The organism is Novosphingobium sp. TK46, from assembly GCF_055361525.1.
On sequence record NZ_JBSZKB010000002.1, the window covers coordinates 225,547 to 279,614 of the forward strand.

Below are 54,068 nucleotides of genomic sequence, written 5' to 3' on the forward strand. Positions count from 1 at the left end.
CACTGGAGCGTTGCCGCAGTTCGGCATGAGGCATCGGCTGGCTGGCTGGCTGGCTGGCTGGCTGGCTGGCTGGCGATGGCATCTGTGGATGCCCCTTCGGATGCAAGCAGTAAATCGGGGCATATTGGCACGTAGTCAGATGCTGTCATCTGCCCGGCCTCGATGAGCAGCGCCATATGCTCCGGGCCAGTATCTTCGCGATCACCGGGCCGACGGGCGCGGGTAAGTCCACCCTGCTCGACGCGGTGTGCCTAGCCCTGTTCGCCGAGATCCCGCGCCTACGCGCCGCGCCCGCATCGGGCAGTGTGGGCCCTGCCCGATGCCGCCGCATGGCTGCGCACCCGCGCCGCCGAATGGCGCACGGCCGATCGGACGCTCACCGAGGCGCTGGCGGCGCTCCCCGCTCTCGACACCGCGCGGCAGGACGCCGCCCGCACCCGCGACGTCGTCCTTACCCGCCTGTCGGGCGCCGAGGACGCCCGAAGCGCTCGAGGCCGCGCTGGCCGGCGCCGAGGACACGCTGAACGCCGCTGCCGCCCGGCGCGACGATGCCGCAGCCCTGCTGCGCCAGGACGATCTGTTCCGCGAACGCACCGCCGCCCTGCGCGCCGACCTGGAAGCGGCAAATGCCCGCGCTGAAGTGTGGCTGCGCCTGTCCGATCTCGTCGGCGACCGCGAAGGCAGGGTCTTCCGCCGCTTCGCGCAAGGACTGACCCTCGACCGCCTGCTCGAACACGCCAACGCCCGCCTTGCCGAACTCAAGCCCCGCTACGCGCTGGAGCGCGGCACCGGCGGCGAGATGATGGTCCAGGTGATCGACAACGACATGGGCGGCCAGGTGCGCGGCATGCACAACCTTTCGGGCGGCGAGCGCTTCCTCGTCAGCCTGGCGCCCGCGCTGGCCTCGCCGAAATGTCCACCGCGCGCGGCGTGAAGATCGAGAGCCCGTTCATCCACGAGGGCTTCGGCGCGCTCGACCCCGCGAGCCTCGGCCAGGCCCTGGCACTGCTAGAACACCTCAACGCCAGCGGCCGCCGCGTCGGCGTCATCAGCAACGTTGAGGAACTCAAGGAGCGCGTGCCGGTGAAGCTCGAAGTCACCCCCACCGGCCGCGGCAAAAGCCGAGTGGAGGTGGTGGTTGATTGAAGTCTGAGCTCCAACCCGTCAGGGATCGACCCTTATCGGTGTTTAGGCGCCGATTTTCCCTTAGTGCGGACGGTGCGTATTTTCAATCTGCGCACTCGAGTGGCCGTTCCGGAACGGCTTACCGTCTCAGATCGGCGGATAGATGCCCGTCGTTTTCAGTGTGGCGCTTCGGCAACAAGGAGACTTCTTGCCGGTCGGCAGACGCCCATGCTCGCCGTTCCGGGCCCGGCACCCGACAGGTGACCTCGCCGGCGTGTTGAACCCGCGTGCGGTGCGATCACGAACATGAACAAGCGGCAGCTTTCGGGCGCGTCATCGTTTTCTCGGAAGGACCGGAACGAGGGCGACAGGCGCCCTGCCCCCGCCTATTCGGCCAAGCATGTCCGCTACAGGCACTTGCTTTCCTGATTCCGGACATGCCGTTCGCGCCCCAGCAACTGGACAATTGAGCCTAACTAGGGTTCCTTATCTTCGTCCGACGACATGCGATGCGATACATTGCAGCTCCGTCTGCCGCTTCTGAAACGGGCACCCATGCGGAAGTTGATGGCTCTGGCGGATTAAGCCCACCATCGACATTCACGACGAGTGGTCGCGTCAGTAAGACTTTGATAGTTCGGGAAGTGCAGTCCAAGTGTTCCCTCGACTGCACAGGTGTTTCGCCACGAACTTGTGTGACGATGGTCGCGAAGCGTCCTTTGCGCTTCACACTGGCTCTATCGACATATCGCGAGCCTCCAGATGTTGCCGGTAGTTTATACCAGTCTGTGGCCTCTACTGCGGACGATGCTCCAACGAGCGCCAATACGATGTAGCTTATCCGATTCATGCGGGCATACTGCTGCTAAGGCAGCCAGTCCGCAATCCACCCCTTCTCGGTCACCCCCGAACCAGCGTAGCGGACAAAAGCTCCCAGTTGGCACACGCCCCACTAGCGGACGGTTGGCCGATGCTCGTCCCGCAGCTTCTGCGCGATCTCATAGCGGTCAGCACCGTCCATATCCGCGCGCTCCTGCGCCGTGAATAGTCCGGGTGGAACCGTCGAGCGGCATATGCGGACGATACTTGTTGCGGCGCGCTGCGCGTCTTGCGCCGTGAGCCTTCCCCGGTGAAGCGCACGCGCTCGATCAGTCTGATCCGTCTGACAGTTTGCCTGCTCTTGGATCCACAACGCTGGTGTTGTTGCTGCCACGCTCGCCGGAAGAAGCAAGAGCATCATTTTGATTGGGCTTCGCATGCCAAAGCTCCCGAGCGCCGCGACCATAAACCCTACCGCAGACAATGTCCGCTTGCCACCCCGCATCCTCGTCATAGAGCCGCTCTAAACGAAGCCCAAAAACTGCCGCCCGTTCATCGAGCGGGCACCCACTCTGAGCGTCCGTCGGTCCTTCCCAATGGGATGGTGAAATGGGAAATACGGCGCCAGGTCCGCTATGCTGGTATCAGCGCCCCGATTCCAGACAGGCCGTTCGTGCCACAATGACGTTGAAAAACCCCGCTTCACGTGAAGCTTTGCACGCTCATCATCAGAAGGCTTAGCCGGCGCTGCCTACCAATCGCGCCTGCAGGCTAGCAGGTAGTCCAGCATCGAACGGGATCATGGCTAACGTCGCGCCGCCCTCATCGGCAATTTCCAATCGCATGCCACCAAGATCCTGGCCTCGTAGCATCGCTTGCGACCAAAATTCCCGGATTGCATCCAGCGCTTCTGCTTTTGCGGCATCGAGGCTCGGAAACTCGCCTCCCTCCAAATCCTCGAGCCGCCGCGCAGTATTGTGGGGATGGAAGTAGTATCGAGCCATGCGCCTTGCTGTCCGTGCTTGTGCTGAACCTCGCTTCGGACAGCTACCGAAGCACACCTATCAAACGTTCATACTCGGCTTCCGGCGTCCCGTAAGCCCCTGAAGCAAACTCCTCGAGACCAGAACGGCTGCGGATGACGACCATGCCACGAGTCGACCGGATAAAGCCTAAACCTTCAAGAGAGTGAAGTGCGATCGTGACGCTTGGTCGTCGCACGCCAAGCATCAGCGACATGAAATCATGCGTCAATGCGATGTCATCGCCATCCTGACGATCGTGGCTCATCAGGAGCCAACGCGCGAGACGTTCCTCAATCGTATGAAGCGTATTCGACAAGGCCGTGTAGGCCTGCTGCACCGAGAATGCCTGCACGTAGCGCAAGAGCAGCTTTTGCAACGTACGGCTCTGGTCCATCAGGTCGCGCAGTACCTGTGCTTCAATCCGAAAACCGCCACCGGCCACCTGCATGAAGACACGATGAGGTGAGCGGTCACTGTCAAGGACGAGCGATGTCCCGATGAGACCATCACGTCCTGCTAAACCGACTTCGATACCTTGGACTTCGGTCGACATCGCGATGACAGAGCTAAGGCCGCTGGTCAGAAACCAGGCACATTGAATCGATTTGTCGGGCAGGATCAGGACTTCGCCTCGGTCGTATGTGACAGCTTCCAGATGTGGGGCGATGAGCGCCAGGTCAGCGGGGGCCATCGCACGTAGTAGCCGGTTGCGTACCATCTCGGAGTTGCAGTACGTCATCTTACATACCTGATTTGGCGTGGCAGTCGCTCGACATTCGTTGCCGATCGACGGCGTGCTTGCTACAAGGCATGAGCCTTAGCCGGGGTCGTGATGAAGAGCAGCCTTTGTACGGTATCGAACAATGATTACCGCCGCTATCCCTGGTTGGGTATCACCGGAACCCTGATCTCGAACACCTTCATCCCAGTGGAGGGGGCAATCAGCAGGCCATCCACCGAGGCGATGAGGCGGGAAATGATATCGATGCCGAAATGTCCGGCTTTGACGTTGCGCTGATCGCGCACCGGCAAGGGCAGTCCGTCATCTTCCACTATGATTGCGAGTTGGCTATCATCGTGATCTTGGATGCGTACGGTCACTTTGCCTGAGCGCCCATCAAGAAACGCATGCTTGAGCGCGTTTACGGCAAGCTCGTTCACGGCCAACGCCACGGTGGTCACGACATCAGGGTCAAGACGATGCCGACAGGCGCCAACTTCAAGCGCCACTATGACCGAACGGACTTCTGCCTGGGCCTGCAAACCTTCACAGACGTGGCGCAGTGCGCCCTCCAAAGACACAGGTTCCTGTCGATGCAGGAAGGTCCTCGACTGAACCAGCACCTCGACACGAGCGATCGAATCTTGCAATGCCTCACGCGCTTCTGTGGAATGCACCCTGCGAAGTTGAAGCATGAGCATGCTTACAACCAGCTGCAGATCGTTTTTGCAGCGGTGATTGGTTTCGCGTAGCAAAAGATCAGCTCGGCTGACTGCGCGATCGCCTAAAACCGACCCGGCTTTTGCGCCTTCCGTTCCGTACCTCATGAGGTCATCACCGAAGGAGAGCGTCGGTGCCCTTGGGAATCAAGGTGAAGATATGCTGGGTTGAACGCCACCGCGCGCCTCAGCGCGCCAATGTCTCCCACCACCAGCGGGTTTTGCTGAGTAAGCAGGTTTTCCTTGCGGACGTCTCTTATCGTACGATTGAGATGAACGGGGGTAAGCCCCAGCAAATCCGCTATGCACGCTTGTGAGATGGGGATGCTGAAAGATCGACCTTCTACACCGTAGTGGCCGTGCCCAGCACAATAAGTGAGCTCGCAAAGCAAGTCGATCAAGCGGTCACGGGCTTGCAGGTGCGCGAGCCGATTGGCGCAACGGGCGGCTAGTGATCCATTGACAAAGCCCATGCAGGCGACTGCACATGCGAACTCGACGCTCGATAGGACAAGGGCTCGAACCTCGGCGAGAGGCACTGAAATCACCACACCTGCGGTAAGCATCCGTAGTCCTGGCACCAGGTTCGTGCTGACGAGCGCGTCAAGATTGCAAACATCACCAGCTACGAGGATCGCGCAGACCTTAGCTTTGCCTCGAGGTGTATCCGCCACCCGGCAGGCCCATCCCTCCCGCAGGAAGAATAAGCGTTCCTGAGACCGCCCTTCACAAACGAGCAGGTCACCTGCCTTGCACCACCTTTGATGAAACCGCAGTTTCTGGAGCCACTCGCCACCATCCCCGAAGTAGCTCAAAAACAACTCGAGGGATATACGATCAAAGGAAGAGTTCCATTGATTCTCGTCAAAATCCTGGCCGTCTGGCATACAATTGTTGGCGTGCCCGCTAATGTCTAAAGCAGGCTGAGTAATATATGACACCGCACATCCCCTCGAACGTTGCGCGCACTGTGGTTTTATATAAAATCAACATAGCCTAAAAGGCAACTTTGAGCATTGTCTGCTATCGAACAGAGCAGTTTGAATCTCGCGCACCACTGCGAAAATCGCGAGAATCGCTCTCCTTTAAACCGATCATTCCTGACACAGCATCGAGTTACGAAAGTGGCTGAGTTGGCGCGGTCGCCACCGGATAGTATCAAAGGTGACGGTACCTTTATCAATCGCAGCGAAGAACAACCAACGCTAAGTGCACACAGCATTTGGCTGCCGAGGTTCTGTCCTTATTGGGCGCTTCCTGCCATTCCCGAAAACGAACGGCGAACGAGACGGCCGGAGCCGTCTCAAATAAGATCAGTTTTGGTATTAAAAGCCGAAAGGCTCCAAGCTGCGCGATGCAGGTGGCATACTGGACCCAAAGACAGCGCCATGCGTTTCAGCGCGATCTTGAGGACTCATGCAGAGGCCTTCAGATTGGGGAGTTGAAATGGCAGATCCACACAAGACGGATGGCGCACCTCCGCGCCAAGTTCACATCGAAAAAAAGAAAACCAACTGGGTGGCGTGGATCGCGCTGCTGGCGGGTATTCTCGCGCTGTTACTAGCCTTAAGCCGCTGCAATAGCGATCGCAGCGCCGTCGCGGTGGCGCCTGAAACCACGAACGAAGCAGCAGAAGTTGTCGCGACAACGCCGAATGCCGCGTCGGCGACTGCCCTCACCGGCGTCTCGGGTCTCAGCGGCTATCTTGCAGGCAAGGAAGTGGCACCCCGAACCTTCCAATTCGAGACGCTCAACTTTGACACCGCGAAGAGCGACATTCGTCCGGGCGACGTTCAGGAAGTGACGACCATCGCCGATGTCCTCAAGCAGTATGCAAATACGCATGTTCGCATCGCTGGCTACGCCGACGCACGTGGATCGGACAAGGCCAACATAGCCCTTGGCAAGGCACGCGCCGAGGCCGTCAAAGCCGGTCTGGTGGCACAAGGCGTCGACGCTGCTCACATCGAGACCGTCGCGGGCGGGGAGAGCGATCCGGTCAACAGCAACGCCACGGCTTCCGGCCAAGCCAAGAACCGTCGCACCGAGCTGATCGTCACTTCGCGCTAAACTCAACAAGCTAATCAGGAGACATAAGATGACCCATACCATTACAGCCCTGTTCGACGATCGCAGCGATGCCGAAGCGGCACAGGAGCGCCTGAAGCAGTCACGAGTGGATGCAGACCACATCCGCATTCATGACAAGCAGAGCGATGGCTACCATGAGACGAACAATTCCACGAACGAACATCGCGGAGTCTGGGCTTCGATCAAGAATGCCTTTCTGCCCGACCATGATCGCCATACCTACGAAGAAGGCATGCGCCGTGGCGGCTATCTGCTGACGGCGGATGTCGACGATGATGCCGTTGGTGATGCCGTGCAGGTTTTGGAAGAAGCCAACACCGTCGATATCGACGAGCGGTCTCAGATCTGGCGTTCTTCGGGCTGGGATTACCCGGCAGCCGAAGCTGGCTTGAGCTCCGCAACTTTGGGAGCCGGGTCCGAGGGGACACTCGGTCGTTCCGATCCCGCCAGCAAGTATGACATCGATTCCTCCAGCTTGCCGTCGCCTTATGCCAGTCGTGATCTCGACCGCAGCTCATCACGCGTACGCACTTACTGCAGCGAGCATTATGCCGGCAGTAAGCTGTCCGGCCTTGCTGACGAAGGCATCGGCAACGCCAAGCAGGTAGCCGGCAGTGTGTTCGGCAACGCGAACCTTAAGCGCGATGGCCTGGAGCAGGAACGTCGCGGCGAGGCCGAGCAAGGCAAGCAGCCCGATTGATCCGAAACGTGAGGGAGAACGACATCCTGTCGTTCCCCTCCTACTACCGAAATCGCGCGAGCTTGGAGTTGGCGGGCACACCCGCAGTGACGGTAGCGTCGATTGGGTGCCGATATCGGAGTGATCGATGACGAACGTTGCGGCAAAGCAGAACCCGAGCGCGGATGATCGCGGCAGGCACGCGAACAGACCGACTGAGATACCGGCGAAGGGCTGGAAGGACGTGTTGATCCGCGCCTGGAAGGAGGGTTCCGCCGACAACATCAGCCTGATCGCATCGGGCGTCGCCTTCTGCGGGGTTTTGGCGCTGGTGCCGATGCTCGGCGCGATAGTGCTGTCCTACGGTCTGGTAGCTAGCCCCCAGTCCGTCATTCATGACGTCCAGGAGATGACGTCGGTTATGCCAGGCGAGGCCGCCAAGCTCATCGGCGAACAGCTCATGAATGTGGTCACCACGTCTGGGGGTAAAAAGGGTTTCGGCCTCCTTATGGCGCTGCTGATCGCCCTTTACGGTGCGACTAAGGGTGCCGGCGCAATCATCACTGCGATCAATATCGCCTATGACGAGGAGGAGACGCGCGGGTTTGTCCGCCTCCAATTGGTCAAGCTGGCGATCACCGCAGGCGCAGTGCTACTGGCGATCGTGGCGACGATCGCGATTGCCGCACTTGGGCATCTCGACACGTTGCTGCCGTGGGCGCCCAATACAATACTGGTCCTTGCAAAGATGGCGACCTACGTCGTCATGGCGGGCGTCGGCACGGTCGCCGCGGCGACGCTCTATCGATACGCTCCTGACCGTGATGAAGCCGAATGGAAGTGGCTGAGCCTAGGCTCCATTGGCGCGACGCTCGCGTGGCTCGCCGCGACGGCAGGGTTCGGTATCTACGTCGCGAACTTCGGCAGCTACGACGCGACGTACGGGTCATTGGGCGCGGCGGTCGTACTGCTGACTTGGCTGTACCTGTCCGCCTATATCCTGCTCCTCGGTGCAGAAGTGAACTGCGAACTCGAGCGACAGACGGCGACTGACACGACGATCGGCTCCGACCAGCCACTTGGCGTGCGTGGCGCGTACGCGGCTGACACCGTGGCGGGCGAGTGCGAGACGGCTCCCCGCAACTCGGGGCTAGGGGATGGTGGCAACACCGGGGATCAGGTTGCGACGGCCGGGTCCGTGGTCAGGAACGACTTGGCGGCACGACCGAGCAGTCGAATAGGCAGAGTGGCGGGACCGCAGATGGTAGGCTTGCTCTCGCCAGTATTTGTGGCGGGTAGGCTAGCAATGCTCCAAGGGAAGAAATACGCTCCAATCGGTGGATTGCTGCTCGCAGTCGCCGCCGCACTTATCTCGACAAGGCGGCAAGACTGATCTTCATCGTTGTCGGCATCCGCGACGCTAAGCGAGCGTGACACGGCGTGCATGTGAGGTGCTGCGCCGAAGCGGTCGAGCAAACGTCCGCACTCGGACGCTAACAATCGCTTCCGGCTGTCCAATTAGGAACGGCGATCGAGACGACCGACGCTTTCCAATTGGGATGTTATTTTGGGAATGGTCGAGCGGCGGCAAATTCGATCAAAGCTGAACGCCTTTGGCCGTCCAAGCAGCCATCTCGCCATCGGCTATAGTTAGCGATACGCGCCAGGTGTCGGTGCGCCGCAGAACATAGACATGCTCCCACTCGGCCACCGCAGCGCCGTCGGTGCCGATCATGTGATAGGCCATGCGCGCCTGAGCAACGCCCGGGAACAGCTCGTCGGCCGACAGCAGGGTGCCTTCCGGTCGCACGACGCCCTGGGCTCGATAGAAACCGAACAGCGTGGCGCAATGGTCACGGAACGCGGATCGCGGCATGGCGAAGTTGCCGGTGGGGGTAGGGAACAGCCCAACCTCGTCCCATAGCTCGCTTAAGGTGTCGGCGTCCTCGCGCGCGAAGGCATCGATGTAGCGGCCGAAAAAATCTGTAACTTCGTCGTTAAAGGGCATGTCAGTCCTAGCAGGTGGTCGGGATGGTCGGCAGCGCTCGATCAAGCCGCAAGGGGCTGGGCCAGGCGGACGCTCGCCTCCGCGAGTTGCGCCTTCACGATGTCGTTGAAAGCCATGGTGGGATTGGCTTCGGCGAGCATCCCGATCTTCATCCAGAACTCGGCCTGGGCGTTTATCGACCGGCACATGACGGCGCTGGCGCGGCGGGCTTCCTCGTGCAGCTCGTCGTCGATCTTCACTAAACCCATCACCCGATCCCCATACCGAGAATATACGTTCCGCTTATGGATCATATATTCAGGGGTCAATAGCTGGTGTGGCCTACAGTGCCCCGCCCGATGCCCCGCTTTCTCGCAAAGGAACGGCGATCGAGACGGCCGAGGCTTTCCCATTGGGATCGAGAAACGGGAAATCTCACCCGGCCCAGGCCACCCCAACGCCGTTGACTCCATGTAACCCCTGGGTTACGCATTGTAACCTAGAGGTTACTGAAGGAGCGCGCAAATGCAAGCGATCGTTGCCGAACGGGCGGAGCGTCTGTCAAAGCAAAGAGCGATAGCCGCGATCGTGATGGGCGCTGTTCTAGCGGCAACCCAGACGCAACGGATGGACGCGAGCGGTGCCGGTCCGATCACATGGATCATCACCGGCGTGGTCGTTGCCATCTTTCTGTTTTGGGCGAGCGGTTTATTTCGCAACACAGCGTTGCGCGGCATTCTCAACGACGAAGGCAGCGACGTCAGCAGACGACGCTCTTTAATGATCGGCTTCTGGAATATGCTTGCCACAGCCGTGGCTTGCTACATTCTTACATACGTCAAAGACTATGGGCCACGAGACGCGATCCAGATAATCATGTCTGTGGGCATCTGTTCCGCTCTGATAAGCTTCGGGATCGCAGAACTTGTTTCGGCACGTCAATGAGCGAACGGTTACTGAACAGCCTTCGCGCGGAGCGAGAGCGCCTAAGCTTGACACAAGCCGATCTGGCACAGCGCGTCGGGGTATCTCGTAAGACGATCAATACCATCGAGAACTTGGTTTTCTCGCCCTCCGCATTGCTGGCGCTGAGGATCGCTCGCGACCTCGACAAGAGGGTGGAAGACCTATTCTGGATCAGCGACGAGGATTGAGGGGCGCTTTCCCAATTGGGAAGGTCAAACAGGACAAGGCCGTTCAAACACGCACCGTGCGTCCCTTCCGGGTTACGTTTTCCCAAAATCTGTTCCCGATTGGGTTTTCCCGAAATTGCCGGTCGGACATGGGAAAACGGGAATTGGTTAAGCGGTCTGAACGGCCGAATGGGGCGCGAGCGGCTATGATGCGCTGAGTGTCAAAACCGAACGGTTGTGACACCAAGAAACGGCGGCTTGCGACCGTTTCGATCTTGGAAGCTGTCTGGCGGGAAAGTCCCCACTTCATGTTGTTCGCAGAAGCCGGCAGCTGAGATGAACCGACAGCCGCTTTCGGGCATCAGGCGTGGGGTGCTCAGCGACCGGAATGAGGGCGGCAGGCGCCCTGCCCCGCCTCTTCAGCCACGCATGTCAGCTAACAGCACTTACTATCCTGAACTCGGACAGGCAGTTTGCGCCCCAGTTGTCGCCATTGCGGAACGGCGGCTTTGCTGGCAGCAAAAACGGATGTCCAACGCGCTTCAAATCGTTGCCACTGACGTGTTGTATCACCACGACGCGGATGAGCGAGCCTTTTTCGAGTGGCTTGATCGCATGGCCTTCGTCCGGGAATACTATGGCGTAGTCCGGGATTTGTTCATCGAGTTCAATCGGTTCCCGACCGATGATGACCTGTGGGAAATCATTGGTTTCTGTCGGCGATACGGGATCGAAATGACGCAAATCGCCAAGTTCGAGACCGTGGAAAACAGCACATGGCTGCGAGACACGAAGATGATCTGGCACGCTGAAATCTTTGGCAACCTTGGCAACGAGAACGGCAGCTAACACCGCCATCTCGGACGAATGCTGCCGGTCGGCACACGCCCCAGTTGCGGACATCAAACGCGGATGCCATCTTCACACACATGATAGGCGATTTCCGATATGACCTGTTACCCGAGGTCGCGCGGACGGAGGCAACCATCCTCCACGCTATCTCGCAACTGGTGCCAACCGCCAAATTGAAGCGCATAGGCCCTATCGATTTCGACCCACCGGAGTGGGCTTGCTGGATTATCACTCCGCTAGATGAGGAACGCGATAGGCTCGCCTGCGATGCCGCCCTTAATGAACGGCTAGTTTCAGCGGCAAATGCAGGCTTCCCCCCAACCAGCTTTATCTTCCAATCCGAGGAGACAGTGGCGCGAGATTATAAAGGAAGCTGGTTCTACGCCATGCGCTAGACGTCAGCTTTCACCGCCATCTCGGACGAATGCTGCCGGTCGGCACACGCCCCATAGTCGGACATCAAGCGACCGCGCAATCGAAGAGCCGACCCGACTACGGAATCGCTGCCACGTCAATTGACAGGCTATCAACCCACTTGTTCGGTCGATCAGCGTGGTGGTCGCGAAGCCGATCCAGAACGTGCTCGGGATCCCAAACCGCAGCGTTTTCCAGCCCCTCGCATTCGGACAAGGTCGCTGGCTGCTCCCAATTCGTGCTCGCGAATGACGAGTGATAAAGCGCGAGATTGCCTGTCACCACATCTTGCTTGAAGAAGAACGGTTCTTGCTCATTCTCGGGGGCCAGCGCCTGACGACCGATCACAGGCCAAAAGCCGCGCGTCACGGCTTGGTTCATCACGCAAAGCCGAAATAGCACCGGCAACCGCACTGCCTGTTCTGGCGCTAAGTCTTCTGTGTAGGCTCCGTCAAAAAAGACAATCAACGGCTCCGCTGCGACTTGCGCATAGGAGTGCCGCTCGTCGCCAAGGTCTATCCTTAGAACGTCACCCTCGCGCCTACGCACCCGTTTGTTCGTACCGGCCATGCAACCATGCTAGTGGCAACCACCGGCGTTCTGCAATGTCTGTTTCCCACCCCAACCCCTACGAAAGCCGCCGTTGCCTCCAAGCCCCATTTGCTGACGTTGCGCCGACTGGTAGGACGCCCAGAATGTGGAAGACGGTCGCCCTGGTCACGTTGGCATTAGCACTGGGCGCTGTTGGCGGGTGGTGGTTCAGAAGTGCGATAGCGGTCGACACTTGCTTGGACATGGGCGGGCAGTGGCTGGCCCCCGGTTACTGCAAAGGGGCGGCCGGAATTTACTTCGAGTAGCCCGTACGCTCTCCACCCCATCTTCGCCATAGGGCCCGCTCAAGACGTATCCCGAAAGCTGTCGCCCATTCATCAAGCGCCCTCCTTGATCGCTGGTCAGTCCTTCCCATTGGGATGGTGAATTGGGAAAGCACGGGCATTCTAATGCTCAATCGATTATAAGCAGCCCTGACACTCGCCAAGGAGGCGTTCATGCAGATTGCGGTTCTGACGTTCGAAGGGTTCAATGAGCTGGACTCGTTCGTCGCGGCAGCAATCTTGAACCGCTTGAAGGCAAAGGGTTGGGCGGCGCACATCACCTCGCCGACCGAACAGGTCACGTCCATGAACGGCGTCACAGTTCATCGCCAGAAGCCGCTAGAGTTCGCCACCGAGGCCGACGCCGTTTTGATCGGCAGTGGCATAAGGACGCGTGAGATCGCCCTAGACGCAGACCTGTTGTCCCGGATCAAGCTAGACCCGTCCCGCCAACTCATCGGCGCCCAATGCTCCGGAACGCTGCTGCTCGCCAAGTTGGGCCTCGTCGGCGATCTTCCTGCCTGCACCGACCTGACGACCAAGCCGTGGGTAGTAGAGGCAGGGGTGGAGGTGATCGATGCGCCGTTCATCGCGCACGGCAACGTCGCAACCGCTGGCGGTTGCCTAGCTTCGCAGTATCTTGCCGCTTGGATGATCGCTCGTGGCGCCTCCATCAGTGATGCAGAGGAAGCGATGCACTATGTCGCGCCCGTGGGCGAGAAGTCGCTGTACGTCGACCAGGCCGTGCGCGTTATCCGCCCCTTCATCGTTGAAGATGCGTCCATGGCTGCCTGATGCGACATCGTCTCGCCGTCGATATCTTCATGCAAAAACCGGCTGCCCTGTGATTGAGGGTGGATGCCTCTGCGGCTCCTGTAGCTATGCCACGGACGCTACGCCGCTCAACGTGCGCGTTTGCCATTGTCATCGGTGTCAGAAGGCGACTGGCGCAGCCTTCTATGCGCGGGTCATGGTGCCGCTGGCCGAGCTCTCGATCGATGGCCCCGTGGGATGGGTAAGTGCTGACAGCGGTATACGGCGAGGGTACTGCACCGCGTGCGGGACGACGCTGTTTTCAGAACGCCAGAGCGCCGGCACAATCGGGTTATCTATGGGGAGCCTAGACCGACCCGATCTGTTCGAGCCCACCGAGCATATCTGGACCTCCAGCAAACAAGCCTGGCTGACGCTCAACGACGGCAGGCCGCAATACCCTGAAGGGCCGCCAGCGTAGCTCACGCCGGATGCCAGTCATATTGCATTTGCTTTGCCGTCAGACGCGCCAAGTCAGGGTTGACCAAGCGAGCGACGAGATGGAGGCTCATGCTGATGCCGGCTGATATACCGGCAGACGTGACGACCTCCCCTTGGTCGACATAAGGCAGGCCTTCCACAACTGTAACGCTAGGAAACTGCGCTCGCATGTCATCCAAATCCTCCCAGTGAGTGGTGGCGGTAAGGCCATCGAGGATACCGATACGCGCGAGGAGAAAGGCCCCAGTGCAGACAGAAGCGGTTATTTGTGCGCCCTTGGCCGCACGCTGGAGCCAATCCAGCGTTGCCTCGTCCGCAAGCGCCGGCACAACGATCCCACCGGGCACGATCAGAATATCGAGCTGCGGAGCATCTTCAAAATCATAATCAGGCGTGACCCGCAGACCATGCCTGGCGATGATCGGGGCGTACTGCTTACCAACTGTCACTACCTTAAACGGCGGCCTCGCAGTGCCCAGCTTTACCGGCGCAATGCGGGCAGCGACGGAGAACACCTCGAAAGGTCCAGCGAAGTCCAATACTTCGACGTCTGGGAACAGAAGGATACCAACCTTCGCCGGCGATCCTTCTTGCAGCCTTGATGTCAAAACGGTGGTTGCCATGCAGCAACCAGATAGCAGCGATAGAGGTAACCTTGAAGCCGGCGCTCCCTCCCGCACACGAACTGGGATCGAGACGGCTCAGGCCGTCTCACAAGCGATGGTCAATCGCGAAAGGTCATCACGTCTTGGACAGGCCGGGGGCGGACGTTTTGCGCAATGATCTTGCTCATAGGGTTTTTGCCCATGGGCGCTGAACGAGCGGCCAGACAGGAAGCCTGCTCTGCCGAAGAACATACGCCACGTGCCGGTCCTCGCGTGCGCTGCTTGCAGCATGGCGAAGTACCGTCCCGCAACCCGCCGCGCGCCCGAGCCGTTGAACCGGTTTACGAGACCATAGAACGAGTGCGATGCCATGAAACTGCTTCCCATCGACAAGCAGGTGATCGTCGTGACCGGAGCCAGCTCCGGCATCGGCCTTGCCACGGCGACGCTGCTCGCGTCCAAGGGGGCGCGTGTGATGCTCGTGGCCCGCGACGGCGAGGCATTAGCGAAGGTTGTGGATGAGATCGTAAAGGCGGGCGGCAAGGCAGACTACATCGTCGCGGACGTGGGCGACCGCGCCCAGCTCGAACAGGCCGCGACCAAGGCCGTGACCCGCTTCGGGGCTATCGACACATGGGTGAACAATGCCGGCGTGGCGATCTATGCCAAGCTGGCGGACACGCCGGACGAGGAGCACGAACGCCTGTTCCGCACGAACTACTTTGGCGTGGTCAACGGCTCCGTCGTGGCGCTCAAACACATGCGCCAGCGCGGCGGCGCGATCGTCAACATGGGTACGATCGGCGCGCAAGTGCCCAGTCCGATCCTGAGTGCCTACACCGCGTCCAAGTTCGCCATGCGCGCCTTTTCTGAAGCCTTGCGGCAGGAGCTGAAAGCGGAAGGCACGCCGGTATCGGTCACCCTGTTGCTGCCAGCAGGCGTCGCCACGCCGCTGGCGGAGCATGCGGCGGTGCACGTCGACGGCGAGCCGCGCATCCCCTCGCCCACCTATGACCCCGATGTCGTCGCGCGAGCAGTGCTGGACGCGGCCACGCATCCGCGCGGCACCGTCCACGTCGGCGGCCAAGGCATCGCGACCACTTTAGCCGCAACGCACATCCCCGGCCTTCAGGACAACCTTGGCAAGACGACCGAAGCGGTTCTTGTAGCGAAGGACATCAGCCCGAACCGGACCAACAACCTGTTCGGCCCATTCGACAACGGACGGATCCGGTCACGCATACAGTCCGGCAGGCGGCACAGCAGCTACAACGCGGTGCTGCGCGTGCCTGCGGTCGCCCGCTTCGGCGTCCTGGCCGCAGCCATGGCGTTCGGAGCGCTCGCGCGGTGCCGCTTGAAGGCCTAGCCGCCCTGCCTGCCTGCATCACGCCCGATCTGCCACTTACGCGGAAGGACGGACGCCGATGGCCGTGGATGGATGGCAATCAACGGTGATCGTACCAATTGCGATTGAAAAATTGGAATGTGGGAAGCGGAACGACCGTCATCGACCAGCCAGGGTTGCAGCTAAGCGTCAGATATGTTGCCGTCGCGTCCGTCCGGCCGGATCGTAAGGGTCAACAAGGGTAGCCCGACATGTAAGATAGCGAGCCACCACAGGTTGGCCGTTAGAGCATAGCCGATCGCGAAAGCCAATGCGGCCACGATGCTACCGGCGAACTGTCCGAAGTTCTTGAAGCCATGGCCGACGCCATAGGCGATGGCGGAAATGATGACGGCTGCGACAAGGCCGACGTGAAGTGGAAGGTAGAACAGGAGAAAGCCTCGGTAGAGCACCTCCCATCCGAGACCCACTGCCAGGCTGAAGACAACGAACATGCGGAACTCGCTAGCCGTTTGAGGCAGCAACTCACGGGCTGTACGTTCCGCCTCCGGGGCCGGCGCTCCTCGTTTGTACCATATGAGAATACGGAAGAGCCCAAGAAGTCCAGCGCTGACGCCCAACCCGATCAGTGCAGGTGTCGTTGTCGGTAAGCCGAGACCGAGCGCGTCCGCCGACCGGCCGGCGATCCACCAATCGATCCACAGGATGGTGACCAAGCCCGCAACCATGAGGATGGTAACCGTGTACTTTCTACTTCTAGGGGTGTCTGAAGGCTTCGTCTGATTGCGCAAGAGCGCACGTGCCGGTAGGGCGATGAGCAAGAGAAATGCCAGAATCATATCAAGCAAGGCGACACCTACAAACAGTCAAGCGAGGCCAGATCTCTTAATTAGAAAAAGGATCGTTAGCCAGCTTCGGAGATTTAACAGGAGCTATACAGGTCGACGGGTTTAACTCACCAGCGGGAGATGAACCAGCGACCGCTCTCTGGCAAGTTCGAGGCGATGCTGAACGGCCGGACTTGGACGCTTCGAGCAGTTCCCACAGGAATCGAGATTTGAGAGCTCCCGGGATGGACGGCAACACGACCGAGGGCGCATCGTGAATAACCACGCCCGATCAAGCCGATGCAGATATCGAGGGCGGTGTGTACGGTACGTTATAGATAACTGGTATGGGTAAGAGGATTCTGACTCTTGCATCAATACCCATCGACTTTGCGTTCCGTTCATGAGACTTCGCTGCGGCATAGTCACCTCGTGACAAAGAAATGTGGTACAAAGCGAAGCGCTTTATGTATCCCGCGAGACCACCATCCATTCTTTTTGCCTCAGCAAAGAGACTAGAGAACTTTTGAACAGCTTTTGAAGGTTCGTGATCCTGCCACAACATGTGAGCATGCATTGCTCGGATTAAAAGTCTATCATCATCGCTATCGGCGGATTCTGCGGCTTGCGAGAGTTGTGCTAGATCATCCGACTTGGATAGCTCTGTTAAAACACGAAAGAAGCGTCGACGAGCCCGAGAAGAGCTTGAAAACCACCACATGATTACCCCCCTGAGAAATCATTATCTCTGACATCCGAGATGTGGTGGCTTGATCTGCGCCGCAAGGTTTCATCGCGGTTTAAGTACTCGATCACCTTTTTTGTTCGGTTCTCGGCGCTTCCTGCCTTTCCCAGAAACGAACGGTCGGCGAGATGGCATCGGCCTTCTTGGAATTGATCGAGTTCTGGGAAAGCTGGACGTGCCCTTTGTCAGCTAACGAGCGATTTGGTCATCCTATCGCCACCATCGCTGGCACCTTCGTGGCATCTATAACCGGCCGACTGATAGAAGCGCCGAGCTGTCTTTGTGCTGTCCAAGCTGCACTCGTTGACTCCGACCCGACGTGCTTCACCTTCCATGTGGCCAAGAAGGGCCTTGCTGACTCCGCGTAAGCGAGCGTCGGGCGAAACATAGTTCAGCATGATCTCGCCTTTTGCATCCATCATGCCGACGCCCAGGATGCGGCCTGCCTCGGCAGCGACGTAGAGCTCAGTTGCTTCCTGATCGACCCACGCGCGCCACATTGCGGCGGTCTTGTTGCCGACACATCCCGCGATGATCGCGGGGTCGCCACCATGATCCTGGTGGCATAGCTCCTCAATCGAACGACGGAGGACGCGACTGCCCTCTTCGGCGTCTAAATGAGTTGCCGTCCTGATTTCCATGCGGGACTTTCTAGCGCAGCACGCCAAGCTCGCAACGTTCCCGATTGGGAACGGTGATCGAGACAGCGGACAGGACGAGCTAAGGCCTTTCCCGCTCCGGCGCCGGCGTTTTCCCGATACCTGTTCCCAATTGCTCGTTCCCGAAACGGTCTGTTGGACATGGAGAAACGGGACTGCTGTAGGCTCTCGAAATGGCCGGTTTAGGGATGCCGCAGCCGATCTGCCGAACGGCCGACATTGGGTCGCGAAGGGTCTGTCCGAATTCAGGAAAGCAACCGCCCGTAGCGGACGTGCGTGGCTGAACAAGCGGGGCAGGGCGCCTGCCGCCCTCATTCCGGTCGCTCAGGTGACTCGACGGCGCGCCCGAAAGCTGACACTCGTTCATAATCGCGCAGGCGCTTGGGGAAGGCGGCAAGTGGGACAAATCCGCCGTTCCTTGCGGCTCAGTCGTATGGCGGCTTCCGGCGCATGACCTGCCGGTCGGCTCGCGCCCCACATGCGAACATTGATCAGCACGTTCATTCATAGCATGCTTTGGAAATGAAGATCGCGGCACCCTTGGCAGTTTTTCTACCTCTCACCCTCGGGGCAGTTGCAGCCTGCGATTTCAAGCGCTCAAAGGCAACCAGTGCGGCGATACAGAAAGACACGGTTAATATAGCGTTGCCAACACCGCAGGAGGAACAAGAGGATGCTATGCGCGGCATCTTCCACGCGCGGTCGCCATGTGCCAGCGAGATCAAGATAACAGGGCCGTATGCAGTTGTAAGCGACGGATGGGGCAATTGGGTTATTCGTGGTGCGTTGGAGGCATTAGACCATAAAGAAGCCAGTCTGGCCGACGAGAACACAGACCCACAACTGACTTTTGATATTGGCAATGTGAGGTATCGTCTCGATGGTGTGAGATATTGGATAAAGGCTCAAACAACAGGTAACTTACGCGGCACAGCCAAACCAAGCCTACCCGGCCATGACTTACCAAGTGGGTACCAAAGTTGGGCCACACATATAATTGATCACGGGGTGATTTCACCCAACGACTACTATTATCTAAGCGCCGATCAGACCATTGCGCTGGAATGTAGTCCTCGCCAGAAGGAACTTCCCAATCCGACTTGCGTAGCCGACGTCGAGGACAAGACTGGACGGTTCCTTTTCAGTATTAGGTTTCCCATCAAAGCCAGTCGCCGAGTAGATGATTTGGCGGCTGCTGGACTGATAATTTTCAAGCCTGTTTGGGACAGGTGTACCTCGAAACGAGGCCAGAAGACGTAAGTGTCTTTCTCGTGAGACCCGTTTTCGGGAAAGGTGGTGCAGCGCCACGTAGGTTATCGCTACAGGCGTTCCCGTAAGCGGAACGTCCAGTTTCCACCGCCAACCCAGACGAAGACGGAGCAAGCCGTGCCGCCTGAAAGCCGCCCTTTGCTGCCGACTGTTAGCACCAGGTTAGCCGCCAACATGAAGATGAACATGGTGTAATCGCGGGGTGCGACCACCGCGGCACGATCGGTGCTGATGCAGGTGGTTGTTCCCCGGTATGATGAAGAACGGGCTCTCGATTGGTGACCGGGCCCAGCATCATTGGAGAACAACCATGAATGAGTATATCGGTCTTGATGTCTCGATGAAAGAGACGGCGATCTCAGTGCGCCGCGACGGCAAGCGGATTTGGCGCGGGAAGTGCGCGTCGGATCCTCAGCTCATTGCGCAAGTGATACGCAAGCGAGCTCCGAGCGCCAAACGAGTGTCTTCGAGACCGGTCCGCTCTCGGTCTGGTTCTTTCATGCCCTCACGGCTGAAGGGATGCCGGCGATTTGCATCGATGCGCGCCATGCAAAGGCGGCTCTCGACATGGCAGCAAACAAGACAGATGCAAATGACGCGGACGGTCTGGCTCACTTGGCGGAAGTCGGCTTCTACAAGGTGGTCAGAGTTAAAAGCTTCGACAGCATGCTTGCGCGCACGCTCGTGGCAGCACGGACCAGACTGGTGCGGATCGGCACGGAGCTGTCGAACCAGATCCGGGGCTTGATGAAAACCTTTGGTCTGATCGTTCCGCCCTCAATGGGTAGCAAATTCGAACGCAACGTAGAGGCCCTGCTCGTCGACGATGCAGATCTGAGTCTGATTATTCTGCCGCTGCTCGAGGCCTGGCATTCCGTTCGCATCCGCGCCGCGGAGTTGGGACGCAAGCTGCTGGCAGACGCGAGGCGCAGGCCTGCCAGCTCCTGATGTCCGTCCCTGGTGTCGGTGTCATAACTGCCACTTCATTCGTCAGCGCCATCGAAGATCCAATAAACTTTAAGCATTCAAGGTCGGTCGGGGCGTTCGTCGGGCTGACGACCAGGCGCTACCAGTCGGGAGAGATCGACTACGACGGCCACATCTCAAGACGCGGGGACAGCCATCTGCGCGGGCTGCTCTACGAAGCAGCGACAGTGCTGCTCACCCGTACCAAGTCCGAGTGCGACTTACGTAAATGGGGGCTGCAGTTGCGAGAGCGACTGGGCTTCAAGCGCGCCGCAGTCGCTGTCGCCCGCAAACTGGCCGTGATCATGCATAGCATCTTGGTCACCGGCGAACCTTTCAGGGAGAAAACTGTAACCGTCTGATTACCCAGCTCGTCAGCGCCACAAGGCGCCTCGAGACGTCCTGCCGGGACGTAGGCTGATCCATTCCGCGTCCTTTGTTGCACCGAGGCTCAGTGCCGATCAGTGCGTGATGAACCTTGGAAGGGTCACCCGCGAAGCTCCATCATGCGGCGGCACATGCCGACCGCGAAGACGACCATGCTCCTGGCAACGACATCTCTAAAGCCCCTTGCGAACAACGCTATTAGACGACAAAGGGCCGCTTTCGGGCACGTCATCTCAGCCCCTTAGCGGCCGGAATGAGGGCGACAGGGGCCCTGCCCCCCTCTCCAGCCACGTACGTCCGCTACAGCGCTCGCTTCCTAAATCTGGATAAGCCCCTTGCGCCATTATCGGAACGTCGAAACTAAGCGCCGCTAGCCGGCACAAGCCTCCATTTGGCGGCGAGCATAGCTTGTAGAAGATCGGCGTAGCTCCAATCATCAGCCCGCGCGGCAATCGCTGATAGGCAATCCTGATCGTCGCGCCCCGGGCGGCCCGGCCCCGTCATGTTGGGTTTCATGTTGAGGTCGAACAATTTGAATGCACCCTGCCGATCGGCCCGGCAGTCGACCCGTATTGCAGTGCGGGCGTTAACCAGCGCGGCTGCTGCAACGCAGCCATCAATAATAGCGACGATCGCGGGATCGCGAAGCCGCCCATCGTCGATTGCCGCGCTATTGGCGGTGACCGGCACGTCGCCGTTGTAAGGCGCCACTCCGCCGCGTTGATCGAAGCGGTAGACGGGCCGCAACGCCCAGTGCGTCAGCGCTGTTGAACCGTCCGGGCGCGGAGACGCCGGCGGCATGACCGTGACCGTCATTTCATCCCCGCCGAGAAACTCCTCCACCATCAGCATGTCGCCAAAGGTGGCCGCTTCGATCAACGCGGTTGCGGCGTCACGCAGTTCGCCGAGGTTCTCTACGAGCGTCACGCACTGGCTCCCGCGTCCGCGCACAGGCTTGACGATCATCGGGAAGGATATGTCACGGTCGGCGCAGGCCTTCTCGACGTCAGCCAACGCGCAAACGTTCGCCTTCGTTGTGCCCGACAGCAGAAACGATCGCGGCACCGGTAGGCCCGCCTCGGCCAAAAGAGAGTTGGTCTCGAACTTGTCATCGAACGCCTGCATCGCGGCAGGAAGCTGGCCGACGATATCGAAGTCGGCGAGTGCCGTCTCGAGCGGATGTCCCTCGAACGAAACGGTGTTGGCCCACAGCACCGATGCTCCTGCGGCACCCGCCTCGCGGATACCCTCGTGCGTGTCCGGGAACACCCAGTCAAGCGCTGTGGCAGGATCTGGCGACGAGGTTGGCGTGACCACATCCACACCTGCGCCGCGCAATGCGAAAGCGATGTCGGCGCCCCCGTCCGAGTATCCGCCGGGCTTTGCGTCATTACGCAGCCCGCCGATCAAGGGGGGTGGAAGTGCCTGGTACAGAATGGCGACCGGCGCTGTTTCCATGGGTGATCTCCTGCACGATGCGCCCTAGCCGGCAGAGCCATATGACGCAAATCGGCAGCACGTCCGGCGATGCGCAAGGCAACCGACTTCGAAGTAAATGTCCGCCTGCCCGCCCCAACCTGAACGCAGTGAGTGCCGGCTGCAGCGCTCGAAACCTAACATCGTCACCGCTCTCTGGCTCCTCGTCCCGTGCGATCGCGGAGATGGACGGAGGTCCGCCTTCAAGAGCGCCGATGTAGCCTCCCAGCGTCCGGAAAGAGGGCGGTGATCGACGCGGCCACTTAACTAATGTCGGAAATCACCCGGCGACCCATTACGAATGGCGGGCTCGCGACCGCATTCAGGACGGAGACCGGGCCTTAGTTCGTCCGCTCCCGTCAGAGCGGGAGCTTGTTGATCAACGCGGCGAGTTCCACATGCCGCCGACAACCGGTCTTGCTCTTGATGGAACGAATTTGCGAGCGCACTGTGTCAAGGCTTTTGCCCCGCTGCTCTGCTACAGTCGCTGGCGCTTGTCCTTCAGCGATGAGCAGCGCGACCTCTGTTTCGGCAGGCGTCAATCCATACATCGTGCGTAAGCTTTCGGCGCGAGCGTTGCGCTTCGGCGCTTCTTTAAAAAGCAGTAGGGCCACACGGCGCCCGTACTCCCCCTTAAATGGCACAACATTGACGGGACATCGTGAAGCATCGTTAAACAGCGCCAGTTCACTTGTCGCAGTCGGTCCCGAGACCATCGTAGCTGCAGATATGGCGCGGCCGAGGCTGCTGCAGGGCACCAACACATTGCCATTCTGGCGTGTTCGCAAACTTCCCCTTGCCAAAAGGGCATAACCGCCCGCATTCGCTGTCACTATGTGACAATGAGGATTGACTGCGATCATCGAGAAACCGGCTGCATCGAAAGCCGACTCGATGAACCTCTTGTGTCGGGCAAGCCCATCCAGTCTCCCTCTAAGTTCCAGGACACGAGAGAGATGCGGCCACATGTCACCCAATAAGGTTGCCTCGTCGCGAGTGAACTCGTTGTCGCGACTAGACCCTCGCAACAAGCCGATGACTCCAGCGCCTGTAGGAGTTGATGTAGCGATTGCGAGACTATAAATGGAATCATCACCCATGCCGCGTAACCAATCGTTATAAAAGGCGGTGCGGCGGAGCGCCTTCACGCCCACGTGCTCATCCATCAAGATGGGTTGATTAAGGTGCGCTGGTAGACAAACTATCGGAACCCATGGATCACAGTGCGCGAAGTTTTCCTCGTAGCTGACTATATCAGTGTCGCGAAAATAACCCGAATGGTGAGCGATGGCAGTCTGCCCGCCTCGGAAATGCCACGCGAGCGACGCGGATCGCGCCCCGACTGCATTTGCGATCAACCCTGGCAACATAGCGAATGCGCTATCATCAAACAGTGACTCGTAGATATCCTCGGTCGAAAGGCTCGAAACTCCACGATTGCTCAAGTGCTGCCCCCAGCGATTGATGACCAAGCCCCGAAGGTCTCAACGGTCACGCTTTGCCATGAATCGACAGGCGCCTGCGTTAACACCCATATAAGTGCAAACCAGTAGTTTTGTAGGTGGTCTAATCACTTATGGTGATGAGGCCTCGCTCTCACGATGGCAGCAACGCCGCTCACCCCTGTTGGCGCAGCTTGTGGGAGAAACCAACATGCCAATATCCATGCACCTTGCGGTCATGTCATTAACGCTCTTTGCGTTGTCTGGGTGGTTTATCCGGAACGTTTCCGTACGGCCGATGGCGGCCATCCCTGTTTGCTCCAGGCGTGCGTCCCGGCACCGGACAGTATCTACCCCGCCTCGTGGCTTGAGCCTGTCGATGCGTTCTCCTCGCTCAGTTCGGAGGACAGGCTAGATGGTGCATCGAAATGGGTTAAAACTGACGCAAAAGCAGAGGGAGACGATCGAGCTTCTCTCTACGGGCTACACTTCTAAGCACATAGCCGCGAAGTTCGAAATCTCGCCGCAGGCGGTAGATCGTCGCGTTCAGGGACTCCTTCGCAAAACCGGTTACAGCAATCGTGGAGAGTTGATCCGCTGGCATCAGCAGCAGGCTGGTTTATCATCAGCAGCGGAAACCAACCTATGCACTCCCTCTGATGCTGCACCATCATCCATTTCGGAACGGTTCACGACCGGCCTGGATGTAAGCGTAAGATTTCCCGAACACCACGCACTTACCCGTCCGGCCGTGGACATATACCCGGAGAGGCAACTCAGCGGCGTCCGCACCAAAGCTCGTATCGAATGGCTCGGTATGGAAATAACTTGGTTGCAGGCACTACTTGCACTGATTGCGCTGAAGGATCTTTACGAGATCATCGGCTGATGCCTCTCCGCCCACGATAATGGACGGTGCTGACCATGAGTGCTTACGACAAGGTTTCTGAAGATCAACGACGCGCCCGTGAGCAGCTTGATGCGATCTGGCAGGTGGCAACGGACTTGGCACATAAGGCGGGCGTGGAAATGCCCGCCACATCGGACATTGCGCAGCCTACCCTCCGGCGCTCACCGGGCCCGTTCGGCTATGCCATCATGGCTGAGCAAACCTACAAGGAGCGGCGGCTGCGCCATGACTACTTTGACGGTGACCTTTTTGGAGAGGCGGCGTGGGATATCATGCTGGATCTTTACAAGCAGAAAAGCCGACACCGTCAGGTGAGCGTCACGTCCGCTTGCATCGCCTCGGCCGTTCCGCCGACCACAGCCTTGCGCTGGATTGGCCTTTTGGTTGAGCGGGGCATGCTGGCTCGTACCGGAGATCCACTTGATCGCCGCCGGGCCTTTATCGAACTGACGCAACCCGCCTTGGGGAAGCTGGGTCAGTATTTTGAGGCCGTCGATCAATCCCGATCCCGTGTCTAGCCATGGTCTTGCCCGGAGGTGGGAGGATAGGTGATCTCGGCCCAGAACGAAGCTGCAGAACGCTCGATCCGAAAGCTTCCTCCGCGCTCGTCATCTTCCTCGCTGGTAATCCATTCGCCGTGCCCCGCGTCATAAAAGGCAAGGTAGATCGAGAATGGATGATCGGGATCAAGCCTCGAAGTCCCGTTGATACGATGGGGGAGCGTAATTTTGTAGCGTGAGTAGAGGACGATGGTTAGTCACCCAGCTGTCCGCATTTTTCGATTGTTCGCCGAGATGAACGACCGTCCGCTTTCAGGCACATTGTTGCACCGCCTGAACGACCAGAATGAGGGCGTTCGTCCGGCAGCTCACGACCCATAGTAGGACATTCGCGACCGGTTTTCCGCTCCCCGAGAGCCGCCATCCGGCTGCGGTTGGCTGCGGCTCAGCTGGAAGAGCCGAACACCGCCTTTGCGCCGAGCGAAGCGTTAAGGCGAAGGTGGCGTGTCACAGATGTGCATCGAAAATCGCCTACTTCCACTTCTGACATTCGCGACAACTACGCCGTCAGCCGAGCACGCCTGAGCCGGTGTCGTGAAACTCAGAGATTTTGCGACGCGACGCGCTTTCGTCTCCGTCACCGCCCATCTCATAGACGCCGTTGGTTGCTCCCCAGAGACATCACATCATCCGGTTGCGCAGATTTGCCATCAGCACCAACGTACCACCCGCCATCAATGCAATGATGAGTGAAGAAAACAGCAGAAGCAGAAGGTCATCGCGCGCTGATCGTTTGACGCCGACGTGCAGGAAGAATCGAAACTGGATGATGGCTTGGAAAAGACCCAGCGCGCAGACGATCGCGAATGTTCGCGGCCCGAACAGCGCCGGCCAACGCACCGCCGCAAACGCGCCAGCTGTGAGCACGGCTGCAAGAAGCAACCCGGCCACATAACCCCATGTCTCTCGCGCGCGGTCGCTCATGGCGCGAGGCCCTGCAGGTAGACCGTCGAGAAAATCGCGATCCAGACGATATCGAGGAAATGCCAGAACAGCCCTAGTCGCAGCAGGTTGGTCTTCGTACGATCATCGAGCCCGATCACGAGCACCTGTACCGCCATGACGATCATCCAAATGCAGCCGGCCAGCACATGCAGGCCGTGGAGCGGCACTAGCGCAAAGAATGCTGATAGGAAGCCGCTCCGGGTCGGATAGGCGCTCTTTGCGAACATCGTCGCAAAGTCGTGCGCTTCCATTGACAGAAAGACGAGGCCGAGGACCAAGGTTGCCCCCATCCAGCCGAGCAGGCGTTTTCTGGTGTCGCCATATTTGAGCGAGACTGATGCCATGCCCCAGGTGAAGCTGCTAGTAAGCAGCAACGCCGTTTCGATCAGGGTCGGTTTCAGCTCGTACAACTCGCGCGGGGTGGGACCACCAGCAGTCCCACCGAGCATTGCGCCGTAGGTTGCGAACAACAGCGCGAAAATCACCGCGTCGCTCATCAAGAAGACCCAGAAACCGAACAGATCCTGCTCGGCTTTGGGGTGGTGAGTCTCGCCCTCGCCGCCCAGGGTGATGCCGGCGTGTGCGGACCGGCTCATTGCGGCATCGCTTCCGCCACACCGCGATTTTTTAAGGTCCGCTCAAGCCGACGCGGAATCGGTCGATGCTCATGGACGGCGGTCAGCCAACGGCGCTCGGTCGCCTCCACCTTGGCCGCCGGGATGACGCGCTTGGTGTCGCGGACGAAGCTGCGCCCCATCAATGCTGCCGCAGCACCTGCCAGACCGAGGCCGGCCAGCCACCACATGTGCCAGACGAGGCCGAAGCAGCAGGCGGCAGCCGCAAGCCCGATCGCTGGCCCCAGCGCGCTTTCGCGCGGCACTTCGATCGGTTCGTAGTGCGGCGGCGGCGCATAGGGGTTTGCATCGCGCTTGGCTTCGTAGAATTCGTCGCGGCGGGTAATGACCGGCAGCACCGCGAAGTTGTACTCGGGCGGCGGGGCGGAGGTCGACCATTCCAGCGCCCGACCGTCCCAGGGGTCGCCCGCAGTCACCCGCGTTGCTCCCCGCTGCTGGATGCTAACCCACAGTTGGACGAACAGCGACCCGAGCGCGCTCAGCAGCACTAACGCGCCAACGCCCGCAACATAGAGCCACGGTCGAAAATCGGGTTCGAAGATCTCGGCGGTGCGCCGTGCCATGCCGCTCGCCCCCAGCACATAGAGCGGCATGAAGGCCAGGTAGAACCCCAGCACCCAGCATGCGCACGCGATCCGCCCCCAACGCTCGTCGAGGCGAAAGCCGAAGGCCTTGGGAAACCAGTAGGTGTAGGCCGCGAGCATTCCGTACAGCATGCCGGGGATCAGCATGTTGTGAAAATGAGCCACCAGGAACAGCGTGTTGTGGAACACGTAATCCAGCGGCGGAATGGCCAGGACGATGCCGGTCAGCCCGCCGAGCACGAACGTCATCATGAACGCCAGCGCATACAGCATGGGCACGGTGAAGCGCACCTCACCGCGGAACATGGTCCAGATCCAGTCATAGATCTTGACCCCGGTGGGGATGCCGATCGTCATCGTCGCGATGCCGAAGACGGCGTTGATGTTCGCGGACTGGCCCATCGTGAAGAAGTGATGGACCCACACCGTGAAGCTCAGCACCGCGATCGCCATGGTCGCGATCACCAGCGAGGTGTAGCCATAGAGCGACTTGGTCGAGAACGCCGACACCACCTCGGAATAGACGCCGAACGCCGGAAGGATCAGGATGTAGACCTCGGGATGACCGAACAGCCAGAACAGGTTGGCAAAGTTCATCATGTTGCCACCGAGGTCGTTGGTGAAGAAGTGGAACCCCAGAAAGCGGTCGAGTGCGAGGAGCGCGGTGGCAACCGTTAGTGGCGGCATGGCGAAGATCATCAGGATCGCGGTGCACAGGCTGGTCCAGCAGAACATCGGCAGTCGCATGAACGTCATGCCCGGACACCGCAGCTTATAGATCGTGACTGCGATATTGATCCCGGCGAGCGTCGAGCCGAGCGAGCCGAGCGACACCGCCCAGATCCAATAGTCCGGCCCGACATCCGGGCTGAAGGCGAGACCGGTATATGGGGGATAGCCGCTCCACCCGCCGGTGGAGAACTGACCGACGACCAGGCTGACCATCATCAGCCCCGCGCCGCCCGCCGTCAGCGCGAGGCCGACCGAATTGGCCCAGGGCAACGCCATGTCGCGCGCGCCGATCTGGAGCGGCAGGATGTAGTTGATGATGCCGGTCAGGAACGGCATCGCCATGAAGAAGATCATGATCGAGCCGTGGGTCGAGAACAGCTGTGCGAAATGCTCGTCCGACAGGAAGCCCGGCTGCTGGATCGCGGCCGCCTGCTGCATCCGCATCAGCACCGCTTCGATGAGCGCGCGCGACAGCATCACGAAGGCGAGGACAACATACATGATCCCGATCTTCTTGTGATCGAGGCTGGTCAGCCATTCCTTCCACAGCCAGCGCCAGCGCCCCGCCACGGTCAGCAGGGCCGCAACGGCGATGGCACCGATGATGACGAGACCCCCGGCACCGGCACCGATGATCTCACTGACGTTCGGGTTCTCCCAGGCACGCACGAACGGCAGATCGTGCCATTCGAAGCGGCCGAGCAGCGCGGGAAGCACCGGTCCGCTCATCGGCTCGTTCCATGCGGATGGCTGCGACCGCCGCTTGCCGCGACGATCGAGGGGAAGAGGCTGGCCGGCACCCGCGAGAAGGCGCGCGGGCCCTGAACGACCGATCGTTGCGTCAGCAACGCATGACCCGACGGCTGGAACGAAGGGGCGGTACGGCTGGTGTCCGCCAACCAACGGCGGAAGCCGGCGGCATCGATGACCTCGACATCGAAGGACTGATGCGGGAAGCCGTCGCCATTATATTGCATGTTACCGCCGTGATAGCGTCCTACCCGATCGGCCCGCAGGTTCAGCTGTGTCGTCATGCCCGCCATCGTGTAGATCTGTCCGGTCAGCCGCGGGATCATCAGCGACTGCATCACCGTTGTGCTCGTCAAGACAAGGCGAACGGGGCGGCCGACGGGCACAACGAGCCGGTCGACGCTCGCCACCCCGCTGTCCGGGTACACAAACAGCCATTTCCAGTCGGCGGCGATTACCTGGACCTGTAGCGGCGGTCCGCCGGCAATCGGGCGATAGGGATCAAGTCGGTGCGTATATCCCCAGACCAGCACCGCCAGCAGGATCACGACAAACACCGGCGGGATCCAGATGAACCCTTCCAGCGTCCAGGAGAAGTTCCACTCGGGCCGGTAGGCGTCGTCGGTGTTGCTCTGTCGGTAATGCCAAGCGACAATCGGCGTGAGGATCAGCACTGGCCCCGCGACGAAGGCAAGGATGCCCATGACGATCCAGAACAGCTCGCGCTGTTCCCCCGCCACCGGCCCGGCGGCAGCGAGGAACCCGTGGTTGAGCGCCGCACATCCGCCCAGCCAGACGGGGCCCAAGATGACGAGCAGCGCCTTCCGCAATCGGACCCGCCCCATAGGACGCCTCAAGCGGCTTGAGCGATGCGCTCGATCCGCACCGGCACGCCCTTGGACGCCGGCGTCTTGGAAGCCTTGTCATGATACCACAGCGGAACGAGCGGGTTCATTTCCGGATAATAGCCCCCAAGGCACCCGTCGGGAAGATCGAACGGTGTCACGGTCAGGCCCGTCACCTCGCGGCGGACATCGTCGCCGGCGTCGCCGACCAGCGCCACGACATCACCCGCGCTCAACCCCTGGCGCTTCATGTCATTGGGGTTGATGAGCAGCACGGTGCGTGACCCGCTTATGCCTCGCAGCCGATCGTCCATCCCGTAGATCGTCGTGTTGAACTGGTCGTTCGACCGCATAGTGATGAGGTGGAATCTGCCGTCACCGCCCGGCACGCCGACCGCCGACAGCACCGTCGGCACGGTAAACTCGGCCTTGCCGCTCTCGGTCTTCCAGATGCGTTCGTGCGCCGAATTGCCGCGGTAGAAGCCGCCAGCCTTCCACATCCGGTCGTTGAAATCGTGGAACTCCTCCGGGTAGGTCTCGGCGATCGCGTCGCGGACCAGCGCGTAGTCGCCCGTCCACGCGTCCCAGCTGAGCTTCGGATTAGGCGGCAGCAGCGCCTTGGCGATGCCGGCAACGATCGCCAGTTCGGATTTGAGCGTCTTCGCAGCTGGCGACCGCTTGCCGCGCGACCCGTAAATGTGGCTGAAACTGTCCTCGATCGACACCGATTGCGGCCCGCTTGCCTGCATGTCCTCTTCCGGCCGCGCAAGGCAGGGGAGCAGGTACGAGACTTTGCCGTGGATGAGGTGGCTACGATTAAGCTTCGTCGCCACGAACACCGTGAAGGCTAGGCGCTGCCACGCCGGTTCCATCACGTCCCGGTCGGGCACCGCCCGGACCAGATTGCCGCCCAGGCTAAGGAAACCCTGCACAGAGCCGTCCTTGATCCCCTCGCAGGCATCGACCGTGGTCAGGCCCTTGTCGCGCGGCGGGTCGAAGCCGAACTGCGACTGGATCTTGTCGAGCGGCACGAGTTCGGGCTTCTCGGAAATGCCAACCGTGCGCTGTCCCTGTACGTTGGAATGGCCGCGCACCGGGTTCACGCCCGCGCCCTGCTTGCCGATCATACCGCGCATCAGCATCAGGTTGACCATCACCTGGATGCTCTGTGACCCATGGACGTGCTGGGTAAGCCCCATGCCATAGACCGCGATCACCTTCTCCGCACCGACATAGACGTCGCCCGCCGCTTCCAGATCGGCGCGCTTCAGGCCTGAATGGTCCTCGATGTCGGCCCATTCGGTGATCCGCGCCTTGTCGCGAAACGCTTCCCATCCGACGGTATGCTGCTCGATGAAGCTTGGATCAAGGATGCTGGGCTTGCCCGCCGCAAGCGCCATGTCGTCGCGTTCCAGCACGCGTTTTACCACGCCCATGATCGCTGCGATGTCGCCGCCGGGCCGGACCTGGAGGTACTGGTGCGCCAGCTCGGTCGGCTTCTGCGACAGCATCTGGATCGGGTTCTGCGGGTTGATGAACCGCATCAGCCCGACCTCCTTGACCGGATTAAACACGATGATCTTGCACCCGCGCTTCACCGCTTCTTGCAATGGATGGAGGAAGCGCGGGCTGTTGGTCCCGGGGTTCTGGCCGAAATAGAAGATCGCGTCGCAATGGTCGAAATCTTCCAGCGTGCAGGTGCCGACCGGCGATCCCGTCACTTTCTTCAGCGCAACCGAGGTGGTCTCGTGGCACATGTTTGAGCTGTCGGGCAGATTGTTGTTGCCATAGGCGCGCGCCAGCAGCGCATAGAGGTAGCTGGTCTCCAGCGACGCCTTACCGGAGGCGTAGAAGACGACCGACTTCGGATCGACGGCCTTCAACTCGGTGGCTATGCCGGCGAACGCCTCGTCCCAACCGCACTCGACATAGTGGTCGCTGGAGTCGTCATAGCGCAGCGGCGCAGTGAGCCGGCCCTGCATCTCGAGATCGAAGTCCGCCCATTCGCGCAGCTCGGTCAAGGTGTGCCTGGCGAAGAACTCCGGCGTGCAGCGATCACGTGTCAGATCCCAGATCGTCGCTTTGGCGCCGTTCTCACAGAATTCAAACGCATGCGGTTCGGGCGGCTTGGCCCAAGCGCAGGAGGAGCACATGTAACCCTCGGGCTTGTTCTGCCGCCGCAGCGTGTCGAGCGTACCTGGCGAGGACAATTCGCGCGCGAACACCTTTGCCATGCCGAGCAGCGATCCGAAGCCGCCGGACGAGCCTGCATAGTGCACCGTGTCGTCGTCGGTATCGGTGTTGGGGTCGCTCATCTGAGGTCTCCATTGCTCGGGCGCCACGCCCAGGCAATTGCATATGCTCCATAAACCGTGTCGTGCGCGCCGTGTCCACCGCGATGGCAACCGATATGAACGAGCGGCCGAAGTTGAGGTGTGGAGAAGGAGGCTTGAGGTTCCGGATGTGGGTCCTCGCGCATTGTCATTCGGAATGGCAGCTTGCGATTCAAAACATGCTGTTTAGTCATGTCGCCGCGAACGTCCGGATCTGCAAGAAGCCGCCGTCCAAGGGCGGATTTCCAGCGCACGAGGAATGACCGACATCGGGGACTTTCCTGCCCGGCAGCTATTAGGAGCCCGCAGCGGATAGCTGCCGCTTACTATTCGCTAGCTGTCCCGAAAACGATGTTATTTCGGGACAGTGATCAGACTGGCCAGGAATGTCGCAAAATGGCGACCGCAATATAACGATCGCGGTGGCCACAGTCAGTTGGTCTCGAAGGATCTCAAGATAGGGCATGGCCCAGTCGACCCGGAACCACATTCCTCCGCAAGCCGGTCCAGAAACGCACGGATATGCTTTAGCTCCTCGATCTTAGTATCGAGAGCCTCGATGCGTTCTTTTGCGAGTTGGTGTGCTCGGTGCCGATCGTCTGTTGCATCGAGAGCCAGCAGCTCGCCGATCTGCTCAAGGGTAAACCCGGCACTCTGCGCCGACCGGATAAAGCGCAGGCGGCGCACGTCATCGAGTCCGTAGCGGCGGATACTGCCGCTCGCGCCGGAGCCTGCCGGCCGGTCTGGCGTATCGAGCAAACCCCGGCGCTGATAGTAGCGCACGGTCTCGACACCGACGTCCCCTTCACGCGCGAAACCCGCAATTGTCAGCGCCGCCATGCCTTGACTCCGTACTATGGTACGGACCCTATATAGGCTCCGCGAACAGGACGGAGAAGTGGGATGGCGACCGCGGCGCCCAAGAAAGCGACGATTTACCGGATGGTGATGCCGACGCACACCTGCCCTTATGGTTTGAAGGCCAAGGATCTGCTGCGCCGGAAAGGTTACGAGGTCGAGGATAACTGGCTGCGCACGCGCGAGGAGACGGACGCGTTCAAGGCGAAGCATGACGTGAAGACCACGCCCCAGACCTTCATCGGGAGCAAGCGCGTAGGAGGCTATGACGATCTGCGCCGCTTCTTCGGCAAGGCGGTGCGAGATCCCAAGGCCGTCACATACAGGCCCGTAGTCGCGGTGTTCGCCATGACCGCGCTCATGGCGCTCGCGGTCAGCTATGCTGCCTTCGGCTCCCCGTTCACGGTCCGCGCTGGGGAATGGTTCATCGCCTTCTCGATGTGCGTGCTCACCATGCTGAAGCTTCAGAACGTCGAGAGCTTCTCGAGCATGTTCCTCAACTACGATCTGCTCGCCAAGCGCTGGGTGCCCTATTCCTACGTCTATCCCTACGCGGAAGGTGTCGCGGGCGTGCTGATGGCCGCTGGTGTGCTCACCTGGCTTTCGGTGCCGATCGCGCTCGTCATTGGGACGATCGGTGCGGTATCCGTCATCAAGGCGGTCTATGTCGACAAGCTCGAACTCAAGTGCGCCTGCGTGGGCGGAGATAGCAACGTACCTCTCGGCGTCCTCTCGCTGACCGAGAACGTGATGATGGTCGCCATGGCGCTATGGATGGCGATCGCTTCGGCTGCGCTCTCGATGCCGCACTGAGCCGTTGACTTCAGGTCCAAAAGGCTGCCGGTAGCGGGCGTCAAGTCCGGGTCTCGTCCTCTTGTCGGCGTCTTTCGCACGGCCGTCTTGGCCGTGCTTGCGATGATGCTGCTCGTCCGTTTGGGGCCGATCTGCGAGGCCAGTGCCCAAGCCGCTCCGATCGCCTCGCCAATGTCGGGGTGCGATGAAAAGAACCCTTCGGCGACGGACAAGAAGGCACCGCAACCAGCCTGCGCGACGCCCTGCATCGCCGTCCCGGGGGAAGCCCTGGCGAAGGCAGAGCCGTTATTCTCATTCCCGATCGCCGCTTGGCCGTCGCCGGCCCCTGTCATGAGCGGGTGGCTGATATCGCCCGCCACTCCACCTCCACGAGCCGTGTGACCATCCAACAGGTTTCCACACATTCAATCGACGGAGATTTTGATGACCAAGTTCAAGCTGATCGGCGCAGCGCTGGCGCTCGCCCTTCCCACCGCAGCATTCGCGGCCGGGTCCCGCTGCGCCGACATGGCGTGCTGCAAAGACGGTGCCGATTGCTGCAAGGACATGAAGAAGGGCGGCGATCATGCCGGTCACGACATGTCCGGAATGCCTAAGAAGTAAGCCTGGGAGGGAGGCGTTTGCGCCTCCCTCCTTTTCAGTGGTGGGCGAACACCTTGCGTCCACCAGGTCCGAACGCGACCACGTCGTAGGGCTGGGCCTTCATGCCCGGCATCTCCATGCCCGGCGAGCCCATCGGCATCCCGGCAACCGCGAGCCCCGTCACACCCTTCGGGTGCGTTGCCAGAGCCCGCTTCATGTCGGCGATCGGCACATGACCCTCGAAAGTCATGCCGTCGATGATGGCCGTGTGGCACGAGGCCAAGTCCGCGGGTACGCCTCGGGCCTTCATGAACGCCGGCCGGTTCGCGTCGTCAACGACGCGGACTGCGCGACCGAACTGAGCCTTCACCTGCTGCGCCCACTTCTCGCAACATGGGCAACCCGGATCACGGTGCATCAGCACCGGCCCGGCAGCCAAGGCTGCGACCGGCATGGCGGACGCTACAACAGCGGCGAGAAGGCGGGTCCGGGTCATATCTGTTCCTAGATGGCCCCTGCGCTGCCCTGTGTGCACTAAGTGATCCGATCACTGGGCCGCCGCTTTACCGATCCCCCGGTAGCGCTCAAGCCAGTGAGCATAAGGCGCAGGGAGCACCCATGATGGCCGGTCTTTGCCGAGCGCCTGGGCCGCGACATAGGATAATGCAGATCGGCGAAATGCGCGCGCGCGACCATGACGAGGTCCAACTGGGCTTGCTCGATCGCCGCATTGGCGATCTTCGGATCGTCGATGCACCAGGCCGTCGCGACCGGCAGGCCGGTTTGTCGTCCGTCACAGGTCGAACCCGTCACCGGGCTGCTGGAGGCGGTGGAAGGTCATGCCAGCCTTCTCGAAATAGGGCTCATAGGTATCATAGCGCTGCGTCAGGAACCAGTCGCGGGCATAGCCATCGTGGACCGGGAGCACATGGCTTGGACGCATGGACCTGGCGAACTCGTGGGCGCCGATCTCGGTCAGGAACGGCGCCATCACCGGCAGCGCCAGCGCCTCAATTCCAGCAAATTGGCGGAGCCGTTCATCGAAGCTATCGCCGGGATTAAGAAGGCGATCATTGACGACAAATGCCAGGACGGCCGGGATTTCTTCGGCGAGGATCGGCTCATGGCGCACCGGCAGGGCACGGACCGTGAATGGTCCAAGGTCGAGCCCTTCTTCTCTTACCTCGCTGACGGTGAAGCCCTGGCTGCGCAACGTGGCTGCGACCTTGTTGCCTCCGAATATCCGCGGTTCGCCATCGCCGACGATGGTGCGTAGCGCCTCGCAGTCGAGATGATCGGGATGGCCGTGCGAAAATAGGATGAAATCCACGTCGCTGAGGTCGCGAGGATCGACACGCCTATCGACGAACGAGAATTTGCCTGGGTCAAACAACAGCCGCTGGCCCTGGAGCGTCAGCCTCAAGCAGCTATGGACGAATTTCTCGATACGCATCAGGTGCCTCCTTCATCCGATCAACGCGGCGCGCGGCGATAAGTCACTCAGCCAGTCCCGCCCGGCGCGTCGGGAGCGCCCTGACTTCCGGATTCCTTGCCGGCCGGCGCCGCGCTGCCCTGCTTCGCCCTCAGCGCCGCCAGATAGTCGACGATCGCTGGAATATCCTTTTCCGAGACCGGTGCCTTATAGACCGCCTTCATCTTGGTGACCGTCGCCTTCCACTGGTCGGCCGTGAGCGCGGGCTGGGTCGAGGCTGTGCTCGTGACGGGTGAACAGGAAATAGGGAATGACGACCCCGCAGGTCACGGCCATCGCGACATCGATCCACCACAGGACATGCGCTACACCGACGATGCCATCGCCGAACCGGGCGATCTCAAAGGCGAGGCAGCCGTTGATGATCGTGGCGAGGCCCATCGGGATGGTGCCGATGAACATCGACACCGTGTTATGGCCGAAGATCCGCCGTGCCTCATGGCCAAACATTATCCAGCGCGCCGAATAGAGGCCGGTGAAGAGCGCAAACAGCGCGATGTTGAAAAACCACAACGCCTCGCCGACCGGCTTCAATGCCGGGCCGATGCCCGTCACCTGCGGTAGCCAGCGCGAGGATGCCGGTGCCCATGGTCGCGGCGAACCAGTTGGGGGTGAACTGGCGGATCATCTCGCGGGGATGATCGAGGCGCGAGAGTGGACGCAGGCCGCCGAGCACGGGCTTGAGGTCGCCGGTCATCATCCATGCTCCTTCACGAGATCGGTCAGCGCGTCGGCCGCTTTGGTGCGGTAACGCTCCTTGTGGCGCAGCGCTTCGAACGGCCGTGCGGGCAGCCCAAGACCCAGGTCATGCAGATGCCCCGCCGCCAGCGCCCTGCGCACGACGAGTTCGGACAGCACTGCCACCCCGGCGCCGGCTTCGACAGCCGAGCGAACCGCTTCATTGGACGGCAGGGTCATGCCGATGCGCAGATCGGCAGGGTCGACGCCGCGGTGGCGCAGCACCTCCTCGAAGGTCGAGCGCGTGCCCGATCCCTGTTCGCGCACGATCCAGTTGGCCTCGCGGACCCAGGTTTCATCGACATTTCCGGTTGGCTCTGCGCCGACCAGTAGCATCCGGTCCTCGGCGACTTTCCAGTGCGCAAGTGCCGGCTCGTCGACCGAACCTTCGACAAAGCCAAGTTCGGCCGTGCCGTCGAGCACCTGCGCAGCAGCACCGTCGGTGTTGTCGATCGCCAGTTCGATGCCGATCAGCGGATGGCGACGATGAAATTCAGCGAGCCGCGCAGGCAGCCAGTAGCTGGCGATGGTCTGACTCGCGACGATCCGCAGCGTGCCGCGCTTCGAGCGCGGCGATGGCGGCACTCGCCGCCGACTGGGTGACGTTGAGCGCCTCGGCGGCGCGGGTCATATGCTCGCGCTCGGCGACGCCAACGAAAATACGAAGCTGTTCGAGGGTCATATCGATCTCCTGCAGGGATCAATATACCGCAGCGTTCAATCGATCTAACCTGTTGATTGTATCGTTCCAATCTTCATGCACGATTGATTGATTAGGGCCGCTGCTTCGCTGAACGCCGCGCGAAGGCGATCCCCAACCTGAGGACTTGTACAGACAATGGCCGGGCTGGGATGCGGCATTGGCATGACCTTGATCGAAGCATCATGCGCCGACACGAGTTGTCCGGCCTTGGTCGCCACCCGGCCGGCCAGCAAGCAGACTTTCAGCTTGGGCAGCAGCGCGAGAAGCCCGGGAAGCGTGGCCAGCCCGGCATCGATCTCGGCTTTGCGCAGGGTGCGATTGCGGGCACCGGGTGGATGCATGATCCAAGGCACGGTGTTCCAGAGTACAAAATCGGACCGGTCGATGCCGGCCTCGTCGAGATAGCGCCGCAGATTGCGGGCGGTCCCGGACGGATTGTCGCGCGACACGAAGCGCGTGCGCTCAGGCCCGGGACCGGGGGTTTCGAGAAGCAACAGCAGCCGGGCGCCGACCCCGCCGTCCGCCGGGTCGAAATGCGGTACAGGTCTGCCGTCGGCCAACAGCCCTTCGCGCCAGCATTCGAGCTGTGCGACATGTGCATCCGCCAAGGACTGCCGCCGTCGCTTGATCAGGTCGGGGTCGTCGAGCCAGGCCATTCGTCTCCATTCGTGATCGGAACGACAAATATCATCGGTTGGATCTATGACGAGCAACGCGCCACCTTGGTCACAGTTACAGCAATGCAGCAATGGCAGAGCTGTCGATCAAGAGATCCGACAGGCAACGCGCATCATGGAGAGCGAGTTTCAGCCCAAGGAAGTGGTGGAAGAACCGACGCGACCGGCGACGAAGCGATTGCCATCGCAGCCACCGTACCGACCGCTCTACGCGGTTCGGTGAAGGTCGCGTCGTTCGCGCCATCCGCGCTGCCTCATGCGGCGGACGACCTGATGACGCGAGTGACCACGCTCTACGATGCCGATCCGCAGCTGCATCGGGCCTGGGCCGCGGCCCTGGAAACGAAGGGCCTCGCGACCGACGTCGCCGCAGGGCAGGATCCAGCCAGCCTCGGCCGGCTCACCGCCAGCTTCCTGACGAAGCCGAACGGCCCACGTATCGCTATGCTCGAGACCTTGGGCTGGGACACGCACAACGCGCAACAGGGTCGCCTCGCCAACCAGCTGAAGAACCTCGACGCGATGCTCGCGGCGATGCGCGACGAGTTAGGGGCAGCATGGGCCAGCACCACCGTGCTGATCGCGACCGAGTTCGGCCGTACCGCCGCCGTCAACGGCACCGGCGGCACCGATCATGGCACCGCATCGGTGGCGATGCTGGTCGGAGGCGCGGTCAAGGGCGGACGAGTGCTGGCGGACTGGCCGGGCCTTGCAGCAGGCAAGCTCTACCAGGCGCGTGACCTACGTCCGACCGTCGCGCTCGACGCGCTCATTGCTGGTGCCGCCGCCGAAAGCCTTGCACTCGATCCCACACGCGTAAGTCGCAGCCTATTCGCACAGATGACGAGCGGCTCACCGATGTCCGGGCTCATCAACGTGTGATCCGGCGAGTAATTTACCTCTTCAAGATCCTGCATGTTCTCGGCAAGTGACATCGGCTTGATGCTGCAAAGGGCTCGTGTCTATGCGCCTTGTGCTCGGCAAATCCGATTTCAGATCCGATCGTCATAAAGCTTGGTGAGTGCCCCCTGATATTAGCTGATCGTCAACTTTGCCTGACGATAGCGCGATAAAGGTGGGTGTCGGCCAAGGAGTAATATAGCCAGATCTCATTCCCGACAGTCACCACAGACGCTGCGAACGCTATATCGGTTGCAGTGCGCTCAAGCGAGGGGGGCGGCGTGATGAGCGGTTCGACGCAGCGTCCGACGACCTGGGTGTATTCGGCATCGAACGCGATCCAGCCGATACGCCAGCGCGCGTCATGGGTGGCGCCGTTATAGAACATCACCGGGCGGTCCTTGTCGGTGGTGAGCAGCGGACCGGTCGACAGGTGCCAGCTATCCCAACTGTCGGGGCGTGGCGCAAATGGGTCTTTCTCGTCGACCCACGGGCCAGCGTCGTGATCGCTGACCGCAAGTCCTACCAGTGACTTCTCTTCCCTAGCGAACTCGTAGAACAGGCGCCATCCGCCGCTCCTGGTACGGTCGACTGTCGCTTCCTTGATATTGCCCTGAGTGGGCGTGTTTTGCATGGCCACGCCCTGCTTCTCTAGTCGGTCGATCGATGGACCGGTGGCGTACAGCATCTCGCCGTGGGTCCGTGTTGCATCCACGCCTGTGTAGTAAATGACGACACTGCCGTCGGCACGGAAAACAGGAGTCGGATCCTCGCATCCGCCGACGTCGTCCGGCCCAGGGCCGGGAGATAGCACCGGCAGGTCTGTCGCGGTGAAGCACAGGCCATCGCTGCTGGTGGCATACCAGATCGTGCCCGTGTCGCCCGTCTCGTCGGGGCGGGGCACGGCGCGGACCAGCATGGCATAGCTGCCGTCATCCTGACGCCATACATAGGGGCTCATGAGGTCACGCCGCGAAACCGCTTCGTTGCCGACCATCGTAAGCGGGTCGATCTGCTCGACGTTGAAATCCACCGACACCGTCATGCGCCTTGCGCGACGGTGAGCGACAGCGCGCCGTCGATCGTAACCGTCGTGCCAGAGATATAGTCGGCCGCCGGCGAGAGCAGGAAGTTGACCAGCGCCGCCACCTCGTCGGGCCGCCCCGCACGCTTCCATGGAATTGCCATCTCCTTGCTCGCGAGTTCCGCTGCATTGTCCAGCGCGCTTTGGTTCATCGGCGTCAGGATCATGCCGGGCGCAACACCGTTGACGGCAATTCCTTTGGGCGCGAGTTCCAGAGCCAGGGTGGCGGTGAGTTGTGACAATCCGCCCTTCGCGGAATCATAGTCGACGCCGCCGGGGCGCGGTGCACGCTCATGGATCGACGAGATGTTGACGATCCGGCCCTTCATCGTTTTGGCTTGCAGCCTCCGCACCATTGCACGGCACGTGAGAAACGGACCATAGAGGTCGGATCGAATGACACGGTCGAACTGCGCCAGCTCCATGTCGACCAGCAGCACGCCGCTCATGTTCAGCCCGGCGGAATTGACCAGGAGGCTGACGCTACCGAACGCCTTTTCGGCAGCATCGAACAAGGCGGTCACGGCCGCCTCGTCGCCAACATCGGTCTGCACGGCAATTGCGCGAGACGTATCACCGATGGAGTCGCACACGCGCTGTGCTGCGGCCGAGTCCCTGAAATACGTGATGATGACGCGCGCTCCGGCATCGCCGAGCGCCTTGGCACAGGCGGCGCCTATTCCCGATTCGCCACCAGTGACGATGGCTATAGCATTGTCGAACATCGACTCGTCTCCGGAGAAATCTGGATCATAAACGCGGCTCATAACACCGTAGAGCCCGCGGAAATCCGCCATTGCGTGCTCAGCGTCAGAATCGACCGGTCGTGACACCGACAAGAATGCTCAGTGGACCTGCGATTGAGGTCCACGCAGTTATGATTGCTATTTCTGCACCTGAATGGCAGTTCCCAGCGTCATTGGATCACCTGGCGCGATAACGAGATAACGGCGCATGTCTCCTTTCGCATCGCTGACGACCTGGCGCAGCGGTCCGACCGTATTGACGATCGCGCCGCCTGCCGGGTTGGTCATGAACTTCGCCAGCGGTTGGATCGGGCCACCACCATCGGCACGTGTCGATAGACCGAGCACATAGGGCATCTTGGGGCTCAGACCCGCGACCGCTGCTTGCAGGATTTGAACCTGACCCTGGTCAAATAGCGTCACCTGACTGCGTCCCGTGCCATCCAGCGTTAACTGAACCTTCATCCCTGCCTGCGCGAGCGGCACGAGGTTTGCCCTGCCATCACCGTTCGGAACCGCGCCGGGGACATAGGCAACGCCTTGCGGCCCCTGGCCGATCGGGATCGTCGCGAGGACGGTGTTGGTGGTCGTGTCGATCGCCGCGACCGCGTCGGCGTTTTCCAGCCCCACATAGATCCGCGACCCGTCTCCCGAGGGCCACAGGCCGTGCGGCAGCGCGCCAACCGGGATGCTGGCGACCTGTGTGAAGTCGGTGGTGCGGAACACCTTCACGACATTCTCAGTGCCAACGGTCACATAAGCGAATTGGCCCGCTTTGTTACGGACTATGTTGACGTGATTGGTGAACGCGCCGGTATCGATAGTCCTGAGCACCGCGAAGGGCGGCTTGGCGTCGAACACCATCACCTTGCCGACGTCCTTGAGCGTCAACCAGACTTGCTTGCCGTCGGGCGTCGCGGCGATGTCGGGACAGAACGGGCTCGCCTGCTTGACGCGACCGACGATCTGTTTCGATGCGGTGTCGATCACGACCGTCTCTGGCGAGAAACTCGAGCAGACATAGCCGTATTTCCCGTTCGGCGAGAAGATCGTCATGCCGGGGCCGTTGGGGACGGGGATGCGCGTGGTCGGCTCGAACGTCTTGCCGTCGAGCACCTGGATATAATCCTCGCCGCGCACCGCGACCCAGACTTCGCGACCGTCGGGGCGGAAGAACGCTTCGTGCGGCGATCGGCCCACATAGGTCGTGTGCTTCACGGCATTGGTCGCGGTATCGATGAACGTCACCGAGTTCGAGCCGATCGAAATCACCGCCAGCGTCTTGCGATCGGGCGAGAAGCCCATGCCGTGAACGAGCAACTGCCCCTTGTAGAGCGGGCTAAGGTTGGCGGGGGTTTGTTCGCCGAGCTTGATGACGCCGAGCAGCGTGTTGGTCGACGGATCGATCACAGACACGGTGTTGGAGAACTGGTCCGAGGTGTAGAACCGGTCCTGCGCGCTGACGGGTATGTCCGGGGTCGCGTTCGGAACCTGCTGGGCGAACGCGGGGCCAGAGAAACACAAGGCGGCGCAGGCGGTCAGGGTTAAACGATTCATGGACGGTCTCCGTGATGGGGGTGACCGGTCGCGGTCGGTTCGGTGTGGGGTGGCAACGTGCCGCCGTCGGATAGGATGCCCTGCATCACCGCGATTTCCTGGCGCTGTTCGACGATGATTCCTTGCGCAAGCCGGCGCAGGCGTTCGTCCTTGCCATAGCGCAGTTCGATTTCGGCCATGTCGATCGCGCCCTGATGGTGCGGGATCATCATCCTTGCGAAGTCGCGGTCGGGATCGCCTGAATAGCCTGTCATCATCGCGCCGTGCATCCGCGCCATCGCCGCATCCATCGCCGATGCGAAGCCGTCCGTCTGGGCCAGCGTCACAGCTGACACCGACAATGCCGCGATCCCGAGCACGGTAATTCCAAGTCTCATCGATTACTCCAATGCGCTCCACCTGATCGACCGACACCAAATTGTCCAACGCATGGTTATGATCGATCGTATCGGCAAGTTGGATCAATCGCACTTTCATATTAAAACAATAAGAACAATATGTTGGTTCGATCGATCGGCGGCGCGTATCTCAATTATAAGGAGATCGGGCATGACCCTCGAACAACTCAGGATTTTCGTCGGTGTCGCAGAGCGCGAACACATGACGCGCGCTGCCGAAGCGCTCAATGTGACGCAGTCAGCCGCAAGCGCTGCCATCGCTGCGCTGGAAGCCCGGCATGGCGTGCCGCTGTTCCACCGGGTCGGCCGTGGGATCGAACTTTCCGAGGCGGGCCGCATGTTTCTGGTCGACGCGCGCGCCGTCCTTGGCCGTGCGGCCAGTGCAGAACTTGCACTGGCCGAATATGCGGGTCTCGAGCGCGGCACGCTGCGACTGGTCGCGAGCCAGACGATCGCGGGCTATTGGCTGCCGCGTCAGCTTGCGGCGTTCCATGCGCGCTACCCGTCCATCACGATAGAACTGGCGATCGACAACACGGAAGGGGCCGCAGCGCGCGTGCTCGACGGTGCGGTCGAGCTCGGCTTCGTCGAGGGTGTGATCGAGGAGCCCGCGCTCGCGCATTGGACGGTCGCGAACGACCGCATGGTGCTGGTGAGCGACCGCGCTGCCGACACGATCGACGAAGACTGGCTCCGCGCCTCGCGCTGGATCGTCCGCGAGCAGGGATCGGGCACGCGCTCGTCGTTCGAGGAGGTGCTGCGCCAGCGCGGCGTCGATCCGTCGGACCTTACCGTGGCGCTGACGCTGCCGTCGAACGAGGCGGTGCGTAGCGCGGTCGAGGCCGGCGCAGGCATCGCAGTGCTGTCGCAGCATGTCGTCGCACCTGCGATCGCCGCCGGAACGTTGCACGATCTGCCGCTCGGTCTACCGCGGCGTCCGTTCTACGCGCTGCGGCATAAAGAGCGCTATCGTACCCGGGCGGCCGACGCGCTGACCGACCTCATCAAGGAGACTGGCAAGTGACCGCCGATCTGAAGCCCGTTCTCGATGGTCTGAAGCCGCTCAGCCGGCTGGATTCTCCACGCGAGATGATCCGGCAGTTCACCCCCAACTGGTTCGCCGCGACGATGGGCACCGGCATCCTCGCGCTCGCCTTGCCGCAGGTGCCGGGCGTCGGCGCATCGCTGCACCCGGTCGGCGAGGCGCTGTGGTATTTCAACATCGCACTCTTCACGCTGTTCGCCGTGCTCTACACCGCGCGCTGGACGATGTTCGGGCACGAGGCCCGGCGGATCTTCGGGCACAACACCGTGTCGATGTTCATCGGCACGATCCCGATGGGGCTGGCGACGATCATCAACGGGTGTCTCGCGTTCGGCCTGCCGCGGTTCGGCGCGGGCGTGATCCCGATCGCCGAGACATTGTGGTGGATCGACGTCGCGATGTCGCTCGCCTGCGGTGTGGCGATCCCGTATCTGATGTTCACGCGGCACCAGCACAGCCTCGATGCGATGACCGCGGTCTGGCTGCTGCCGGTGGTCGCGGCCGAGGTCGCAGGCGCGAGCGGTGGCCTGCTCGCCCCGCATCTGGCGAATGCGCATCACCAGTTCGTCGTGCTCGCGACGTCGTATGTCCTCTGGGCCTATTCGGTGCCGGTCGCGTTCGGCATCCTCGCGATCCTCATCCTGCGGATGGCGCTGCACAAGCTGCCGCACGAGAGCATGGCCGCATCGAGTTGGCTCGCGCTCGGTCCGATTGGCACCGGCGCGCTTGGGATGCTGGTGCTCGGCGGCGACGCGCCCGCTATCCTCGCCGCCAACGGCCTCGGCCAGATCGGCGCGGTAGCGCAGGGGATCGGCACGATCGCCGGGCTGTTGCTCTGGGGCTTCGGCCTGTGGTGGCTGGCGCTCGCGACGCTGATCACAATCCGCTACTGGCGCGCGGGCATTCCGTTCAACCTCGGGTGGTGGGGCTACACCTTCCCGCTCGGCGTCTACACGGTCGCCACCTTCAAGCTCGGCACGACGCTCCAGCTCGGCTTTTTCGGGATCGTCGGCACCGTCCTCACCATCGCGCTCGCAGCGATGTGGCTGCTGGTCGGCGCCAAGACGGTCGCGGGCGGTTGGCGCGGCAACCTGTTCGTGTCGCCCTGCATCGCCCAAGCCAATTGATGGGCCGAACTGATCGTCCTGCCGGATCGAACCGGCGAATCTGATCGACCCGTACCGGGCAGACCGGCGGACGGGGCGCGCATACAGATCATGACAGAAACGGAAAATGTTGGTGGACAGCCTGGATATGAAACTGGCGCAGGCGACGAACCGCCGTCGCTTTCTCGCAGAGGCCGCGATCGGCAGCGGTGCGCTGATCGCCGCACCCGCGCTGGCGCAGAGCATGGTCGATCTGCACCTGCCGGGCGGTCCGTCGGAACGGCCGATGACCAGTGCGTTCCCCGGCAAGGGCAACATGATCCTCCAGCGTATCCATCCGCCGCTGCTGGAAACGCCGATGAGCGTGTTCAATGGCGACGTCTTCACCCCCAACGACCAGTTCTTCGTCCGCTGGCACTGGGCTGACATTCCGACCGCGATCGATGTCGAGGCGTTCCGGATCAAGGTGCACGGCGCGGTCACGCGGCCGCTATCGATCTCGCTCGCGCAACTGCTGAAGCTGCCGCGCGTCGAGCTGGCGGCAATCAACCAATGCTCGGGCAATTCGCGTGCGCTGTTCCAGCCGCCCGTTGCCGGAGCGCAGTGGCGTCACGGGGCCATGGGCAACGCCAAATGGCTCGGCGTTCGCTTACGCGACGTGCTCGACATCGCCGGCGTGAAGCCGGGCGCGGTCGCGGTGCGGTTCGGTGCGCTCGACCAGCCGGTGGTCGCGGGAGGACCGGATTTCGCCAAGTCGCTGTCGATCGACCATGCGCGCGATGGTGAAGTGATGCTCGCCTTCGGGATGAACGGCGAACAGATGCCGCTCCTCAACGGCTTCCCCGTCCGGCTGATCGTACCCGGCTGGTATTCGACCTATTGGGTCAAGATGCTGAACGACATCGAGGTGCTCGCCGCGCCGGACGACGGTTACTGGATGGCCAAGGCGTACAAGATCCCTGACACTCCAGGCGCGAACGTGCGGCCTGGCCAGAAGGATTTCCCGACTGTCCCGATCAACAAGATGATCCCGCGAAGCTGGGTCACGAGCCTCGACGAGGGGCAGGCGATCGCCTTCGACCGGTCGATTCCGCTGGGCGGCATCGCGATGGGCGGCGATTGCGGCGTCGCCAAGGTCGATGTGTCGACCGACAACGGCAAGACCTGGTACAAGACGACGCTCGGCCCCGATCACGGCAAATACAGTTTTCGCCGCTGGGATGCGCAGGTTCCGCTAACGCATCCGGGTCCGACCAGGCTGATGTCGCGCTGCTGGAACACCGCAGGCATCGCGCAGCCGATGACGCCAATCTGGAATCCGGGCGGGTTCATGCGCGGCAACATCGAAACCACCAACATCGTCGTCGGCTAAGGAGCGCAACGCATGAAAACGCCTTCCATCGGCACGCTGTCCTTCGGTTTCATCGGCATCGCCGCGGTAACGCTGCTCGCGATCGGTACCCCGAACAGCCGCGTCGCCCCGCCGCCTGCCGCCCCGACCGCACCACCGCCGCCGAGCGTTTCGGCGCGCGGCTTCTCGCTGGCGTCCACCTCGGTCGATCTTCCGACCGACGAAGGGCAATATCCCGCCGGCCCGCATGCCGACGTCATCAACGCCAACTGCACCTCGTGTCATTCGGCGAGCATGGCGCTGAACCAGCCGCCACTCTCCTCGGATCAGTGGACCGCGGAGGTCACCAAGATGCGTGAGATCTACAAGGCGCCCGTCGCCGCAGCCGATGTGCCGGCGATCGTCGCTTATCTGACCGCCATGAGCGCGAAGCAGCCGGGCGCCGCGAAGGGCAAGGCGCAAGACCCTGATCCGAAGGCTGCGCCCGACGTATCGGGGGGATCAGGCTAAGTCCATCAACTCACGGCACGCGGTTCTGCGCGCGAAGTGCTTTGCGGCGTGTACGTGTCTCGCGCAGTGTCGCATTGGGCGCGAGGCCGTTCGCGGCCACCTTGGGTATCGCAACGCGCTGTGACAGGTAGATGCCGTTGTGGCCCGAGCAGAGATAGGCCACGAAACAGGCGACGGCGATCGGCACCGCATAGGCGGCGCCGAACAGTTCAATCCCCATGAAGGTGCAGGCGAGCGGGGTATTGGCAGCCCCGGCAAAGACCGCGACAAAGCCGATCGCGGCGAACAGGCCCGTCGGCACGCCCAAGAAAGGCGCCAGCGCGTTACCGAGCGCTGCGCCGATGAAGAACAACGGCGTGACTTCACCGCCTTTGAAACCCGCGCCGAGCGTGACGACGGTAAACAGCAGCTTGATCGCCCAACTCCACGGATGCGTGTCCGGTCCGAAGAAGCTGGCGATGGTAAGGCTGTCGGGCCTCGCTGCCAGGATACCCAGACCCAGATAGTCGCGCGTGCCGAACAGGAAGACGAGCGCGATAACGACGACCCCGCCGATCACTGGACGTAGCGGACCGTAGGGGACGATCCGCTTCAGCCATCCCCCGACCACGTGGTTGGCTTCCGCGAAGGCCAGACCGACCAGTCCGAATATGATCCCCGCAATACCCGCCTTCGTCACGAGCAGCGCATCGACCGATATCAACGCACCGATCGGGTAGACACCGTGATGGATACCCCAGGCGAGGCACGTCCAATCGCCGACCAGCGCTGCAACGAGGCATGGCACTAGCGCGGAATATTCAACGCGGCCGATCGACAGCACTTCGAGCGCGAAGACCGCGCCCGCGATCGGTGTGCCGAAGACCGCGCCGAACCCGGCTGCGATACCCGTCATCAACAGGATGCGCGTGCCGCCCGCATCGAGGTGGAGCGCGCGGCCGAAACCGCTGGCAAGGCTTCCGCCTAATTGGACGGCGGTGCCTTCACGTCCGGCCGAGCCACCGAAAAGATGCGTCACCACTGTGCCGAAGAAGATGAGCGGCGCCATCCGCAGAGGCACCCCGCCGCCAGGCTCGTGGATCTGCTCGACGATCAGGTTGTTGCCGCCTTCCACCGTGCGCCCGGTCACATGGTAGAGGAATCCGACAACGAACCCGCCCACCGGCAGCAGATAGAGCAGCCAAGGCGATGCAAACCGCAGTCGCGTAACGGTATCGAGACTCAACAGGAAGGCCGCACATAGCGCCCCGACGAGTGCCGCCATTGGCAGCAGAATCAGCGCCCAACGCAGGACGGAGATCGCATGGTCGTGACGCTCCCGCACGAATGCCGCGACGTTCAACGTGTCGACCAGATTGCGAAAGGTAGCGCGCACAATTCCTCCTTGCTGCCTTACGGCGCCAAGTAGGAATCATCAGCTCGTCTCAGAGCGGTTCGGCCAAATTGCCCGGCAGAAATCCATTGCCGAGGTCGATCTATGCGACGTCTGCCCCAACCGTCAATGGGTATGTTGGTCGGGCAAATGCTCGGATCGGCCAGTCGTTAGCGTCTATCCAAGCCCGTTATATGTACCGACCCCGGTACGCTGCCTGCGGGACCGATCGACTTCGGCCCGCGCGTCGTTTATGTTGCTACGAGCGCGCCATCCAGATGCCGACGAGCGCGGCCAGCGACACGAGCATGAGAAACCCGTTCATCACCAGGAGCAACGCCGCTGGCAGGCGCTTGATGTCCGGTCGTGGCGGCGGGGCGCCTGCACCCATCTCTCGCCACACCGCGGCAACAAAGCAAAAGGCGCTAAACAGGATCAGCATCGTCCCGGTCGCCGTCGCCAGCCACGGGAACACGACGTCCTCGAGCAGCGCGCGCGCGCCGATGCCGGAAGCAAGCGCCGCCAATCCGGTACGCACCCAGGCGGCATAGGTGCGTTCGCCGGCGAGGATCGTGCGGTCCGCGGCAAGCTCTGTGCGACGGTCGGCGCTGTCCACCTGCTGGACTGCGCTGTCCTTCAGCGTACTCGCGCTCTCCGCCAGCTTCGCATGGGCCCGATCGGCGTCGTGCGGCGCGTCCATCAGTTTACGGTGACGGTAATGCGGTGCCAGGCAGTCGAGAGATAGCCCGCGAAGTTCCAGATCGCCTCGGGCCGTTCGGGCTGCATCTGCCCGGCACCGTCGACGGCGCGCACGACCAGAACGTGCGGTCCGGGCGACAGATCGACCGTCACGTGCCACTGCGTCCAGCTCCAGGGTGCATCGGGTTCCGCGATCAGTTCCGCCTGCAGCCAGTCGGTGCCGCCATTGACAGAGACCTCGACGCGGGAGACCGCTCGGCCGAAGGCGATCGCATAGCCCGCGATTCCGCACGCGCCGGCGCCGACATGCGCGCCGTCCACGGGGGCGCAGATCGCAGCGTTGAGCGGCATCTCCTCGATCGTCAGGCCCTGATCCCAGTCCGCGTCCTCCTTCGCTACCGACGCCGGAAAGAGCTTGTAGTCCTTGGCCTGGATCGGCGCATCGGACGGGCGATCGCGCACCTCGATGCGCGTCAGCCACTTTGCGCTACGAACGCCCGCATAGCCCGGCACGACGAGCCGCAGCGGTGCGCCATGTTCTGGGGCCAGCGTCTCGCCGTTCATGGCCCAGGCGATGAGCACGTCGGGCTCTAGCGCCTTGGCAATCGAGATCGAGGCACCAAACGGTGCTGTCTCACCATCAACATCCACGTTGTCGGCCCCCGTAGTGCCGACGAACGACGCGCTGTCCTGGATGCCGGCTGCGGCGAGCACGTCGCACAGCGCGACGCCGGTCCACGCCGCATTGCCGATCGCGCCCACGTCCCAGGGATCGCCCGAAGTCTTTTCCACGTCTTGAAGATGTGCCCGACGATTGCCGGCGCACTGCATGGTCGCGGTCACCGTCTGGGTCGCAAATGCCGTTTGAAGTTCGGCAACCGTGTAGGAGCGCGGGCGGTCGACCAAGCCGTCCAGCTCTACACGATGATCTTCGGCCAGCTCCGGCGTCGGTCCGTGACTGCGGATGTAGAAATTCGCCTGCGGCGTCAGGAAGGACGCGATCAGTTTATCCGGAGGCGTTTCCGCATTGAGCGGCTCCGGACAGCGGAGAATCAAAGTCTGTTCGGCGCGTTCGGATGCGGTCATGCAAGCGGCCTACCACGATGAAATCAGTAGCGAAATCGATCGTTTGGCTGGGAGATGTCACCAAGACTCTTTCGATCGCCTATTTCTTCCTGGAAGGCGGGGAAGCCATCGCCATGCCGTCGCGCGAAAGACGCCGAGCGATAGCCACACACCTTACTCATACATCGACGCAGAGTGGCTGAGCTTCCTACGACGGCTTTCGGCTGGAAGCTGACGTTTACGACCCGCGACTTGAATGACGGCTTTGTCCCAACGCAAGGCGTTCTTTGTGGCATGCCGTTTCTCTGAACGAACGGCCGGTTTCGGGAGCTGGATCGAGGGGCCTGAGTGACCGGAATGAGGGCGGCAGGCGCCCTTCCCTGCGCCTTCTCTTCGGGCTGCTGATGTCTGCTACGGGAGCTTGCTTTCCTGAATCCGGACGTGCCGTTTCGAGGGCTGGACCTGACTTTGCGCTTTCCGGCAGCAATGGACACAGTTTGGGACGTTCAGCAGCCCAGGTGTTTGCCATACAGCGAGTAAAGTTTGAGCTTTGACCCGTCGCCTCGGACTCCTCAGACGTTCCATTAGGACAAGATCGAGGGACCGGATACAAGGCTCGAGAGCGTGATCCCGCATGCTTACATGTCACCCAGGAGAGATGAATTGCTGTTTCATACGATGGTAGGATCGAACGATATCGAACGATCCAGGGGCTTCTACAACGCCGTGCTCGGCGTTTTGGGAGTAGGGGAAGGAGCAACGAACGTAGCCAACAGCGGGCACACTCGGCTCTTCTACAGCAACAAGGGCGGAACGAATTTCATCGTCAGCCAACCGATCAACAATGAACCAGCAACCGTAGCCAATGGCAGCACCGTCGCTTTCTCTTGCAACTCCCCCGAACAGGTAGAACTGTTTCACGCGACCGCACTCGCCAATGGCGGCACGTCCATTGAGGATCAGCCCGGCCCACGCGAGTCTGCAATGGGAACCATCAATCTCGCATACGTTCGCGATCCTGACGGCAACAAGCTGTGCGGGATCCACATTCCAGCCTGAGTCGCCGCCGCAAGATCATCGATTCAGGTAGGTGCCTGCTTCATAGATCGCCGACCGGTTACAACCGGTCGGCTCGACCCACGTGCAGCCATCAACGCGGCGCGATCGGGAAGATGAATAAAAGTCCGCTGTCGCGGAGTTCTAATGAGCCTCGAATGTCTGGATTGAGGGCGGCAGGCGCCCTGCCCCGCTTGTTCAGCCACGCACGTCCGCTACGGGCGATTGCTTTCCTGAATCCGGACAGACCTTTCGCGCCCCAATTGCGGACATTAAAAAAACACAGCTAACAACGCCTGCTTACAAATCGCTTGAAGGTGTCCGATGGAGTTTCCGAACGGTCGGCTGAACCTATATCTCACTGATATAGGAGAGCCGTCCGAAAACCAGTTGCGGATCGTAGTGGTGGAAGGCCTGCTCGGCGAGCCGGCTGAGATCGACGTCGACGGTGTCGACTTGGGTGAAGGTCGATCGATCCTTGTGACCGACGAGAGCCGGTCTTTCGAGCTACGTTGGGACAACTACGTCGCATACGCAGTCAGAAACGAAAGCTTCTGGAAAGGCGAGGGTGATGAGTTGCCGCGAGGAAAGATGCTTGAGCGGCGCTTCGACACAGCATTCTTCCATTATGTCTCCGCTACCACATTCGCCGACGATGAGTACCCGGGGCCGCTAGAGCACTGGTCGCTGACCACGCTAAATCACTGCGTGGATGTGGTGAGCGTCGGTCCTCCGCGTGTGATGCTGAGCACGTCTCGAGCTTGAACGTCGAGCCGGGATCAATGTCCGCTTTCCACCGCCTGACTGGCCGCAAATGGCGCCGATACGATGCCCGTAAGCTGACGTCGCAGCCGCCGCTTGGGAGCCGTTTCCCGTGAGACGATGGAGATGAACGACGGTCCGCTTTCGGGCACGTCATCTCAGCCCCTTAGCGGCCGGAATGAGGGCGGCAGGCGCCCTGCCCCGCTTGTTCAGCCACGCACGTCCGCTACAGGCGATCGCTTTCCTGATCCGGACAGACCCTTCGCGCCCCGATGATGGTCATTCGTAATTCATAACTTCGCGCTCGAGAATTGCCGACCCAATCAGGTGCGGGTGTAGACTCCGAGTGAGCGGATCCTGCCGCTTTCGTCGAAGCGATAATGGTTGGTGGTCTCGCGCGTGCTACCGTCGGCAAGCTGCGCGACGATCTCGACGGCGATCCCTTCTGGGCCTGCAAAGCGTGCCCCGGGATTGGGGAAGGGCGGGCCGGACGCGAAGACCGAGGCATGCAGCTGTCGGATAGCGTCCCTGCCTTCAAAGCGCGTTCCGTTGGGCAGGGTGAAGCTCGCGTCCTCGGCATAGAGCGCGAGGAGAGAGTCGATGTCCTTGGCGCGGATGGCGGCGAAGTAAGCGTCTACGGTTCGCTGCGGATCGGTGCCGCCCTTTTCTCCGTCGGCTTCGCGTATAGCGCGGCGAAGACGCGAGAGCATGAAATCTCCGGATCGCAACAGACTCCCGAGCGCCTCAGTTTCGGTGACGGGCAAATCCCGGCAGTGATCGACGTCCTTCTTAAGCAAGTCATGCAAACCGGCGAACGTGCTGGGCGCGCCTGTCCCCTCACGGGCTTGAACCATGCGCGGGCCCACACCCAGGGCAAAGCTCTGTGCGGAGCCAGCCATGAACGCGTCGATCAACTGTTGACGGTCGAAGCCCAAATCGGCTCCGACATCGACGATGGCTGCGGACATGCCGTAGTTTGCGATCGAGATGAGGTTGTTCAGCAGCTTGCCTTCCTGCCCACGGCCGACCGGCCCAAGGTGCGAGAGCTTTTTTCCGATGGCTTCAAGCCATGGGCGAGCACGCTCGAGATCAGGCTCGTTGGCGCCGACGAACAACGAAAGCTGCCCTTCTATCGCAGCAGGTCCTCCGCCTGAGACGCCGACATCGACGAAACCAATCCCATAGGTAGCCGCTTGGTCCGCCAGCGATTTGGCGAGGTCAGGAGACACGGTGGAATGCAGGATGATCGTGCCGCCGTCGCCCAGCGCGCGATACAACTCGCCGTCGGATAGAAGCTGTTCAAGCTGTGCATCGGTGCGCACGCAGATGCCAAGCATGTCAGATCGTGCTGCGGTCTTCACCGGATCCGGTTCGCGCTCGGTTCCCGGCTCATCAAACGCCTCCAGCATTTCCGGCGAGACATCGCAGCCGACCACCTCGAAACCACTTCTGGCAAGCCTGCGAGCGATTGGTGCGCCCATGCTTCCCAAGCCGATGAAGCCAACTTTCATGAGATTCTCTCCTGCGATTTCTCGCACATCGCGTTTTTCGATTGCTACCGCGTTCGCATCACGCCGACAACGAACGCGCTGATCGCGAGGTCTAATATCGCTCGCATGTTGCCCATCCAGGCCTATCAACGCTGGCAGAGGGTGAGACACAAGACATCACCTCCTGACGACGTGGTCTGATCAGTTCGCGGAGGAATGGCGAGAGAAGTGATTCAATACTTCGCTCGGACAGATCATCGCGCTCCAGTTGCGGCAGCCCGAAGTGCAAGATTGGGCACCGCTCGTCCGCTATCCACCTCCACTTGAGACGAAGAGCGCCGCCGTGAGGCGCCTCAAAGCGGCCGCCGTCTAACCCCGCCTGGAATGTGTTATCGGCTCGTCAGCCGGATGAATGGCGGTCCGCTCTTGGGCACCGCATCATAGCCTTCCAATGACCGGAATGAGGGCGGCTTCGGCGGCTAGCGACCAGTTCCGGTCTCACTGCCCAGATCTCCAAACGGCAGCTTGCGAGGGAAGCCGTCATTTACGACTCAAGAAGCAGGATGCTCGGCATTCGGGCTTGTTCGCTCCCGTCGAGAGGTCGCCATGAAACGAGCGCTGCAGCCGGTCAGGACATCGCCTGCCCGCGTATCGCCAATTTCCTTACCGGTCGGGTGACTACCGGCAAGGGCCCTTCCAGCATCGCGCGAGGAAGCGCACTATTTGTGATCGCTAATCCTGCTTTGAAAACATCGATCCGGATGACTGCTGTCGCCTAGCTGACTAAGACCTAATTTCGGATATGCCATTGATGGGAGTAACACCGGGAATGGCGCAGAGCCGCAGAATGGGCGTGGAAGGCTCGAAGCAGCGCACGATATTGATGGACGCGACCGAAGCTGTCTTGTGTGACGAGGGTTATGCCGGCATTTCTGCCCGCAATGTCGCGGTCAAGGCGGGACTGACGAAGCAGCTTCTCTATTATTATTTCCGGACCATGGACGATCTGATCCTGGCTGTGGTGCAACGCATCAATGAGCGCCGCATGCTACTTTTTAACGAGGCGCTCGCATCATCCGATCCCTTAAGCGCGTTGTGGGCGCTGAATAGCGATCCGTCCGGTGCGACATTGGCGACGGAATTGACCGCAATTGCCAGCCATCGCGACACCGTCCGCGCGGAAATCGTGGCATCTGCCCAGCAGTTTCGAACACTCCAGGTACGCGCCTTTTCCGAGCTGCTCGCGAAGCGCAATATCGTCGATCCCGCCGCGGCCGGAATAGTGATGATTGCAGCAGCTTTGGCAAAGACCATCACGTCTGAAGCGGCGCTAGGCCTTACCGAGGGTCATGCCG

General features: G+C 61.2%; 55 protein-coding genes, 6 pseudogenes and 1 riboswitch (2 of these 62 only partly in view). Of the genes and pseudogenes, 26 read left to right on the top strand and 35 right to left on the bottom strand.

From position 1 onward, the window contains the following. On the bottom strand, positions 1–82 hold the 5' portion of the coding sequence (locus ACXJ1Z_RS19300; RefSeq protein WP_463781372.1) for a hypothetical protein. Its footprint begins 62 nt before the window's first position; the window shows 82 of its 144 coding nt (coding positions 1–82); its start codon is at positions 80–82; the stop codon falls past the left edge of the window. Positions 83–176: 94 nt separating this feature from the next. Between ACXJ1Z_RS19300 and ACXJ1Z_RS19305 the strand changes: the two are divergent. The 3 genes and pseudogenes from ACXJ1Z_RS19305 to ACXJ1Z_RS19315 form a co-directional block, all read left to right on the top strand. Continuing rightward, positions 177–291, top strand: a pseudogene (locus tag ACXJ1Z_RS19305) (AAA family ATPase); the annotation flags it as partial. Positions 292–319: 28 nt separating this feature from the next. Beyond that, the gene (locus ACXJ1Z_RS19310; protein ID WP_463781599.1) at positions 320–934 is read left to right on the top strand and encodes a hypothetical protein; all 615 of its coding nucleotides are present in this window, start codon (positions 320–322) and stop codon (positions 932–934) included. Next, complete coding sequence (locus ACXJ1Z_RS19315) at positions 913–1,146, top strand: P-loop NTPase family protein (RefSeq protein WP_463781373.1); 234 nt, start codon at positions 913–915, stop codon at positions 1,144–1,146. The genes ACXJ1Z_RS19310 and ACXJ1Z_RS19315 overlap by 22 nt, the downstream gene beginning before the upstream one ends. Positions 1,147–2,681: 1,535 nt before the next feature. Here ACXJ1Z_RS19315 and ACXJ1Z_RS19320 read toward each other — a convergent pair. The 4 genes from ACXJ1Z_RS19320 to ACXJ1Z_RS19335 all read right to left on the bottom strand — a co-directional run bounded on the left by ACXJ1Z_RS19320 (position 2,682) and on the right by ACXJ1Z_RS19335 (position 5,296). After that, the gene (locus tag ACXJ1Z_RS19320; protein ID WP_463781374.1) at positions 2,682–2,948 is read right to left on the bottom strand and encodes a DUF6894 family protein; all 267 of its coding nucleotides are present in this window, start codon (positions 2,946–2,948) and stop codon (positions 2,682–2,684) included. 43 nt (positions 2,949–2,991) lie between these two features. After that, positions 2,992–3,708, bottom strand: a complete 717-nt coding sequence (locus ACXJ1Z_RS19325) for a Crp/Fnr family transcriptional regulator (protein ID WP_463781375.1) — start codon at positions 3,706–3,708, stop codon at positions 2,992–2,994. A gap of 137 nt (positions 3,709–3,845) precedes the next feature. Further along, positions 3,846–4,517, bottom strand: coding sequence for a sensor histidine kinase (locus ACXJ1Z_RS19330; RefSeq protein ID WP_463781376.1), 672 nt, complete (start codon positions 4,515–4,517; stop codon positions 3,846–3,848). Next, positions 4,514–5,296, bottom strand: a complete 783-nt coding sequence (locus ACXJ1Z_RS19335; protein WP_463781377.1) for a Crp/Fnr family transcriptional regulator — start codon at positions 5,294–5,296, stop codon at positions 4,514–4,516. The genes ACXJ1Z_RS19330 and ACXJ1Z_RS19335 overlap by 4 nt, the downstream gene beginning before the upstream one ends. Before the next feature lie 559 nt (positions 5,297–5,855). Here ACXJ1Z_RS19335 and ACXJ1Z_RS19340 point away from each other — a divergent pair. From ACXJ1Z_RS19340 to ACXJ1Z_RS19350, 3 genes are all read left to right on the top strand, one after another. Further along, complete coding sequence (locus tag ACXJ1Z_RS19340) at positions 5,856–6,479, top strand: OmpA family protein (RefSeq protein WP_463781378.1); 624 nt, start codon at positions 5,856–5,858, stop codon at positions 6,477–6,479. A 28-nt stretch (positions 6,480–6,507) separates the two neighbouring features. Next, a complete protein-coding gene (locus ACXJ1Z_RS19345; RefSeq protein WP_463781379.1) occupies positions 6,508–7,200 on the top strand; it encodes a hypothetical protein in 693 nt (230 codons plus the stop codon). Positions 7,201–7,426: 226 nt separating this feature from the next. Continuing rightward, on the top strand, positions 7,427–8,572 hold the full coding sequence (locus tag ACXJ1Z_RS19350) for a YihY/virulence factor BrkB family protein (RefSeq protein WP_463781380.1): 1,146 nt from the start codon (positions 7,427–7,429) through the stop codon (positions 8,570–8,572). A 204-nt stretch (positions 8,573–8,776) separates the two neighbouring features. Here the strand turns inward: ACXJ1Z_RS19350 and ACXJ1Z_RS19355 are convergent, their stop codons facing one another. Further along, the gene (locus tag ACXJ1Z_RS19355; RefSeq protein WP_463781381.1) at positions 8,777–9,187 is read right to left on the bottom strand and encodes a DUF6841 family protein; all 411 of its coding nucleotides are present in this window, start codon (positions 9,185–9,187) and stop codon (positions 8,777–8,779) included. Between the two features lie 41 nt (positions 9,188–9,228). Continuing rightward, on the bottom strand, positions 9,229–9,435 hold the full coding sequence (locus ACXJ1Z_RS19360; RefSeq protein WP_463781382.1) for a ParD-like family protein: 207 nt from the start codon (positions 9,433–9,435) through the stop codon (positions 9,229–9,231). 256 nt (positions 9,436–9,691) lie between these two features. Between ACXJ1Z_RS19360 and ACXJ1Z_RS19365 the strand changes: the two genes are divergently transcribed. Further along, on the top strand, positions 9,692–10,111 hold the full coding sequence (locus tag ACXJ1Z_RS19365; protein ID WP_463781383.1) for a hypothetical protein: 420 nt from the start codon (positions 9,692–9,694) through the stop codon (positions 10,109–10,111). Continuing rightward, positions 10,108–10,320 carry a helix-turn-helix transcriptional regulator gene (locus tag ACXJ1Z_RS19370; protein ID WP_463781384.1) on the top strand — a complete coding sequence of 71 codons (213 nt, stop codon included), beginning with the start codon at positions 10,108–10,110 and terminating at the stop codon, positions 10,318–10,320. Before ACXJ1Z_RS19365 ends, ACXJ1Z_RS19370 begins: the two co-directional genes overlap by 4 nt. Before the next feature lie 411 nt (positions 10,321–10,731). On the opposite strand, the gene ACXJ1Z_RS19375 is transcribed toward ACXJ1Z_RS19370, so the two are convergent. Continuing rightward, positions 10,732–11,157, bottom strand: a complete 426-nt coding sequence (locus tag ACXJ1Z_RS19375) for a hypothetical protein (protein ID WP_463781385.1) — start codon at positions 11,155–11,157, stop codon at positions 10,732–10,734. 486 nt (positions 11,158–11,643) lie between these two features. Next, a complete protein-coding gene (locus tag ACXJ1Z_RS19380) occupies positions 11,644–12,135 on the bottom strand; it encodes an immunity 26/phosphotriesterase HocA family protein (protein WP_463781386.1) in 492 nt (163 codons plus the stop codon). Positions 12,136–12,614: 479 nt separating this feature from the next. Between ACXJ1Z_RS19380 and ACXJ1Z_RS19385 the strand changes: the two genes are divergently transcribed. Further along, a complete protein-coding gene (locus ACXJ1Z_RS19385) occupies positions 12,615–13,235 on the top strand; it encodes a DJ-1/PfpI family protein (protein ID WP_463781387.1) in 621 nt (206 codons plus the stop codon). Beyond that, positions 13,216–13,674 carry a GFA family protein gene (locus ACXJ1Z_RS19390; protein WP_463781593.1) on the top strand — a complete coding sequence of 153 codons (459 nt, stop codon included), beginning with the start codon at positions 13,216–13,218 and terminating at the stop codon, positions 13,672–13,674. The genes ACXJ1Z_RS19385 and ACXJ1Z_RS19390 overlap by 20 nt, the downstream gene beginning before the upstream one ends. Before the next feature lies 1 nt (position 13,675). On the opposite strand, the gene ACXJ1Z_RS19395 is transcribed toward ACXJ1Z_RS19390, so the two are convergent. Then, positions 13,676–14,317, bottom strand: coding sequence for a DJ-1/PfpI family protein (locus ACXJ1Z_RS19395; RefSeq protein WP_463781388.1), 642 nt, complete (start codon positions 14,315–14,317; stop codon positions 13,676–13,678). A 352-nt stretch (positions 14,318–14,669) separates the two neighbouring features. Here ACXJ1Z_RS19395 and ACXJ1Z_RS19400 point away from each other — a divergent pair, with 352 nt between their 5' ends. Then, positions 14,670–15,665 carry an SDR family oxidoreductase gene (locus tag ACXJ1Z_RS19400; RefSeq protein ID WP_463781389.1) on the top strand — a complete coding sequence of 332 codons (996 nt, stop codon included), beginning with the start codon at positions 14,670–14,672 and terminating at the stop codon, positions 15,663–15,665. A gap of 161 nt (positions 15,666–15,826) precedes the next feature. Here ACXJ1Z_RS19400 and ACXJ1Z_RS19405 read toward each other — a convergent pair whose 3' ends face one another. Continuing rightward, positions 15,827–16,483: a CPBP family intramembrane glutamic endopeptidase gene (locus ACXJ1Z_RS19405; RefSeq protein ID WP_463781594.1), complete on the bottom strand. Its 657-nt coding sequence runs from the start codon at positions 16,481–16,483 to the stop codon at positions 15,827–15,829. A 918-nt stretch (positions 16,484–17,401) separates the two neighbouring features. After that, on the bottom strand, positions 17,402–17,857 hold the full coding sequence (locus ACXJ1Z_RS19410) for a GNAT family N-acetyltransferase (RefSeq protein WP_463781391.1): 456 nt from the start codon (positions 17,855–17,857) through the stop codon (positions 17,402–17,404). A gap of 540 nt (positions 17,858–18,397) precedes the next feature. On the opposite strand from ACXJ1Z_RS19410, the gene ACXJ1Z_RS19415 reads away from it, so the two are divergent. After that, the gene (locus tag ACXJ1Z_RS19415; RefSeq protein WP_463781392.1) at positions 18,398–19,135 is read left to right on the top strand and encodes a hypothetical protein; all 738 of its coding nucleotides are present in this window, start codon (positions 18,398–18,400) and stop codon (positions 19,133–19,135) included. Positions 19,136–19,454: 319 nt separating this feature from the next. Further along, a pseudogene (locus ACXJ1Z_RS19420) lies at positions 19,455–20,472 on the top strand (IS110 family RNA-guided transposase). A gap of 385 nt (positions 20,473–20,857) precedes the next feature. Here ACXJ1Z_RS19420 and ACXJ1Z_RS19425 read toward each other — a convergent pair. Together ACXJ1Z_RS19425 and ACXJ1Z_RS19430 are read right to left on the bottom strand one after the other, a co-directional pair. Next, the gene (locus tag ACXJ1Z_RS19425; RefSeq protein WP_463781393.1) at positions 20,858–21,955 is read right to left on the bottom strand and encodes an ATP-binding protein; all 1,098 of its coding nucleotides are present in this window, start codon (positions 21,953–21,955) and stop codon (positions 20,858–20,860) included. A 377-nt stretch (positions 21,956–22,332) separates the two neighbouring features. Then, positions 22,333–23,445, bottom strand: a complete 1,113-nt coding sequence (locus ACXJ1Z_RS19430) for a helix-turn-helix transcriptional regulator (protein ID WP_463781394.1) — start codon at positions 23,443–23,445, stop codon at positions 22,333–22,335. Between the two features lie 385 nt (positions 23,446–23,830). Between ACXJ1Z_RS19430 and ACXJ1Z_RS19435 the strand changes: the two genes are divergently transcribed. Beyond that, positions 23,831–24,304, top strand: a complete 474-nt coding sequence (locus ACXJ1Z_RS19435; RefSeq protein WP_463781395.1) for a LuxR C-terminal-related transcriptional regulator — start codon at positions 23,831–23,833, stop codon at positions 24,302–24,304. 35 nt (positions 24,305–24,339) lie between these two features. Next, the gene (locus ACXJ1Z_RS19440; RefSeq protein ID WP_463781396.1) at positions 24,340–24,843 is read left to right on the top strand and encodes a hypothetical protein; all 504 of its coding nucleotides are present in this window, start codon (positions 24,340–24,342) and stop codon (positions 24,841–24,843) included. A 663-nt stretch (positions 24,844–25,506) separates the two neighbouring features. On the opposite strand, the gene ACXJ1Z_RS19445 is transcribed toward ACXJ1Z_RS19440, so the two are convergent. From ACXJ1Z_RS19445 to ACXJ1Z_RS19470, 6 genes are all read right to left on the bottom strand, one after another. Next, positions 25,507–25,809, bottom strand: coding sequence for a cytochrome o ubiquinol oxidase subunit IV (locus ACXJ1Z_RS19445; RefSeq protein ID WP_463781397.1), 303 nt, complete (start codon positions 25,807–25,809; stop codon positions 25,507–25,509). Next, positions 25,806–26,426, bottom strand: a complete 621-nt coding sequence (locus tag ACXJ1Z_RS19450; protein ID WP_463781398.1) for a cytochrome c oxidase subunit 3 — start codon at positions 26,424–26,426, stop codon at positions 25,806–25,808. Before ACXJ1Z_RS19450 ends, ACXJ1Z_RS19445 begins: the two co-directional genes overlap by 4 nt. Further along, positions 26,423–28,510, bottom strand: coding sequence for a cbb3-type cytochrome c oxidase subunit I (locus ACXJ1Z_RS19455; RefSeq protein ID WP_463781399.1), 2,088 nt, complete (start codon positions 28,508–28,510; stop codon positions 26,423–26,425). The genes ACXJ1Z_RS19450 and ACXJ1Z_RS19455 overlap by 4 nt, the downstream gene beginning before the upstream one ends. Beyond that, positions 28,507–29,361 carry a cytochrome ubiquinol oxidase subunit II family protein gene (locus ACXJ1Z_RS19460; protein ID WP_463781400.1) on the bottom strand — a complete coding sequence of 285 codons (855 nt, stop codon included), beginning with the start codon at positions 29,359–29,361 and terminating at the stop codon, positions 28,507–28,509. Before ACXJ1Z_RS19460 ends, ACXJ1Z_RS19455 begins: the two co-directional genes overlap by 4 nt. A 23-nt stretch (positions 29,362–29,384) precedes the next feature. After that, positions 29,385–31,691, bottom strand: a complete 2,307-nt coding sequence (locus ACXJ1Z_RS19465) for an FdhF/YdeP family oxidoreductase (protein ID WP_463781401.1) — start codon at positions 31,689–31,691, stop codon at positions 29,385–29,387. Positions 31,692–32,141: 450 nt separating this feature from the next. Then, positions 32,142–32,549, bottom strand: coding sequence for a MerR family transcriptional regulator (locus ACXJ1Z_RS19470; RefSeq protein ID WP_463781402.1), 408 nt, complete (start codon positions 32,547–32,549; stop codon positions 32,142–32,144). Positions 32,550–32,612: 63 nt separating this feature from the next. Between ACXJ1Z_RS19470 and ACXJ1Z_RS19475 the strand changes: the two genes are divergently transcribed. Next, positions 32,613–33,380, top strand: coding sequence for a MauE/DoxX family redox-associated membrane protein (locus tag ACXJ1Z_RS19475; RefSeq protein ID WP_463781403.1), 768 nt, complete (start codon positions 32,613–32,615; stop codon positions 33,378–33,380). Positions 33,381–33,803: 423 nt separating this feature from the next. Beyond that, positions 33,804–33,983, top strand: a complete 180-nt coding sequence (locus ACXJ1Z_RS19480) for a hypothetical protein (protein WP_463781404.1) — start codon at positions 33,804–33,806, stop codon at positions 33,981–33,983. 34 nt (positions 33,984–34,017) lie between these two features. Here the strand turns inward: ACXJ1Z_RS19480 and ACXJ1Z_RS19485 are convergent, their stop codons facing one another. The 7 genes and pseudogenes from ACXJ1Z_RS19485 to ACXJ1Z_RS19515 all read right to left on the bottom strand — a co-directional run bounded on the left by ACXJ1Z_RS19485 (position 34,018) and on the right by ACXJ1Z_RS19515 (position 37,551). Next, entirely contained in the window at positions 34,018–34,458 is a 441-nt protein-coding gene (locus ACXJ1Z_RS19485; RefSeq protein WP_463781405.1) for a DUF411 domain-containing protein, read from the bottom strand. 51 nt (positions 34,459–34,509) lie between these two features. Beyond that, positions 34,510–34,751, bottom strand: a pseudogene (locus ACXJ1Z_RS19490) (hypothetical protein); the annotation flags it as partial. Between the two features lie 4 nt (positions 34,752–34,755). Then, the gene (locus tag ACXJ1Z_RS19495) at positions 34,756–35,415 is read right to left on the bottom strand and encodes an MBL fold metallo-hydrolase (protein WP_463781406.1); all 660 of its coding nucleotides are present in this window, start codon (positions 35,413–35,415) and stop codon (positions 34,756–34,758) included. A 47-nt stretch (positions 35,416–35,462) separates the two neighbouring features. Continuing rightward, on the bottom strand, positions 35,463–35,618 hold the full coding sequence (locus tag ACXJ1Z_RS19500) for a hypothetical protein (RefSeq protein WP_463781407.1): 156 nt from the start codon (positions 35,616–35,618) through the stop codon (positions 35,463–35,465). A gap of 34 nt (positions 35,619–35,652) precedes the next feature. Next, positions 35,653–36,151, bottom strand: a pseudogene (locus ACXJ1Z_RS19505) (SLAC1 family transporter); the annotation flags it as partial. Next, positions 36,151–36,874: pseudogene (locus ACXJ1Z_RS19510) on the bottom strand (LysR family transcriptional regulator). The pseudogenes ACXJ1Z_RS19510 and ACXJ1Z_RS19505, both read right to left, overlap by 1 nt. A 44-nt stretch (positions 36,875–36,918) precedes the next feature. Further along, positions 36,919–37,551, bottom strand: a complete 633-nt coding sequence (locus ACXJ1Z_RS19515) for a uracil-DNA glycosylase (protein ID WP_463781408.1) — start codon at positions 37,549–37,551, stop codon at positions 36,919–36,921. A gap of 180 nt (positions 37,552–37,731) precedes the next feature. Here ACXJ1Z_RS19515 and ACXJ1Z_RS19520 point away from each other — a divergent pair. Beyond that, positions 37,732–38,454 (top strand): annotated as a pseudogene (locus ACXJ1Z_RS19520) (DUF1501 domain-containing protein); the annotation flags it as partial. 163 nt (positions 38,455–38,617) lie between these two features. Here the strand turns inward: ACXJ1Z_RS19520 and ACXJ1Z_RS19525 are convergent. From ACXJ1Z_RS19525 to copM, 4 genes are all read right to left on the bottom strand, one after another. Beyond that, positions 38,618–39,517 carry a glycoside hydrolase family 130 protein gene (locus ACXJ1Z_RS19525; RefSeq protein WP_463781409.1) on the bottom strand — a complete coding sequence of 300 codons (900 nt, stop codon included), beginning with the start codon at positions 39,515–39,517 and terminating at the stop codon, positions 38,618–38,620. Continuing rightward, positions 39,514–40,323, bottom strand: a complete 810-nt coding sequence (locus tag ACXJ1Z_RS19530) for an SDR family NAD(P)-dependent oxidoreductase (RefSeq protein WP_463781410.1) — start codon at positions 40,321–40,323, stop codon at positions 39,514–39,516. Before ACXJ1Z_RS19530 ends, ACXJ1Z_RS19525 begins: the two co-directional genes overlap by 4 nt. Before the next feature lie 117 nt (positions 40,324–40,440). Next, positions 40,441–41,859 carry a YncE family protein gene (locus ACXJ1Z_RS19535; protein ID WP_463781411.1) on the bottom strand — a complete coding sequence of 473 codons (1,419 nt, stop codon included), beginning with the start codon at positions 41,857–41,859 and terminating at the stop codon, positions 40,441–40,443. Beyond that, complete coding sequence (gene copM, locus ACXJ1Z_RS19540; RefSeq protein WP_463778144.1) at positions 41,856–42,236, bottom strand: CopM family metallochaperone; 381 nt, start codon at positions 42,234–42,236, stop codon at positions 41,856–41,858. Before copM ends, ACXJ1Z_RS19535 begins: the two co-directional genes overlap by 4 nt. A 172-nt stretch (positions 42,237–42,408) precedes the next feature. Between copM and ACXJ1Z_RS19545 the strand changes: the two genes are divergently transcribed. From ACXJ1Z_RS19545 to ACXJ1Z_RS19560, 4 genes are all read left to right on the top strand, one after another. Further along, positions 42,409–43,281 (top strand): LysR family transcriptional regulator, encoded by an 873-nt coding sequence (locus ACXJ1Z_RS19545; protein ID WP_463781595.1) that lies wholly within the window; start codon positions 42,409–42,411, stop codon positions 43,279–43,281. Between the two features lie 65 nt (positions 43,282–43,346). After that, positions 43,347–44,429 carry a TDT family transporter gene (locus ACXJ1Z_RS19550; protein ID WP_463781596.1) on the top strand — a complete coding sequence of 361 codons (1,083 nt, stop codon included), beginning with the start codon at positions 43,347–43,349 and terminating at the stop codon, positions 44,427–44,429. A gap of 106 nt (positions 44,430–44,535) precedes the next feature. Beyond that, complete coding sequence (locus ACXJ1Z_RS19555; RefSeq protein ID WP_463781412.1) at positions 44,536–45,780, top strand: molybdopterin-dependent oxidoreductase; 1,245 nt, start codon at positions 44,536–44,538, stop codon at positions 45,778–45,780. A 12-nt stretch (positions 45,781–45,792) separates the two neighbouring features. Beyond that, positions 45,793–46,269: a hypothetical protein gene (locus ACXJ1Z_RS19560; protein ID WP_463781413.1), complete on the top strand. Its 477-nt coding sequence runs from the start codon at positions 45,793–45,795 to the stop codon at positions 46,267–46,269. Between the two features lie 10 nt (positions 46,270–46,279). On the opposite strand, the gene ACXJ1Z_RS19565 is transcribed toward ACXJ1Z_RS19560, so the two are convergent. The 3 genes from ACXJ1Z_RS19565 to ACXJ1Z_RS19575 form a co-directional block, all read right to left on the bottom strand. Then, complete coding sequence (locus tag ACXJ1Z_RS19565) at positions 46,280–47,644, bottom strand: voltage-gated chloride channel family protein (RefSeq protein WP_463781414.1); 1,365 nt, start codon at positions 47,642–47,644, stop codon at positions 46,280–46,282. 23 nt (positions 47,645–47,667) lie between these two features. Beyond that, positions 47,668–47,744, bottom strand: a riboswitch (Fluoride riboswitch). 156 nt (positions 47,745–47,900) lie between these two features. Continuing rightward, complete coding sequence (locus tag ACXJ1Z_RS19570; protein ID WP_463781415.1) at positions 47,901–48,341, bottom strand: YidH family protein; 441 nt, start codon at positions 48,339–48,341, stop codon at positions 47,901–47,903. Beyond that, positions 48,341–49,426 (bottom strand): sulfite oxidase, encoded by a 1,086-nt coding sequence (locus ACXJ1Z_RS19575; protein WP_463781416.1) that lies wholly within the window; start codon positions 49,424–49,426, stop codon positions 48,341–48,343. The genes ACXJ1Z_RS19570 and ACXJ1Z_RS19575 overlap by 1 nt, the downstream gene beginning before the upstream one ends. Positions 49,427–49,443: 17 nt before the next feature. On the opposite strand from ACXJ1Z_RS19575, the gene ACXJ1Z_RS19580 reads away from it, so the two are divergent. The 3 genes from ACXJ1Z_RS19580 (at position 49,444) to ACXJ1Z_RS19590 (ending at position 51,226) form a co-directional block, all read left to right on the top strand. Continuing rightward, positions 49,444–49,608 carry a hypothetical protein gene (locus tag ACXJ1Z_RS19580; RefSeq protein ID WP_463781417.1) on the top strand — a complete coding sequence of 55 codons (165 nt, stop codon included), beginning with the start codon at positions 49,444–49,446 and terminating at the stop codon, positions 49,606–49,608. A gap of 460 nt (positions 49,609–50,068) precedes the next feature. Beyond that, positions 50,069–50,464, top strand: a complete 396-nt coding sequence (locus tag ACXJ1Z_RS19585) for a VOC family protein (RefSeq protein ID WP_463781418.1) — start codon at positions 50,069–50,071, stop codon at positions 50,462–50,464. 321 nt (positions 50,465–50,785) lie between these two features. Next, positions 50,786–51,226 carry a hypothetical protein gene (locus ACXJ1Z_RS19590; RefSeq protein ID WP_463781420.1) on the top strand — a complete coding sequence of 147 codons (441 nt, stop codon included), beginning with the start codon at positions 50,786–50,788 and terminating at the stop codon, positions 51,224–51,226. 320 nt (positions 51,227–51,546) lie between these two features. On the opposite strand, the gene ACXJ1Z_RS19595 is transcribed toward ACXJ1Z_RS19590, so the two are convergent. After that, positions 51,547–52,761 (bottom strand): NAD(P)-binding domain-containing protein, encoded by a 1,215-nt coding sequence (locus tag ACXJ1Z_RS19595; RefSeq protein WP_463781421.1) that lies wholly within the window; start codon positions 52,759–52,761, stop codon positions 51,547–51,549. A gap of 781 nt (positions 52,762–53,542) precedes the next feature. Between ACXJ1Z_RS19595 and ACXJ1Z_RS19600 the strand changes: the two genes are divergently transcribed. After that, positions 53,543–54,068: the 5' portion of a TetR/AcrR family transcriptional regulator gene (locus ACXJ1Z_RS19600; RefSeq protein WP_463781422.1), read on the top strand. 56 nt of this gene lie beyond the right edge of the window; only the first 526 of its 582 coding nucleotides appear in the window; the start codon lies at positions 53,543–53,545; the stop codon falls past the right edge of the window.

What these genes read in the sequence shown, in the direction of transcription:
- ACXJ1Z_RS19310 (WP_463781599.1), top strand. Translation starts at nt 320, where the DNA reads ATGCCGCCGCATGGCTGCGCACCCGCGCCGCCGAATGGCGCACGGCCG.
- ACXJ1Z_RS19315 (WP_463781373.1), top strand. Translation starts at nt 913, where the DNA reads ATGTCCACCGCGCGCGGCGTGAAGATCGAGAGCCCGTTCATCCACGAG.
- ACXJ1Z_RS19320 (WP_463781374.1), bottom strand. Translation starts at nt 2,948, where the DNA reads ATGGCTCGATACTACTTCCATCCCCACAATACTGCGCGGCGGCTCGAG.
- ACXJ1Z_RS19325 (WP_463781375.1), bottom strand. Translation starts at nt 3,708, where the DNA reads ATGACGTACTGCAACTCCGAGATGGTACGCAACCGGCTACTACGTGCG.
- ACXJ1Z_RS19330 (WP_463781376.1), bottom strand. Translation starts at nt 4,517, where the DNA reads ATGAGGTACGGAACGGAAGGCGCAAAAGCCGGGTCGGTTTTAGGCGAT.
- ACXJ1Z_RS19335 (WP_463781377.1), bottom strand. Translation starts at nt 5,296, where the DNA reads ATGCCAGACGGCCAGGATTTTGACGAGAATCAATGGAACTCTTCCTTT.
- ACXJ1Z_RS19340 (WP_463781378.1), top strand. Translation starts at nt 5,856, where the DNA reads ATGGCAGATCCACACAAGACGGATGGCGCACCTCCGCGCCAAGTTCAC.
- ACXJ1Z_RS19345 (WP_463781379.1), top strand. Translation starts at nt 6,508, where the DNA reads ATGACCCATACCATTACAGCCCTGTTCGACGATCGCAGCGATGCCGAA.
- ACXJ1Z_RS19355 (WP_463781381.1), bottom strand. Translation starts at nt 9,187, where the DNA reads ATGCCCTTTAACGACGAAGTTACAGATTTTTTCGGCCGCTACATCGAT.
- ACXJ1Z_RS19360 (WP_463781382.1), bottom strand. Translation starts at nt 9,435, where the DNA reads ATGGGTTTAGTGAAGATCGACGACGAGCTGCACGAGGAAGCCCGCCGC.
- ACXJ1Z_RS19365 (WP_463781383.1), top strand. Translation starts at nt 9,692, where the DNA reads ATGCAAGCGATCGTTGCCGAACGGGCGGAGCGTCTGTCAAAGCAAAGA.
- ACXJ1Z_RS19370 (WP_463781384.1), top strand. Translation starts at nt 10,108, where the DNA reads ATGAGCGAACGGTTACTGAACAGCCTTCGCGCGGAGCGAGAGCGCCTA.
- ACXJ1Z_RS19375 (WP_463781385.1), bottom strand. Translation starts at nt 11,157, where the DNA reads ATGGCGGTGTTAGCTGCCGTTCTCGTTGCCAAGGTTGCCAAAGATTTC.
- ACXJ1Z_RS19380 (WP_463781386.1), bottom strand. Translation starts at nt 12,135, where the DNA reads ATGGCCGGTACGAACAAACGGGTGCGTAGGCGCGAGGGTGACGTTCTA.
- ACXJ1Z_RS19385 (WP_463781387.1), top strand. Translation starts at nt 12,615, where the DNA reads ATGCAGATTGCGGTTCTGACGTTCGAAGGGTTCAATGAGCTGGACTCG.
- ACXJ1Z_RS19390 (WP_463781593.1), top strand. Translation starts at nt 13,216, where the DNA reads ATGCGTCCATGGCTGCCTGATGCGACATCGTCTCGCCGTCGATATCTT.
- ACXJ1Z_RS19395 (WP_463781388.1), bottom strand. Translation starts at nt 14,317, where the DNA reads ATGGCAACCACCGTTTTGACATCAAGGCTGCAAGAAGGATCGCCGGCG.
- ACXJ1Z_RS19400 (WP_463781389.1), top strand. Translation starts at nt 14,670, where the DNA reads ATGAAACTGCTTCCCATCGACAAGCAGGTGATCGTCGTGACCGGAGCC.
- ACXJ1Z_RS19405 (WP_463781594.1), bottom strand. Translation starts at nt 16,483, where the DNA reads ATGATTCTGGCATTTCTCTTGCTCATCGCCCTACCGGCACGTGCGCTC.
- ACXJ1Z_RS19410 (WP_463781391.1), bottom strand. Translation starts at nt 17,857, where the DNA reads ATGGAAATCAGGACGGCAACTCATTTAGACGCCGAAGAGGGCAGTCGC.
- ACXJ1Z_RS19415 (WP_463781392.1), top strand. Translation starts at nt 18,398, where the DNA reads ATGAAGATCGCGGCACCCTTGGCAGTTTTTCTACCTCTCACCCTCGGG.
- ACXJ1Z_RS19425 (WP_463781393.1), bottom strand. Translation starts at nt 21,955, where the DNA reads ATGGAAACAGCGCCGGTCGCCATTCTGTACCAGGCACTTCCACCCCCC.
- ACXJ1Z_RS19435 (WP_463781395.1), top strand. Translation starts at nt 23,831, where the DNA reads ATGGTGCATCGAAATGGGTTAAAACTGACGCAAAAGCAGAGGGAGACG.
- ACXJ1Z_RS19440 (WP_463781396.1), top strand. Translation starts at nt 24,340, where the DNA reads ATGAGTGCTTACGACAAGGTTTCTGAAGATCAACGACGCGCCCGTGAG.
- ACXJ1Z_RS19445 (WP_463781397.1), bottom strand. Translation starts at nt 25,809, where the DNA reads ATGAGCGACCGCGCGCGAGAGACATGGGGTTATGTGGCCGGGTTGCTT.
- ACXJ1Z_RS19450 (WP_463781398.1), bottom strand. Translation starts at nt 26,426, where the DNA reads ATGAGCCGGTCCGCACACGCCGGCATCACCCTGGGCGGCGAGGGCGAG.
- ACXJ1Z_RS19455 (WP_463781399.1), bottom strand. Translation starts at nt 28,510, where the DNA reads ATGAGCGGACCGGTGCTTCCCGCGCTGCTCGGCCGCTTCGAATGGCAC.
- ACXJ1Z_RS19465 (WP_463781401.1), bottom strand. Translation starts at nt 31,691, where the DNA reads ATGAGCGACCCCAACACCGATACCGACGACGACACGGTGCACTATGCA.
- ACXJ1Z_RS19470 (WP_463781402.1), bottom strand. Translation starts at nt 32,549, where the DNA reads ATGGCGGCGCTGACAATTGCGGGTTTCGCGCGTGAAGGGGACGTCGGT.
- ACXJ1Z_RS19475 (WP_463781403.1), top strand. Translation starts at nt 32,613, where the DNA reads ATGGCGACCGCGGCGCCCAAGAAAGCGACGATTTACCGGATGGTGATG.
- ACXJ1Z_RS19480 (WP_463781404.1), top strand. Translation starts at nt 33,804, where the DNA reads ATGACCAAGTTCAAGCTGATCGGCGCAGCGCTGGCGCTCGCCCTTCCC.
- ACXJ1Z_RS19485 (WP_463781405.1), bottom strand. Translation starts at nt 34,458, where the DNA reads ATGACCCGGACCCGCCTTCTCGCCGCTGTTGTAGCGTCCGCCATGCCG.
- ACXJ1Z_RS19495 (WP_463781406.1), bottom strand. Translation starts at nt 35,415, where the DNA reads ATGCGTATCGAGAAATTCGTCCATAGCTGCTTGAGGCTGACGCTCCAG.
- ACXJ1Z_RS19500 (WP_463781407.1), bottom strand. Translation starts at nt 35,618, where the DNA reads ATGAAGGCGGTCTATAAGGCACCGGTCTCGGAAAAGGATATTCCAGCG.
- ACXJ1Z_RS19515 (WP_463781408.1), bottom strand. Translation starts at nt 37,551, where the DNA reads ATGGCCTGGCTCGACGACCCCGACCTGATCAAGCGACGGCGGCAGTCC.
- ACXJ1Z_RS19525 (WP_463781409.1), bottom strand. Translation starts at nt 39,517, where the DNA reads ATGACGGTGTCGGTGGATTTCAACGTCGAGCAGATCGACCCGCTTACG.
- ACXJ1Z_RS19530 (WP_463781410.1), bottom strand. Translation starts at nt 40,323, where the DNA reads ATGAGCCGCGTTTATGATCCAGATTTCTCCGGAGACGAGTCGATGTTC.
- ACXJ1Z_RS19535 (WP_463781411.1), bottom strand. Translation starts at nt 41,859, where the DNA reads ATGAATCGTTTAACCCTGACCGCCTGCGCCGCCTTGTGTTTCTCTGGC.
- copM (WP_463778144.1), bottom strand. Translation starts at nt 42,236, where the DNA reads ATGAGACTTGGAATTACCGTGCTCGGGATCGCGGCATTGTCGGTGTCA.
- ACXJ1Z_RS19545 (WP_463781595.1), top strand. Translation starts at nt 42,409, where the DNA reads ATGACCCTCGAACAACTCAGGATTTTCGTCGGTGTCGCAGAGCGCGAA.
- ACXJ1Z_RS19550 (WP_463781596.1), top strand. Translation starts at nt 43,347, where the DNA reads ATGATCCGGCAGTTCACCCCCAACTGGTTCGCCGCGACGATGGGCACC.
- ACXJ1Z_RS19555 (WP_463781412.1), top strand. Translation starts at nt 44,536, where the DNA reads ATGTTGGTGGACAGCCTGGATATGAAACTGGCGCAGGCGACGAACCGC.
- ACXJ1Z_RS19560 (WP_463781413.1), top strand. Translation starts at nt 45,793, where the DNA reads ATGAAAACGCCTTCCATCGGCACGCTGTCCTTCGGTTTCATCGGCATC.
- ACXJ1Z_RS19570 (WP_463781415.1), bottom strand. Translation starts at nt 48,341, where the DNA reads ATGGACGCGCCGCACGACGCCGATCGGGCCCATGCGAAGCTGGCGGAG.
- ACXJ1Z_RS19575 (WP_463781416.1), bottom strand. Translation starts at nt 49,426, where the DNA reads ATGACCGCATCCGAACGCGCCGAACAGACTTTGATTCTCCGCTGTCCG.
- ACXJ1Z_RS19580 (WP_463781417.1), top strand. Translation starts at nt 49,444, where the DNA reads ATGAAATCAGTAGCGAAATCGATCGTTTGGCTGGGAGATGTCACCAAG.
- ACXJ1Z_RS19590 (WP_463781420.1), top strand. Translation starts at nt 50,786, where the DNA reads ATGGAGTTTCCGAACGGTCGGCTGAACCTATATCTCACTGATATAGGA.